Here is a 57,671-nt window from a genome sequence, read left to right as displayed (position 1 = left end):
GGGCCGCGAGGTCAACCTCTGGCGTCATGCGCCGCAACCTAACGAGCGATTCTCAGAGGCCTCTGATATCCGCTCATTACGTTGCGTCGCATGACGCTCGACTACCTCATCATCGGCGCCGGGCCGGCCGGGCTCCAGCTCGCCGCCCTGCTGGAGCGCGACGGCCGCGACTACCTGGTGCTCGAGGCGGGCGCGGCGCCCGGCACGTTCTTCACCACCTACCCGCGGCACCGGCAGCTGATCTCCATCAACAAGGTGTGGACCGGCTCGGACGACCCGGAGTTCAACCTCCGCGCGGACTGGAACTCGCTGCTCACCGACGACGAGTCGCTGCTGTTCAAGCACTACAGCCGGCGGTACTTCCCGCACGCCGACGACCTGGTGCGGTACCTGGCCGACTTCGCGCGCACCCTCAACGTCCGGTACGACACCCGGGTCACCCGGGTGTCCCGCGACGAGGCCGGGTTCACCGTCGTGGCCGGCGGCGACACGTACACCGCGGGCGTGGTCGTCGTCGCCACCGGCGTGTCCCAGCTGTACGTGCCGCCGATCGAGGGCGTGGAGCTCGCCGAGCGCTACGACACCGTCGATGTCGACCCCGCCGGGTTCACCAACCAGCGGGTCCTCATCGTCGGCAAGGGCAACTCGGCCTTCGAGACCGCCGACGCGCTCGTGGAGACCGCGGCGGTCATCCACGTCGCCGGTCCGCACTCGATCAGGCTGGCCTGGCAGTCCCACTACGTCGGGCACCTGCGCGCGGTCAACAACAACTTCCTCGACACGTACCAGCTGAAGTCGCAGAACGCCGTCCTCGACGGCACGGTCGAACGGATCGCCCGGCGCGAGGACGGCGGCCTGCGGATCGACTTCCGCTACGCGCGGACCGTCGAGGCGCTGCGGCAGATCGACTACGACCGGATCATCCTGTGCACCGGCTTCCGCTTCGACGCCTCGATCTTCGACGACTCCGCCCGGCCCCGGCTCGTCATCAACGACCGCTTCCCGGAGCAGACCTCGGCGTACGAGTCGGTGAACGTGCCCGGCCTGTACTTCGCCGGCACCCTCACCCAGCAGCGCGACTTCAAACGGTCCACGAACGGCTTCATCCACGGCTTCCGCTACGGCACCCGCGCCCTGCACCGCATCCTCGGCGCCCGGCGGCACGCGACGCCGTGGCCGGCCACGACGCTGGACGCCACCCCCGAGGCGATCACCGACGCCGTCATCGCCCGGATCAACCGGACCTCCGCGCTGTGGCAGCAGTTCGCCGTCCTCGGCGACGTCGTCACCGTCACCGGCGACACGGCCCGCTACCTCGAGGAGGTGCCGGTCGCGTACCTGCGCGACGGCGGTCTCGGGCCGGTGCCGCTGGCGTTCGTCACCACTCTGGAGTACGGCCCCGACCACGACCAGGTCGACCCGTTCGACATCACCGTGCCCAGGATCGCCGAGAACGACGCCGCGGCCGCCCACGACGCGAGCTACCTGCATCCCGTGGTGCGGGTGTACCGCGACGGTGCCGTCGTCGCGGCGCACCACCTCGCGGAGAACCTGGAGAACCACTGGAACCTGCCGGCGGTGCACCACCAGCCGCTCGCGCTGTTCGTCAAGGGCGTGCTGGCCGATGCCGGTTGACCTGTGGCCGCAGCCGGTGCTGGACCTGCTCGCCACCGGCGACGACCGCCCCGTCTTCGAGGACGGCGACCGGATCGTCACCGCGGCCGGGATGTCGGCGCTGGTCCGCCGGATCGCCGCCGGGTTCCGCGACGCCGGGCTGCGACCGGGCGACGGCGTGGCCCTGGATGTCGGTGTCACGGCGGAGGCCTTCGCGGCGGTCATCGCCGCGTTCGCCATGGGCGCCCGGGTGTCGGGGATCCGGCCCGGCCTGACCCCGGACCAGCTCGGCCACCTGCTGGCCAGCGCCGACGCCCGGCTCGTCGGCGAGGCCGGCCTCGCCGGGCTGCTGCGCGCGCCCGACGACGGGGTGCCGCTGGTGGCCGCCGGGCGCCCGGCCGGCATCGCCCGGATCACCTGGACCAGCGGCAGCACCGGCAACCCGAAGGGCTGCGCGCAGACCTACGCGGCGATGAGCGCCGCCTGGGCGGCGTACCCGGACCGCTGGCCGCCGGCCGTCGCCGAGCTCGCCGGCCGGCTGGGGCGCTACCTGGTGTTCGGCTCGCTGAGCAGTCAGGTGATGCTGGAGTACGCCATCCTGACCCTCGCGGCGGGCGGCACGCTGGTCGCCGCCCGGCCGCCGGGTCTGCCCGGCATGATCGCCCGGCACCGGGCCACCGCGAGCGTCATCACGGTCGGCAAGCTGCACCAGCTCGTGCACGACCAGCGCACCCGCCCCGCGGACCTGAGCAGCCTGCGGGCGCTGCTGGTGTCGGGCTCACCGCTGGCGCCGGGCCGGCTCGCGGAGGCCCTGGAGGTGCTCGGTCCCGTGGTGTTCCACGGCTACGGCCAGACCGAGACCGGCATGATCGCGATGGCGACACCGGCCGAGCTGCTGGGCGATCCCGCCGTGCTGGCCACGGTCGGCCGCCCGCCCGCGGTGGTCGACGTGTCGATCCGCGACGCGGCCGGCCGGCCCGCCGCCGAGGGTGAGCTGTTCGTCCGCACGCCCGCCCAGGCCACCGCGTACTGGGCCGACCCGGCGGAGTCGGCCGAGGTGTTCACCGGCGGCTGGGTCCGCACCCGCGACCTGGCCCGCCTGGACGCGAACGGTTACCTGCAGCTGCTCGGCCGGGTCCGCGACGTCATCATCGTCGAGGCGAACCTGGTGTACGCCGGCGCCGTCGAGCGGGTCCTGTCCGCCGATCCCGCCGTGGCGGAGGCCTACGTCGTCGGCCGGCCCGACGACGTGACCGGCGAGGCCGTGCACGCCTACGTCGTGCCCGCCACCGGGCACACGCCCGACGTCGCGCGGCTGCGCCGGCTGGTCGCCGACACCCTGGGCGCGGCCGCGCGGCCGCACAGCGTCCAGGTGATCACCGGCGTGCCGCTCACCCCGGCCGGCAAGCCGGACAAGCCCGCCCTGACCCGCCTCGACGCCGCGGGCGGCCGGGCCGCGCGGTGACCCGCGGCCCGGCCGCCGCCGGTCACGGCAGCAGGACGTCGTTCACCACCGTCGTGGCGTCGGCGGCCACCACGACGGGGTCCGCGGCCGCCGCCGACCGCTTCCCCCTCGCCCACTGCACCTGCGTGCCGGTCTCGAACCGCACGGTGTAGGTGCCGGGCCACGCGGTCAGGAACCAGGTGCCGTCCGCGGCGGTGGTCGCCTGGAACTGCCGGCCGCGGAGGGGGTCGTAGACGACGACGGCGCTGCCTGCCGACGGCCGGCCCGCGGCGTCGGTGAGCCGGCCCCGGACCTGCCCGACCGGCAGTTGCCGCTCGTCGATGACCACGGTCCGGTCGGCGGTGACCTGCACGGGCCGGCTCGCGCCCTCCGACTCCGCCCCGCCGGCCCACTGGTCCAGGCCGGTCCCGGACGGCACGACGAACTTGACGGTGTAGCTGCCCGGGTAGGGGCGCAGCTGGAACGTGCCGTCCGCGCCGGTCCAGTTGCTCACCGACTCCGCCGTGTTGGTCTGCGAGTACGCGTAGACGACCACGTTGGGCACCGGTGTGCCGTTGCGGGTGAACCGGCCGGTGATGACACCCGAGGGGAACAGCCGCTCGTTGACCGTGGTGTGCTGGCCGGGCGTGACGGTGAACGGGTCCGCCTGGGTGTAGCTGCGGTGCCGGTACGTCCACTGGTTGGTGGCGCCGCGTTCGGCGGCGGCGACCGCCATCCGCAGCTGGCCCGCCGGTGGATAGCCGATCAGGTACGCGCCGTTGACGTCCGTCAGTACGGTGGCGAGCGGGCTGCCGCCGGTGAGCGTGTACAGCTGGACCCGGGCGCCGGGTGCGGCCTGGCCGGCGTCCGTGGTGATCCGCCCGCCGAGCGTGCCGTGCGGCATCACCGCCTCACGGACCGTCGTCTCCGCGTCCGCCAGCACGGTGACCTGCGCCGCCGAGCCGAGATCGGCCACGGACGGGTGGAACTGCACGAGGCCACCGGGCAGCCGGAAGCGCAGCGCGTACGCCCGCGGCGTCACGTCGGTGAACCGGTAGGCCCCGGCGACGTCGGTGCGGGTCTGCTTGATCGCCACCCCGTACGGCATCAGGAGCAGGTCGACGCCCGCGTCGGCGACCGCGGTGGTCCCGTCGGCGAGGGTGCCGGCCACGCTGCCCGTGGTGGCCGGATCGGCGTGGGCGGCGGCCGGGGTGAGGCCCGACGTGAGACAGATGGCGAGTCCGAGGACGAGGGTGCGGGCGACGCGGCGGGACCGGGCCGACATCATGAGCCTCCTGGCTGGTGTGTGGCGATCAGCGGTCGGTCAACAGGCACGGGCGCAGATCCGCATCGCGGACAGCGCCCCGTAGTACGCCGGTTTGCGGGCGCCGGCGGCGTCGAACAGCAGGGGGGTCAGGTTGGCGCGCCACGAGTCGGTGTCGCGCACGCCCCAGACGGTGATGCCGGTGCAGCGCGAGACCGCGACACAGGCGCTGACCACCCGCCGGTAGCCGTCGGACTGGGCCGTGCCGGAGCCGCCGATGTCCAGTTCGGTGATCTCCACGTCCACGCCGAGCGCCGCGAAGGCGGCGACGGTCTGCCCGTAGGTGCTGGGGATCGCGGCCGGGCTGATGAAGTGGCTCTCCAGTCCGACGCAGTCGATCGGCACGCCGCGGGCCTTGAAGTCCCGGACCAGGTTGTAGACGGCCTGCGTCTTGGCCAGGCCGCGGTCCTCGATGCCGTAGTCGTTGTAGCACAGCCGGGCGCCGGGGTCGGCCGCCCTGGCATCGCGGAACGCCTCCTCGATGTAGGCGGGCCCGAGCCGGTTGGCGAACACCGACGGCCGGACGGCGCCGTTGTCGGACAACGCCTCGCTGACCACGTCCCAGGTCTTGATCCGGCCGCGGAAGTGGCCCACGGTGGCGGTGATGTGGGTGCGCAGCGCCGCCCGGGCGTCGTCGGCGGTGCCGAGCACGGTCACCCAGGCGACCTGGTTGGCGCTCGGCGACACCAGACCCCGGCCGCGCGCGGCGGCGCCCTGTGCCCGGGCGCGGTCCACCACCCGGTCGGCGGCGGTGAAGGTGAACTGGTTGCGGGCGGGCTCCACCGCGTCCCATTCCAGCGCGTTCTCCGGGGTGACGGAGTTGAACTCCTGGTCGAGGATGCGGGTGTACGCCGGATCGGTCAGCTTGGCGGGCTGGACGGCCGCACCGAAGTAGCGGCCACGGGCGGCGGCCGTCGCGCCGAGGCCGGTCGCCGCGCCGGCCACCCCGGGGACCACGACCGCGCCGGCGATGGTCAGCACCCCCAGGGTGCCGGCGAGCAACGCGCGGTGCCATCGTCCGTTCACCATGGTTCCTCCTGTCGACCAGCGGGGCACCAATTCGATGTCGGTCGATGCTAGAGGCATCGGCGAGGGGCGTCGAACGGGTGCGCGCCGCGGGAGCGCAACACCCGCCGTCCGACCTCCGGCGCGCATGTAACGTTCACGCCCGGCGGACCGGTCCGGCCGGGACCGACGCTCTCCCACCCCACCCACCTGCGGCGGACGACTTGACCCGCACCGGACACCCCGCCACGCTCTTCGACGAATGTCAATGGATCGGGCGATTGGGGACATCGGTGATGAGCACTCAACGGCAACGCGGGCCGCGGTCGGCCACGACCCTGGGTGTGGCGGTGTGCCTGGCCGCGGGAGCGGTGACCGCCCTGCCCGCTCCGGCCGCGGCGGCGACCGGGGTCACGCTGTCGGTCGACTGGTCCGCCGCCCGCCACCCGATCAGTCCGGACATCTACGGCCTCAACGGCGCGGACGCCGCGTTCGCCGCCGAGATCGGCCTGCCGGTGGCGCGCTGGGGCGGCAACGCCAGCACCCGGTACAACTTCAAGAACCATACGTACAACACCGGCAGCGACTGGTACTTCGAGAACATCGTGGCCGGCCCCGACAGCACGGTCGAGTCGTTCGTCAGCACCTACCGCGACCGCGGCGCCAGGCAGGTCGTCACCGTGCCGATGAGCGGATGGGTGGCCAAGGACTCCCCCGCCTCGCACCCGTTCGCCTGCGGGTTCCCGGCCGCCCGGTTCCCCGCCCAGGACGGGTTCGACCAGTGGGACGCCGGCTGCGGCAACGGCAAGCTCAACGGCGCGAACCTCACCGGGGCGGTGCCCACCGACACGTCCATCCCGGCGGATGCCTCGTTCGCCGGCGAGATGGTGGCACATCTGGTGAGCCGATTCGGCCCGGCGGCGCGCGGTGGGGTGCCGATCTACGAGCTGGACAACGAACCGGTGCTGTGGAACGCCACGCACCGCGACGTCCACCCCGACCCGGTGTCGTACGACGAGCTGGGCGGCAAGAGCACGGCGACCGCGGCGGCGATCAAGGCCGCCGATCCGAGCGCGGCGGTGCTCGGCCCGTCCGGCTGGGGCTACTGCGAATGGGTGGCGTCCGGGGTGGACGGCTGCGCGCCGGGCGCCGACGCGGCCGCGCACGGCGGGCTCAACTTCTCGCAGTGGTACCTGCGGCACATGAAGGAGTTCAGCGACGCGCACGGCGGCAAGCGCTTCCTCAACTACTTCGACCAGCATTTCTACCCGCAGATCGGCGGCGGCACGGACCCCGACGCCGCGGCGCTGCGCCTGCGCTCCACCCGGTCGCTGTGGGATCCGACGTACGTCGAGGAGTCCTGGATCGGTCCCAGCGGCGTGAACGCGCCACCACTGCAGTTCATCCGCACCATGAAGGCCTGGGTCGCCCAGTACTACCCCGGCACGAAGGTCGCCATCACCGAGTACAACTGGGGCGCGCTGCACGACATCAACGGCGCCCTCGCGCAGGCCGACGTCCTGGGCATCTTCGGCCGCGAAGGGCTCGACCTCGCCACCATGTGGGGCGAGCCGCAACCGGCCCAACCAGGCGCCTTCGCCTTCCGGATGTACCGCAACTACGACGGCTCCGGCGGCCGCTTCGGCGACGTGAGCGTCTCGGCGGTCAGCAGCGACCAGGGTCAGCTGGCGGTGTACGGCGCGCAGCGCCGCCGCGACGGCGCACTGACCGTCATGGTCGTCAACAAGACCGGCAGCGACCAGGCGTCGCCGCTGTCGATCGCCCGGTTCGACGGCACCGGCACGGCGCAGCGCTACACCTACGGCCCCGCCGACCTCACCGCGATCGCGCACGGTGCGGATCTCCCGGTGCGCCGCGGCAGGATCGACGCGACCTACCCGGCGAACTCCATCACCCTGCTGGTCCTGCCGGCGCGCCGGCACTGAGCCCGGGTCGCCGCGCCGCAGCGAGATCATGGCCTGGCGGAACCGGCGCCGGTACAACCTCGACGCCGCCGCCACGTGGCCCTCTGCCGGGTCCCCCGGTCCGCCGGGCGCCACTCGTCCGGCGGCCCGGCCGGTTTCGCACGCGCAGCCGGGGTACCTGGCGACGACGAGCAACCCGGGGACGACGTCACGTGCGGGAGGAGCCAGCCGCTGTGCCGAACGCCAATCCTGTCCGCGTGCTGGTCGGCTACGACGGCTCGCCGTCCGCGAGCACCGCCGTCGACGCCGGCTCCCGCCTGCTGCCCGGCGCGCACGCCGTCATCGTGCACCTGTGGAGTCCACCGTTCGCGGACGCGGGCCTGCGGGAGCGGTTGTGGACCGGCCCGCGGAACTTCAAGACGTTCGTCGATGCCGTCGAACGCGAGGGGCAGCGTGAGGCCGAACGCCTCGCCGAGGTCGGGGTGAGGCTGACGGAGGCCGCCGGCTGGACCGCCGAGCACCTCACCCGGCGCACGTACGGCGGCGAAGGCGTCCAACTCGCGCAGATCGCCGAGGAGACGCACGCGGACGTCATCCTGGTCGGGTCCCACGGTCTGCGCGGCAGCCGGGCGCTGCTCGGCAGCGTCTCGGACATGGTGGTGCACTTCGGTGCCTGCCCCATCATCGTCGTGCCCCACCCGCTGCTGCTGGCCGAGTACACCGCGCTGCGCGAGGGCGCCGTGCTGGTGGGTTGGGACGGCTCGGCGAACGCCGCCGTGGCGTGGCGGAGTGCGCGCGAGCTGTTCGCCGGCCGGCCGTTCGTCGCCGCGACGGCCGGTGGTGACGGCGTGGTGCGGGTCGTGCAGGACCCGGCCGGTCCGGATGATCCGCTCCACGCTCCCGGCCGGCCGGCGGAGCACGCCCGCCGCGTCCGCCCGCGCACCGTCGCCAAGGCGCTGCTGACGTACGCCCGCACCAGCGGCGCCGCGATGGTCGTCGTCGGCTCGCACGGCCGGTCGGCGGCGCAGGAGGTCCTGCTCGGCAGCGCCGCCAGGGCGGTCCTGCACAGCGCCGACCGCCCGGTCATGGTCGTCCCGCCACCAGACAGCTCCACCCCATGAGCCGCACCGGCGTGTTCAGGCCTCGGCCGGGGTCGCGGCCGCCGGTACAACGGCCGGGATGACGTCGAGGCGCTGGCGCATCTCGCGCTCCGCGGTGCGCCGCAGCCGGCCGTTGATCCGCCGGAAGAGCATCTCCGCCTGGACCGCGGGCCAGTCGGCGGGCAGGAACTCCAGAGGCAGCCGGGGATCGTCGCGGACCACCTGGAGCCAGTCGGTGGTCAGCACGACGCGCCGGCTGACCGCGTCCACCGGGCCGGGTCCGTCGCCGTCGTACGGCATCCAGCGCTCGATGAACGCGGTGTAGCGGGCGGCGAGGGACGGCAGGTCGTAGGCCTCGGCGACGAGCCGGGTCGGCTCCGTCGGGCCGGTCGGCGCCGCCTCGAACGCCCGCACGTACTCCTCCAGCTGCGAGTCCTCCAGCACGCCGGCGAGTTCGACCCGGCGGGGCGCCACCCACAGCCCGGCCTGGACCATGCCGAAGCCGGCCCACTGCAGGCGGGAGCGCAGGTCGTGCCGTTCCCGCTGCCATGACTCCGGCATGGAGAAGCCGACGACGGTCCAGGTGCCGTCCCACTGGCGGGTCACGATGTCGCCCTCCTGGACCCGGCTGCGGCCGTCGAGCATGACCCGCCGGCCGTGCTCGGTCGGTCCGAAGTACGCCCGGCGCCCCCGGGCCTCGCGGTGCAGCAGGTCGCGGTGGACCATCCGGGACAGGGTCGCCCGGGCCGCGTGCTCGCCGATGCCGACCCGGCCCAGCACGTCGATGACGCTGCCCGCGGCGACCAGGACGGCGCCGTCGAGCACGTAGTCGCCGAAGAACGTCAGCAGGACCGACTGGGGCCGCAGCACGACGGTGGCGGTCACCCTCGTCACCGCCGGGTCGGTGGCCGCCGCGTCCGCTGCGGCGGTGGGCTCGTTCATGGTCACGAGCGTCAGGCTACGCGAACCCGGAATCTTCGACGGTCTGTTGACGGCCGTTGTCATTGATGTCTAGCATTCCGCTCATGCCGGTGACGGACGCCACAACGCCGCACGGAGCCCAGGACCCACCGCCGGGCCTCGCGGTCCGCCGCGACGGCGCGGTCGCCGTCCTCACGCTCAACCGGCCGCACAAGCGCAACGCCATCGACGACGCCACCCTGCTGGGGCTCGAGCGGTTCTTCACCGCCCCACCGCCCGGCGTGCGGGCCGTCGTGCTCACCGGCGACGGCGGGCACTTCAGCGCCGGGCTGGACCTGGCGGAGCTGGCCGGGACCGACGTCGTGGCCGGCATCGCCCACTCCCGCATGTGGCACCGCGCGATGGCCGCGGTCGAGTTCGGGGCGGTGCCGGTCGTGTCGGTCCTGCGCGGCGCGGTGATCGGCGGCGGGCTGGAGCTCGCGTGCGCCACGCACGTGCGGGTCGCCGAGGCGTCGGCCTTCTACGCCCTGCCCGAGGGCCAGCGCGGCATCTTCGTCGGCGGCGGCGGCTCGGTGCGGCTGCCCCGGCTCATCGGCACCGCCCGCATGGTCGACCTCATGCTGACCGGCCGGGTGTACGACGCGGCCGAGGCGCACGCCGCCGGGCTGACGCAGTACCTCGTCGGCGACGGCGAGGGACTGCCGACGGCGCTGGGCCTGGCCGAGCGCATCGCCGCGGCCGCCCCGCTGACCACGTTCGCGGTGCTGCAGGCCCTGCCCCGCATCGCCGCCGCCGAACCGGCCACCGGGCTGCTGCTGGAGGCGCTGATGAGCGCGGTCGCGCAGGGCAGCGACGAGGCCAAGGACCGGATGCGGGCGTTCCTCGACGGCCGCGCCGCCCGGGTCGCCGGGCCCTCGCCCGACGGCACGTCCGGAGCCGGGACATGACCGGCCTGGTCGAGGGCAGCCTGCTGCGCGCCGTGCCGCCGGACGCGCGGGCCACGAGCGAGCTCGGCCGCTACCTGGACTGGCTGCGCGAGCGGCGCGGGCTCGACTTCCCCGGCGTGCCCGACCTGTGGCGCTGGTCCGTCACCGACCTGTCCGGCTTCTGGGGCTCGATCTGGGACTTCTTCGGCGTGCGGGCCCACACGCCGCCCCGGGCGGTGCTGGAGGCCGAGCGGATGCCCGGCGCCCGCTGGTTCGCCGGGGCGACGCTGAACTACGCCGAGCACGCCGTCGGGCACGTCCGCGACCCCGGTCAGGTCGCGGTCGTGGCGTACTCGCAGACCCGCGAGCCGGTCGAGCTGACCTACGGCGAGCTGGCCGACCGGGTCGGCCGGGCCCGGGCCGGGCTGCGCCGGCTCGGGGTGGGGCGCGGCGACCGGGTGGTGGGCTACCTGCCGAACATCCCGGAGACGGTCGTGGCGATGCTGGCCACGGCGAGCCTCGGCGCGATCTGGGCCGGTTGCGCCCCCGAGTTCGGCGTCCGCAGCGTGGTGGACCGGTTCGCCCAGCTGCGCCCGACCGTGCTGCTCGCCGTGTCCGGGTACCGCTACGGCGACCGCGACATCGACCGGCGCGACGCCGTCACGGCCGTCCGGGCGGCGCTGCCCACGCTGCGGCACGTGGTGCACGTGCCCTACGGCCCGGCCGGCGCGGACCGGCCGCCCGGCGCCGTGACCTGGAGCGAGCTGCTGGCGACGGTGGAGCCGCTCGCGTTCGAGCCGGTGCCGTTCGAGCATCCGCTGTTCGTGCTGTTCTCCTCCGGCACCACCGGCAGGCCGAAGGCGATCGTCCACGGGCACGGCGGCATCCTCGTCGAGCACCTCAAGAACCTGGGCCTGAGCTGGGACCTGCGCCCCGGCGACCGGCTACTGTGGTTCACCTCGACCGCGTGGATGCTGTGGAACACGCTGGTGTCCGGCCTGCTGCTCGGCGCCGGCATCGTGCTCATCGACGGCGACCCGCTGTACCCGGACCTCACCGAGCAGTGGCGGCTCGCCGCGCAGACCCGCGCCACCCTGGTCGGCGCCAGCCCCGGCTACCTCATGGCCTGCCGAAGGCAGGGCATCGAGCCGGCCCGGCGGTTCGACCTGACCGCCCTGCGCCAGCTCGGGGTCGCCGGCTCACCGCTGCCGGTGGAGGGCTTCGGGTGGGTCCACGAGCAGTTCGGCCCCGACGTGCTGCTCAACGTCGGCAGCGGCGGCACCGACCTGTGCACCGGCATCGTCGCGGGCAGCCCCATGCAGCCGGTGTACGCCGGCGAGATGACCGGCAACCTGCTGGGCGTCGACGGCCAGGCGTTCGACGAGGCCGGCCGGGCGGTCGTCGGCCGCCTCGGCGAGCTGGTCATCACCCGGCCACTGCCGTCGATGCCGGTCGGCTTCTGGGACGACCCGGGCGACGCCCTGTACCACGCCACCTACTTCGCCCGGTACCCCGGCGTGTGGTGCCACGGGGACTGGATCCGGTACACCGAACGCGGCAGCTGCGTCATCACCGGCCGGTCCGACGCCACGCTCAACCGCGGCGGGGTGCGGCTGGGCACCGCCGAGTTCTACCGCGTCGTCGAGGAGTTCGCCGAGGTGGACGACAGCCTCGTCGTGCACCTGGAGGACCCCGACGGCGGCCCCGGCGAGCTGCTGCTCTACATCGTGCCGGCCGGCGGCGTCACGCTCGACGGCGCGCTGCGCGACCGGCTGAGCACCGCGCTGCGCACCGGCCTGTCGCCGCGGCACGTACCCGACGCCATCCACGCCGTGCGCGCCGTGCCACGCAGCCGCACCGGCAAGAAGCTCGAGGTGCCGGTGAAGCGGATCCTGCTCGGCCTGCCACCGGACGCCGTGGCGAGCCGCGACGCGCTGCTCGACCCGGCCGCCCTGGACCAGTTCGTGCCCGGCGGTCCCGCGGGGAGGGCGGCCTGATGAGCGCCGGGGCGATCCGCCGGGCGGCGGTCATCGGCACCGGCGCGATCGGCGCCGGATGGGTCAGCACCCTGCTGGCCCGGGGCGTGGCCGTCGCCGCGTACGACCCCGCGCCGGGCGGCGCCGAGCGGCTCACGGCCGCCGTCGCGGACCACTGGCCGACCATGCGCCTGCTCGGCGCGCCGCAGCGGCCGGACCTCGGCCTGCTGCGGGTGCTCGACGACCCGGCGGCGGCGGTCCGCGACGCGGAGCTGGTGCAGGAGAACGGGCCCGAGGACGAGACGCTCAAGCGGGAGCTGATCGCCGAGCTGGACGCGGCCGCACCCGTCGACGCGGTCATCGCCAGCAGCTCGTCGGGGCTGCCGCCCAGCGTCGTGCAGGCCGGCTGCACGCACCACCCCGAGCGGGTCCTCGTCGGCCATCCGTTCCATCCGGTACACCTGATCCCGCTGGTCGAGGTGGTCGGCGGGCGCGGTACCAGCGCGGCGGCCACGGCGCGCGCCATGGCCGTCTACGCCTGGCTGGGCAAGCGGCCGATCCACGTCCGGCACGAGGTCGCCGGGCACGTCGCGAACCGGCTGCAGGCGGCGCTGTGGCGGGAGGCGTACTCCCTCGTCGAACGCGGCACCGCCACCGTCGCCGACATCGACGCCGCGATCGCCAACGGGCCCGGGCTGCGCTGGTCGGTCCTCGGGCCGTTCGTCAACCAGCACCTCTCCGGCGGGGCGGGCGGTCTGAGCCACACCCTGGCCCACCTCGGCCCGCCGATGGTGCGGTGGTGGGCCGACCTCGGCAGCCCGGTGCTCACCGCCGAGCTCAGCGCCGCCCTCGTCGCCGGCGTGCGGGCCGAGCTGGGCGACCGGACCGACGCCGACCTGGCCGCGGCCCGCGACCGGCTGGTGGTCGGGCTGCTCGCCGCGAAGGCCGCCGAGGAGGCGCTGCCATGACCGGACCGGAGCGCAGCGGAGGGCCGGTCATCAGGGGCGCAGTCTCAAGGTCAGGGCGGCGCCGGAGCGGACCGGAGCGCAGCGGAGGGCCGGTCATCAGGGGCGCAGTCTCAAGGTCAGGGCGGCGCCGGAGCGCAGCGGAGGTGACGTCATGACCGGACATCGGCCCACACTGGATCTCGACGCGGTGGAGGCGATCGACTTCCACGTCCACGCCGAGCGGGCCGACGACGGGCACGAGAGCCTGCCGGCGGCGCACATGGCGGCGTCGGCGAAGTACTTCAGGACGACCGGCGGGCGGGCGCCCGGCATCGACGAGATCGCCGAGGTGTACCGCGCGCGCCGGCTGGCGGCGGTGCTGTTCACCGTCGACTCCGAGTCGGTGACCGGGCACCCGCCGATCCCCAACGAGCACGTGGCGGCGGCCGCGGCCCGCCACCCCGACGTGTTCGTCCCGTTCGCCAGCGTCGACCCGCACCGCGGCCCGGCCGGGGTGGCGCTGGCCCGCCGGCTGGTCGCCGAGCACGGGGTGCGCGGGTTCAAGTTCCACCCGAGCCTGCAGGGGTTCGCGCCGGACGACCGGATGGCGTACCCGCTGTACGAGACGATCGCGGAGCTGGGCGTGCCCGCGCTGTTCCACAGCGGGCAGACCGGGATCGGTGCGGGCATGCCCGGCGGCGCCGGGATCCGGCTCGGCTACTCCAACCCGATGCTGCTCGACGGGGTGGCGGCCGACCTGCCGGAGCTGACCGTGGTGCTGGCGCACCCGTCGTTCCCCTGGCAGGACGAGGCGCTCGCGGTGGCCACGCACAAGGCCAACGTGTACATCGACCTGTCGGGCTGGGCGCCGAAGTACTTCCCGCCGCAGCTGGTCACGTACGCCAACGGCCCGCTGCGGCACAAGGTCCTGTTCGGCACCGACTACCCGCTCATCAGCCCGGACCGGTGGCTGGCCGAGTTCGCGGAGCTGCCGGTCAAGGACGAGGTCCGCCCGCTGATCCTCAAGCACAACGCCCTGCGCGTGCTCGGGCTCGCACCGACGTAAGACAGCACCGCTGCGGCCGTCACAAGGACGTCTCACTGAAGGGACGGCGACGTGCACCTGGAACCCCTCGCGACCGTCCACGTCGAGCTCGCGCCGATGCTCGGGGTCGGCGTCACGCCCGGCGGCGAACGGCGGGTGTACCCGATCGTCGGCGGGTCGTTCGCCGGCGCCGCGTTCACCGGCACGGTGCTGCCCGGCGGGGCGGACTGGCAGCTGGTGCTGGCCGACGGCACCGCCGTCATCGACACCCGCTACCTGCTGCGCACCGACGACGGGGCGCTCGTGTACATCCGGACCCGCGGCTTCCGCCACGGCCCGCCCGACGTCCTCGCCCGTCTGGCCGCCGGCGAACCGGTCGACCCGGCCACCTACTACTTCCGCCTGACCCTGCACTTCGAGACCGCCGCGCCGCAGTACGCGTGGCTGGGCCGAACCGTCGCGGTCGCCTCCGCGCGCCGCGAGCCCGCCGCCGTCGTCTACGACGCCTACACGCTGAGCTGACAAGGGGCGCCCATGCTGGACGTTCGTGACCTGAGTATCGCGTACCAGGGCAGCATCGCCGCCCTGCGCGGGGTCAGCCTGACGGTGCCGGAGGGCGGCATCGTCGCGCTGGTCGGCAACAACGGCGCCGGCAAGACCACGCTGCTGCGGGCGGTGAGCCAGAACCTGCGCCGGCACCGCGGCCGGATCACCGGTGGCGAGATCCGGTTCGACGGCGAGCCGTTGCACGGCGGCGGCCCCGAGGAGTCGTTCCGGCGCGGCATCGTCCAGGTCCCGGAGGGGCGGCGCATCTTCGGCACGTTGACCGTCGAGGAGAACCTGCGCCTCGCGGCCGCGTCCGCCGGCGGGCGCCGGGACCGGCAGGCGATCCAGCGGGTGTACGACCTGTTCCCGGTTCTCGGCGACCGCCGCCGCCAGCGCGGCCTGCTGCTGTCCGGGGGTGAGCAGCAGATGCTCGCCATCGGCCGGGCCCTCGCCGCCGCGCCGCGCCTGCTCATGCTCGACGAGCCGTCCCTCGGCCTGGCCCCGCGGACGGCGGCCCGGGTCATGGCCGCGGTCGGCCAGCTCAACGCCGACGGGATGGCAGTGCTGCTGGTCGAGCAGAACGCGGCGCTCGCACTGCGCCTCGCCCGGCACGCCTACGTGCTGGAGCTCGGCCGGGTGTCGCTGGACGGCCCGGGCGAGCGGCTGCGCGAGGACCCGGAGGTGCGCCGGCTGTACCTCGGCGGATCGGCGGCGAGCGGCGCCGGACCGCTCGCCGGCACCCCGTCCGGCGGGCCGGCCGCCACCGCCGGGCGGCTCGTCGTGGAGGACCTCGCGGTCAGCTTCGGCGCGGTCGCCGCCCTGTCCGACGTCGCCCTGACCGTCGAGCCGGGCACCATCCACGCCGTCATCGGGCCGAACGGGGCCGGGAAGTCGACGCTGCTCAACGTGCTGTCCGGGCTGTACCGCCCACGACGGGGCCGCATCCGCTTCGGCGACACGGAGCTCACCCGCCTGCGCCCGCACGCCATCGCCCGGCTCGGCATCGCCCGCTCCTTCCAGAACGTCGCGCTCTCCGGCGGCCAGACGGTCCGCGACAGCCTGCTGCTGGGCTGCCACCTGCGGATGGCGGCCGGGCCGGTGCGCACCGGGCTGCGGCTGCCCGGCGCTCGGCGCGAGGAGCGGCGCGAACGGGCCCGGGTCGAGGCCGTCGCCGAGCGCTGCGGCGTCGCGGGCCTGCTCGACCGGCCGGTGGTGCAGCTCGCGTACGGCGACCGCAAACGCGTCGACCTGGCCCGGGCCATGTGCGCCGAGCCGCGCCTGCTGCTCGTCGACGAGCCGGTCGCCGGACTCAACGCCGCCGAGACCGACGCCGTCGCCGAGCTGATCCGCCGGCTGCGCGACGAGGACGGCGTCACGGTGGTCCTGGTCGAGCACGACATGCCGATGGTGATGCGGCTGGCCGACCGGATCACCGTGCTCGACTTCGGCCGGCGCATCGCCGACGGCCCACCCGGCCAGATCCTGGACGACCCGGACGTCCTGCGCGCCTACCTCGGGACCGCGGCATGACCGGCCAGCGAAGCGTCTCGGGCCGGTCATCATGTCACCGGTTCAGGTCAGGCCGACGCCGGAGCGCAGCGGAGGTGGCGGCATGACCAGGTTGCTGTCGATCGTGCTCACGGGACTGTCCACCGGCTCGATCTACGCGCTCGTCGCGTTGGGGTTCGTGCTGCTGTACAAGGCCGCCGGCGTGGTGAACTTCGCGCACGGCTCGCTGCTGCTGCTCGGCGCGTACGTCACCGCGCGGACCTGGGAGACGGTCGGCTTCCCGGCCGCCGCCGCCCTCGGCGTGCTCACCGGCGCCGGGGCCGCGCTGGTGATCCAGCGGCTGCTCGCCGACCCGATGCGCGACGCGGCCCCGGTCGCTCTCGCCATCATGACGATCGGCGTGGACATCGTCCTCGGCACCGAGCTCAGCCGCCGGATGGGGCCGGACATCGTGGTGCTCGGCCATCCCTGGGGCGGCGCCGCGGTGCGGCTCGGCGAGGTCGCGGTGCCCGCCAACCGGGTCGTCGCGCTCGGGGTCGCGGCGCTCATCATCGCCGCGTTCCTGCTGGCGTTCCGGTTCACCGGCTGGGGCGTGGCGATGCGGGCGGCCGCCGAGGACCCGGAGGCCGCGGCGCTGGTCGGGGTGCGGGTGCGGCGGGTCGTCACGACGAGCTGGCTGCTCGCCGGCGGGCTCGCCGTCGTCGCCGGGATCTTCCTCGCCGGTTCCCCGACGCCCGGCCTGTCCCCGGCCGTCGGCGTCGTCGCCCTGCGGGCCCTGTCCGCCGCCATCCTCGGCGGGCTCGACTCGACGACCGGGGCGCTCGTCGGCGGCCTGATCGTCGGCGTCGCGGAGAGCCTCGCCGCCGGCTACCAGGACGAGCTGGCCGTGTTCGGGCGCGGCTCCGGGGAGGTGGTGCCGTACATCGTGATGATCGCGGTCCTGCTGGTCCGGCCGGCGGGCCTCTTCGGCACCCGGGCGGCCGGCCGTGTCTGACCGTATCCGGGCCACCGCCGGGTGGGTGGCGATCGGGCTGGCGGTCCTCGTCCCGCCGTACTACCTCGACGAGTTCTGGCTCCGGCTCGGCTTCTCGGTCGCCGCCGCGGGCATCGGCGCGATCGGGCTGACGCTGCTCACCGGCACCGCCGGCCAGCTCTCCCTGGCGCACGCCTTCTTCCTCGGCGTCGGCGCGGTCACGTACTGCGTGCTGGCCGCGCCGGCCGGCGGCGAGCGTCTCGGCCTCGGCCTGCCGACGCCGGTCGCCGCGGTCGCCGGGGCGGTGCTGGCCGGCCTGGCCGGGCTCGCGTTCTCACCGATCGCCGCCCGGCTGCGCCACATCTACCTCGGCATCGCCAGCATCGCGCTGGTCCTCATCGGCCAGCACGTGCTCAACGTCGCCGCCCCGCTCACCGGCGGCTTCAACGGCCGGCGCACCCCGGGCCTGGTCGACGAGACGGTCACCGTCGTGGCCCAGGTCCCGTTCGGCGTGTACGAGAAGCTGTGGTACATCGGCGGGACCACGCTGGTGCTCGCCGCGGTGTTCGCCCGCAACCTGGTGGCCGGGCGGGTCGGCCGGGCGCTGGTCCTGGTCCGTGACAGCGAGCCGGCGGCCGCCGCGGTCGGCATCCCCGTCCAGTCGTACAAGGCGCTCGCGTTCGTGCTGTCCTCCATGTACGCCGGGCTCGCCGGCGTGCTCTACGCCGTCGCGATCGGCAGCGTCGCGCCCCAGTCCTTCGCGCTCGACGTGTCCGTGCTGTACCTCGTGATGATCGTGATCGGCGGGCTCGGCTCGGTCGGCGGTGCGGTCGCCGGCGCCGCCGTCGTCACCGCCCTGCCCGTGCTGCTCCAGGAGTACGCCGCCGACCTGCCCTTCCTCGCCGAACCGGGCAGCGGTGGCGTCACCGCCAGCCACGCCGCCCGGTACGCGTTCGGCATCGCCGTCATCGCGGTGGTGCTCGTGCGCGCCCGCGGCCTCAACGGCCTCCGTTTCCGCCAGACACCCCTTGGGAGTATCCATGAACCGAGCGCTCCGCCTGCTGGCCGTCGCCGTCACGGTGACCATCGGCGTCACCCTGAGCGGGTGCAGCGGGAAAGCCAACACACCGAGCTCCGGCCAGACCGGTGAGATCAAGACCGACGTCGGGGTCAGCGGCAACCGGATCAGTCTCGGCGTGCTCACCGACCTGACCGGGCAGTTCGCGCCGCTGGCCACCGAGCTGACCAACGCCGAGAAGCTGTACTGGGAGCAGCGCAACGCCGCCGGCGGCGTCTGCGGCGGCCGGTTCCAGGTCGACCTGGACGTGCGCGACCACGGGTACAACGTGCAGACCGCGGTGTCGTTGTACGCGAGCATGAAGACCAAGTCGCTGGTTTTCGAGCAGATCCTCGGCTCGCCGATGAACGCGGCGCTGTCCGCCGACATCCAGAAGGACGGCATCGTCACGCTGCCGGCCAGTTGGGCCCCGGTGCTGCTGAAGAACCCGCTGATGACCGTCGTCGGCACGACCACCGACCTCGAGGTGGTCAACCTGCTCGACCACCTGCTCGAGCAGAAGACGCTCGCGGCCGGTGACGCGATCGGCCACATCTACTTCGAGGGTGAGCTGGGCGAGAGCGGGCTCATCGGCTCGAAGAAGGTCGCGGCCGCGCACAACCTCAAGCTCGTCGAGGCGAAGATCAAGCCGACCGACACCGACATGACCGCGCACGTCACCGCGATGAAGGCGCAGGGCGTCAAGGCGATCGTGCTGTCCACGAGCAGCGGGCCGCTCGCGTCGGCCGCCGCCGTGGCCGCCACCCAGGGCATGCAGGTGCCGCTGCTGGGCAACACCCAGACGTTCGCGCCCGGCGCGCTGAAGACCCCGGGCGGGGCCTACCTCAAGAGCCACTTCCTCGGTGCGCAGCCGGTGTCCCCGTTCGACCAGGCGGCGTCGAAGGCGGTGCTGGACACGTACCTCAAGAAGTACCCCGGCACCAACCCGACGCTGCAGATCTCGTACGGCTGGGCGCGGGCCGACGTGATGCGCCAGCTGCTGGAGTCCGCCTGCGCGGCGAAGGACCTCACCCGTCAGGGCCTGGTCAAGGCGCGCCAGTCGCTGACCAAGGTCGACACCGGCGGGCTGGCCGCGGTGCTGGACTACAGCACCGCCGGTGCGCCGCCGACCCGGGAGTCGTACCTCATGAAGGCCGCGGACGCGCCCGGCGGCCTGGTCCTGGAGAAGGGCCCGTACCGCGGCGCCGACGCGACCTGACCGGCGGCACGCACGCCGGCGGGCGTCACCGCGCCGCCGCCTGGTCGAGCACCCGGCCGATGCCCTGCGCCGCGACGCGCAGGCCGGCGACCAGGCGGCGGCGGTCGCGGCGCAGCTGCGCCACGACGATCCCCAGGGCCGCCACGACCTCGGTGCCGTGCCGCAGCACGGGCACGGCGACCGAGCTGGCACCGATCGACATCTCGTCGGCCGTGGTGGCGTAGCCGTCGCGGCGGGCCCGGTCGAGCTGGGCGGCGAGCACGTCGGCGGACACGATGGTGTACGGCGTCACCCGGCGCAGCGAGCCGAGGACCTCGGCCACCACGTCGCGCGGGGCGTGGGCGAGCAGCACCTTGCCCACGCCGGTGCAGTGCAGCGGCAGCCGGGTGCCGACGCGGCTGACGATGGGCACCGACGCGCTGCCGCTGAGCCGGTCCAGGTACAGCACCTCGGTCCCGTCCCGCACGGCCAGGTGCACGGTGGCCCGGGTGGCGGCGAAGATGTCGTGCAGAAACGGCGACGCGAGCTCGCGCAGGCCGGTCTGCACCGGGGCGAGCAGCCCGATGCCCCAGACGCGCCGCCCGATCGTGTAGCGGCCGGCGCCGTGGCGGTCGAGCGCGCCGAGGCCGACCAGCTCGGCGACGAGCCGGTGCGTCGTGGCCAGGGGCAGCGCCGCCCGGCGGGACAGCTCCGACAGGGTGAGGCTGCGGTGCTGCTCGTCGAACGCGCCGAGGACGGCGAACGCCCGCCCGACCACCGAGGCTCCCGGGGTCGACACCCGACCGGCCACCGTCGATTTCCTTCCACTGAGTGGATGGTCAGCGTAGACCACGCCGGCCCGGCGGACCTACGGTCGTTGTCCATGACGCCGACTCTGGAGTCGCAGCGGCAGATCTCCGCCGAGATCGCGGCGCTGCACGCGGCCGACGGTCCGGCCGGGCAGCCGCGGCTGGCGTTCCCGCCGTACCGCAGCTCGATCCTGCGCCACCCGAGCAGGGATCCGCGCCCCGCCGACCCCGAGGGCGCCGAGCTGGTGGCGCCGGTCTTCGGCCACCGCGACGTCGACCCGGTCGAGGCGGACCTGACCGTCCAGCACGGCGGGGAGCCGATCGGCGAGCGGATCGTGGTGCAGGGCCGGGTGCTCGACGGCGACGGCCGGCCGGTCCGCCGCCAGCTGGTCGAGATCTGGCAGGCCAACGCCGCCGGCCGCTACCGGCACGAGCGTGACCGGCACCCGGCGCCGGACGACCCCAACTTCACCGGCGCCGGCCGCTGCCTCACCGACGACGAGGGCGGCTACCGCTTCGTCACGATCAGGCCCGGCCCGTACCCGTGGCGCAACCACCACAACGCCTGGCGGCCCGCGCACATCCACTTCTCGCTGTTCGGCTCGGAGTTCACCCAGCGGCTGGTCACGCAGATGTACTTCCCCGCCGACCCGCTCCTCGCGCTCGACCCGATCGCCCAGTCGATCACCGACCCGCGGGCCCGGCAACGGCTCGTCGCCGCGTACGACCACGATCTGTCCGAGCCCGAGTGGCTGCTCGGCTACCGCTGGGACGTGGTGCTCACCGGCGCCCACCGCACCCCCGTGGAGGCCCCGTGAACCCGACACCCGGCCAGACGATCGGCCCGTTCTACGGCTACGCGCTGCCCTACCCCGGCGACCACGAGCTGGTCCCGCCGGACCACCCGGCCGCGATCCGCCTGCACGGCACCGTCTTCGACGGCGGCGGCGCGCCCGTGCCCGACGCGCTGCTGGAGATCCGCCAGGCCGGACCCGACGGGGCCGTGCCGACCGTGGACGGCTCGATCCGCCGCGACGGGACCCGCTTCACCGGCTGGGGGCGGTGCGGCACCGACCAGGACGGGCACTACGCGTTCACCACCGTCGAGCCCGGCCCGGCGGCGCCGTTCTTCGCCGTCGTCGTCTTCGCCCGCGGCCTGCTCGACCGGCTCTTCACCCGCGCGTATCTCGCCGCCGACGCGCCGTTCCTGGCCGCCCTCGACGCACGGGAGCGGGCCACGCTCGTCGCCGTCCGCGAGCCCGGCGGCGACCGCCGGTTCGACATCCACCTGCAGGGCGAGCGGCAGACGACGTTCCTCAGCTTCCCCCGGCACGGAACGCACCGATGAGCCTCCTGCGCCCCGGCAGCCACCGTGTCGCCGCCCTCGTCGACGACGCCGCGGTCGCCGCGGCGCTGCTCGCCGTCGAGGCGGCCTGGTCGCGGGCCCTGGGCCGGCCCGGCGCGCGGGCTGATCCCGCCCTGTCCGGCCTGCTCGCGGAGTCCGAGGACGCGGGCAACCCGGTGGTGCCGCTGGTGCGGGCCCTGCGCGCCAGCGTCGACGACCCCGCCGCGGCGGCCCTCATTCACCGCGGCCTGACGAGCCAGGACGTCCTCGACTCCGCGCTCATGCTGCTGGCCGCCCGGGTCCTGGACCGGGTCCGCGACGACCTGGCCGGCACCGCCGGTGCCCTGGCCGGACACGCGCGGCGGCACCGCGACCACGTGATGGCCGGGCGGACCCTCACCCAGCACGCCGTGCCGATCACCTTCGGGCTGAAGGCGGCCCAGTGGCTGACCGGCGTGCTCGACGCGCTCGACACGGTCGCGGCCACCCGCGCGGCGCTGCCCGCCCAGTGCGGTGGCGCCGCCGGGACGCTGTCGCTGCTGGCCGCCACGGTGCCCGACCCGCTCGCCACCGCCGCCGCCTTCGCCGCCGAGCTGGGCCTCGCCGACCCCGGGCTGCCCTGGCACACCCGCCGCACCCCGGTGACCCGGCTCGGCGACACCCTCGTCACCGTCACCGACGCCCTCGGCGTCATCGCCGCCGGCGTGGCCCTGCTCGCCCGGCCCGAGTTCGGCGAGCTGGCGGAGGGCGGCCCGGACGGCCGCGGCGGCTCCTCAACCATGCCGCACAAGCACAACCCGGTCCTCAGCGTGCTGATCCGCGGCGCCGCGGCCCAGGCGCCGCTGCTCGCCGCGCAGCTGCACCTGGCCGCCGCCCAGGCCGTCGACGAGCGGCCGGACGGCGCCTGGCACAGCGAGTGGCCCGCCCTGCAGGCGTTGCTGCTAGTCACGGCGACCGCGGCGAGCCAGGCCGCGGAGCTGACCCGCGAGCTGCGGGTGCACCCGGACGTCATGGCCCGCCGGGCGCACGCCGCCGCCGCGGACCTGCTCGCCGAGCGCGGCGGTGCGGCGGACGCGGACGTCGAGGGGTACCTCGGCGTCGCCGGCACCCTCGTGGACCGCGCCCTCGCCCGCCACGCGGACCATCCAGCCGCCGGCAGCCTGCCCGCCGGCGGCCGTGCGGGGGCCGACGATGACCGATGACGGGATGACGGTCCGGCGGGAGGTCCTCGGCGACGACCACGTCGACCGGGCGGTCGCCGCCACCACGCCGTTCACCGCCGACTTCCAGACGTTCATCACCCGGTACGCGTGGGGCGGGGTCTGGACGCGGCCGGGCCTGGACCGGCGCGCGCGCAGCATGATCACGCTGACCGCGCTGATGGCCGGCGGGCACTGGGGTGAGTTCGCGATGCACGTGCGCGCCGCCCGCCGCAACGGCCTGACCCGCGAGGAGATCGCCGAGGTGCTGCTGCACGCGGCGGTCTACTGCGGGGTGCCCGCGGCCAACCACGCGTTCGCCGAGGCCGCCGCGGTCCTCGACGAGGAGGGGACGCCCGGATGACGACGTTTCCCGCCACCGCCCGCGAGGCGGTCGCCGGCATCGCCGACGGCGCGACGGTGATGCTCGGCGGGTTCGGCGCCGCCGGGCAGCCGGTCGAGCTGATCGAGGCGCTGATCGACACCGGCGCCGGCGACCTGACGGTCGTCAACAACAACGCCGGCAACGGCGACCGTGGCCTCGCCGCCCTCATCGCCCTCGGCCGGGTCCGGCGGATCATCTGCTCGTTCCCCCGCCAGCCCGACTCGTGGCACTTCGACCGGCGCTACCGGGCCGGCGAGATCGAGCTGGAGCTCGTGCCGCAGGGCAACCTCGCCGAGCGCATCCGCGCCGCCGGAGCCGGCATCGGCGGCTTCTTCACCCCGACCGGCTACGGCACGCCGCTGGCGGAGGGCAAGGAGACCCGGGTGATCGACGGCCGCGGCTACGTCCTGGAGTACCCGCTGGCCGCCGACTACGCCCTCATCGCCGCGCACACCGCCGACGCGGCCGGCAACCTCGTCTACCGCAAGACGGCCCGCAACTTCGGCCCCATCATGGCCGCCGCCGCCCGCACCACCGTCGCGCAGGTCCGCGCCGTCGTCCCGGTCGGCGGCATCGACCCCGAACACGTGGTCACGCCGTCGATCTACGTCGACCGGGTCGTCCGGGTGGAGGCACCGTGATCGGCACCGACGAGCTCGCCGCCCTCGTCGCCGCGGACATCCCGCCGGGCGCCTACGTCAACCTCGGCATCGGCCTGCCGACCAGGGTCGCCGACCACTTCGCCGCCGGCTCCGGGGTGGTGCTGCACACCGAGAACGGCATGCTCGGCATGGGCCCGCAGGCGCACGGCGACGACGTCGACCCCGACCTGGTCAACGCCGGCAAGGTCCCGGTGACCGAACTGCCCGGCGCCGCGTACTTCCACCACGCCGACTCGTTCGCCATGATGCGCGGCGGCCACCTCGACTGCTGCGTCCTCGGCGCCTACCAGGTGTCCGCCGACGGCGACCTGGCCAACTGGCACACCGGCCGCCCCGACGACATCCCGGCCGTCGGCGGCGCGATGGACCTCGCCATCGGCGCCCGGGAGACGTTCGTGATGATGACCCTGTTCGCCAAGGACGGCACCAGCAAGCTCGTCCCGGCCTGCACCTACCCGCTGACCGGCGTGCGGTGCGTCAGCCGGGTCTACACCGACCACGCCGTGTTCCTGCTGGACCGGGCCGGCGGCGTGCGCGTGCGCGAACTGTTCGGCATCACCCTCGACGAGCTCCGGCGCCGCGTGCCGGTCCCCCTCGACGCAGGTCCGGCATGAGTGCCACCCGCACCACGGTCGGCATCGTCGGCGCGGGGCCGGCCGGGCTGATGCTGTCGCACCTGCTCGCCCGGGCCGGCATCGACTCGGTCGCCGTCGACCACCGCACCCGCGCCGAGATCGAGACGACCCACCGGGCCGGCATCCTCGAGCTCGACAGCGTCCGGCTCCTCGTCGACGCCGGCGTGTCCGGCCGGGTCCTCACCGACGGCCACGAGCACCGCGGCATCGACCTGCGCTTCGGCGGTGAGAGCCACCGCATCGACTTCCAGGGCCTGGCCGGCGCCTCCACCTGGCTGTACCCGCAGACCGCCGTCTTCGTCGACCTCGCCGACGCCCGCGCCCGCGACGGCGGCGACGTGCGCTTCGGGGTCCGCGACACCGCCGTCGCCGACGTCGTGGACCGCCCGGTCATCCGCTACACCGGCGCGGACGGGGCGGCCCACGAGATCCGCTGCGACTACCTCGTCGGCGCCGACGGCTCCCGCGGCATCTGCCGCCACGCGTTCCCGGAGTCGCGGCGCCGGTGGTACTTCCGCGAGTACCCCTACGCCTGGTTCGGCATCCTGTGCCAGGCCCCGCCGAGCGCGGCCGAGCTGATCTACGCCCGCTCGGGCCGGGGGTTCGCCCTCATCAGCCAGCGCACCGCCACCGTCCAGCGCATGTACCTGCAGTGCGACCCGGCCACCGACCCCACCGACTGGCCCGACGAGCGCATCTGGGCCGAGCTGCAGGCCCGCCTGGCCGGCCCGGACGGCTTCCGGCTCAGCGAGGGCCCCATCATCGAGAAGACCGTGCTGCCCTTCCGCAGCTTCGTCCAGGAGCCCGTCCGCCTTGGCCGGCTGGTCCTCGCCGGCGACGCCGCCCACACCGTCCCCCCGACCGGGGCGAAGGGCCTCAACCTCGCCCTCGCCGACGTCCGCGTCCTGGCCGAGGTCCTGGAGCGGGCGGTACACCGGCAGGACCCGGCGCTGCTGGACGACTACGGCGTCCGGGCCCTCGCCCGGGTCTGGCGGGCCCAGCACTTCTCCTACTGGATGACGACCATGCTGCACACCCCGCCGGGCGCCGACGCGTTCGACCTGCGCCGCCAGGAGGGCGAGCTGGCCGCCCTCGTCGCCTCCGAGGCCGGCCGCCGCTACCTCGCCGAGGGCTACACCGGCTGGCCGGCGCACTGACCTTCCGAGACGCCGGTCCACCGCGCAGGAGCGGCAGGTCGCGTGGGCAGCCAGGCTGTGGACGGCCGGCCGCCGTCGATGGGCCGGCCCGCGAGCCGTCAGTGCGGACGGTCGCGGCGCAGCAGCTCGATCAGCAGGTCGACCCGGGCCTGCTCGTGGTCCGGCCGCAGCCGGCCGTGGCGGGCCAGGTCGGCCAGGCCGTGCAGCGCGCTCCACAGCACCTCCGCCCGGGTCTCGTCGCCCATGACGGACAGCAGCGCGTTGAATCCGGCGCGCAACGGCTCGGGCGTGGTCGGCCGGGCGAATTCCAGGTCGGTCGGCAGTGCGAACATCGCCTCGTACGTCGCCGGCTGCGAACGGGCGAAGTCCAGGTACGCCGCGCAGAGCCCGCGCAGGTCGCCCCGGTCGCCGGCGGGGGTCATGCGCTCGGCGAGCCGGGCGAAGCCGGCCAGCGCCACCGCCCGGATGATGCCGTCCCGGCCGTCGGGGAAGTGTCCGTAGAGCACCGGCTGGCTGAAGCCGATCGTGTCGGCGAGCCGCCGCACGGTGACCGCCGGCCAGCCGTCGACCTCCGCGATCTCCCGGGCCGCGGCGACGATCCGGTCCCGGCGGCCGGCACGGGCCAGCTGCGCATTCGATGGTGCCTTCACAATTCCATGCTAGCAGTGCTAGCTTTCTAGCAACGCTAGATTCCAGGAGTCATCGTGATCGTTCTGCTCGACGCCCTCGCCGCCACCGCCGCCCTGGCCACGGCCGTCATCTTCGGCACCGACACGCTCGGCGCACTGGTCATGCGCCCGACGTACGCCGCGCTCGACGACGCCACCATGACCCGCGTCGTCGGCCTCTCCCACCAGTACGGCAACGCCCGGATGCCCGTGCCCGGCATCCTCAGCGTGGTGGCCGGCGCCGCGACCACCCTCACCGCGTTCCTCACCGGCCGCCCGGCCGCGGGCGCCACGGCCGGGGTCGCCCTGCTCCTGCTGCTGGTGTGGCTGGTCCTGTTCAACCGGATCTCGCTGCCGATCAACAAGGTCTTCATCGAGGCGGCCACCGCGGGCCACGTGCCGCCCGGGGCCCGCCGGCTCCAGCAACGGTGGGACTCGATCATCAATCTGCGCGCGGCCCTCCAGGGAGCCGCACTGCTCGGCTTCTGTCTCACGCTCGCGCTCGCGGCCGCCTGAGCACGGCCCCATCGGCCGGAGCGGCTGGACGTCAGCGTGCGGCGGGGGTCGGTGACAGCGCGCCGCGGTCGGCGACGATCAGCGCGCGCAGCCGGGTGAGCTGGTACCGGTCGCTGAGCCGCAGTGCCGTCTGCAGCGACGCCTCCGCGGCCGCGGGCCGGCCGAGGTGGGCCTGCACCGTCGCGGCGCCGCGCCACAGGTTCGCCTCGCCCTGGACCCAGCCGGCGTCGGCGGCGTGCCGGGCGCCCGTCAGGTAGCTGTCGAGCGCTTCCCCGGGCCGGCCGGTCGACCGCAGAGCGTCGCCCAAGCACTGATGGGCGGCGGCGAGGCCGAGGGGGTCCCCGGTGGCGCGCGCCGCGGCGTGGCCGGCGAGGGCGGTCGTCAACCGGGGCTGCGGGTGCTCGCGCAGCTGGAAGTACCCGCGCAGCTGATCCGTGAGACGCCACGCCGCCGCCGGTACGCCCAGCGCGCCGGCCTCGGTGACCGCCTCGACGATGTGCGGCAGCTCGCCGTCGAGCCAGCCGAGGGCGGCGCCGGCGTCGGCGAACGGCGTGACGGTCGGCAGGTCGGCGGGCAGCCGTACGGCGTCCGGGCAGGTGAGGTACACCGCGACGGCGAGCTGGCGCAGCAGCCAGCCGTAGAACCGCTCGACGGCGGCGGCGCGGGCGGTGGTGGCGTCCGTGCGGGCGCCGAGGCGCCTGGCATGCCGGCGGACCAGCGCCCCGTAGCGGTAGCGGCCCTCGGGCGCACAGTCCACGAGGCTGGCGTCGACGAGCACGGCGAGGTGCTCCTCGGCCGCGGGCCGGTCCACGTCGAGCGTCGCGGCGGCGGCGTCCAGGCCGAAGGCGGGCCCGGGGACGAGCGCGAGCATCCGGAACGCCAGCGCCCCGCCGGCCGGCAGGTCGGCCGTGTCCGGCCGCAGGTGCGCGGCGATCGGGTCCTGGTCGCTGAGCGCGTCGAGGAGGCGGTCAGGGTCGGTCAGCCGGTCGACGAGGGCGCCGACGGTCGGTGCGGTGCGCCCGGCGATCCGGTTCGCCGCGCCGCGCAGCGCCAGCGGCAGGTGCCCGCACGCGGCGGCGAGCGCCTCGGCGCCCGCCCGCGGCACCGCTGACCAGGCCGGGCCGGCAACGGCGGCGAGCAGTCGCAGCGACTCGGCGGGCGCGAGCGGGCCGACGGCGACGGCGGTCGCGCCGGGCAGCTCCCCCAGGCGCCGGCGGCTGCTGATGAGCACGGTGCCGCGGCCCTCGGCCGGCAGCAGCGGACGTACCTGCGCCGCCTCCCGGACGTTGTCCAGCAGCACGAGCACCCGCCGGTGCGTGAGCAGTCGCCGGTACTGCGCTTCCTGCTCGGCGGGGGCACCGGCGGGGTCCGCGCCGAGCGCCCGTAACGCGCAGGTGAGGGCCTGCGCCGCGGTCAGCGCCGCGTCGCCGGCCGGCCGGAGGTCGACGTGCGCGACGCCGTCCGGGAAGTCGTCCTGGACGGCCGCGGCGACGCGCAGCAGCAGCGCGGACGTGCCGGCCCCGACCGGACCGGTCAGGACGACGACCGCCGGCCGGCGCACCAGCCGCACCGCCTGCGCCAGCTCACGCGCCCTGCCGACGAAGGCGTCGGCGGCCGGTGGGTGGACGTTCGCGGGGCGGCGCCACTCCTGCCGCAGCACGGTCCGGTGGGCGGCGGTGATCTCCGGGCCGGGGTCGATGCCGAGCTCCTCGCCGAGCCGGTCGCGGATGCGCTGCAGCGTGTGCAGGGCGTCGGCCTGCCGGCCGGTGGCGGCCAGCGCGATCGCGAGCCGGGCGTGCAGCGGCTCGTGCAACGGGTGGTGGGCGGCCACGCTGTCGACGCGGGCCAGAACGCTGCTCCACCGGCCCGCCTGCGCGCCGGCGTCGGCGTACCGCAGCGTCGCGGCGATGCGCTCCTCGACCAGGGCGCGCACCAGCGGTGACTCGTGCAGCTCGGGTACGTCGGCGGCCGGCTCACCCCGCCAGAGATCCAGTGCCTCCCCCAGCAGGGTCAGCGCCACCCCGGTGTCGTCGGCGCCGGCGCGGGCACGGGCGGTGATCGCACGGAAGGCGGCGACGTCCACCAGGTCCGCGGCCACGTCGAGCCGGTAGCCGCCGGGCTGCAGCCGCACCAGCTCCTCGGTGCGGTGCCGTTGCAGGCTGCGCCGCAGCTGGCTGACCACGCCGTGCAGCAGGTTCCCGGACGACGGTGGCGGCTGCGCTCCCCACAGCAGCTCGACCAGCTCATACGGGTCGACGGCCGAGCCCGGCGCCAGGGCGAACCGGGCCAGGACCACCCGGTGCCGGCCCGCGCCCAGGTCGATGCGCTCGGCGCCACGGCGCACCAGCAGCGGCCCGAGCACCCCGACGGACAGCGGAGCACCGGCGGACAGCGCCGCGCCGGCGTGGGGCCGCCCTTCGCCGGCCCTGACGGTGCGCCGGGGCGCCGCGCCGGCCTGTGCGACACGTTCCAGCGCGTCCGCCTCGTCGGGCGGCAGGCCCAGGGCGGCCGCGATGGCACGGACCGACCGGATGCGCGGGTGCCGGCTGCGGCGCTGCTCGAAGTCGCGCACGGCGGTCGGGCCGAGCCCGGCCTTGACGGCGAGCTCCCGCTGCGTGAGTGCCGCGTGCCGACGGTACCGGCCGAGCAGCGCGGCGAAGTCCACATGCGACATCGTTGGCTCGGTCAAGTGTTCCGTTACCTTTCAGTGTGCTTTGGTGAGCACACGATCGATAGTCCTGCCTTGCGGTAGGACGGTCCCGGTCTGACCGACTGGTGTCGTGCCGGGTTCACGCTTCTCGGCCACCTGCCCGCGTACGCGGGTCTTGCGGTCGGCTCCACGTGCTGCCGCCGGGCCACTCCCGGCGGTGTCGAACTCAGCCGCGAGGGCGGCCAGGTTCAGGGCGGCGTTGCGGTCCCGGTCGAGGACGAGACCGCACACCTCGCAGACGAACTGACGCTCGTGCAGGGCGAGCTTGGTTTTCACCGCGCCGCAGCCCGAGCAGGTCTTCGAGGACGGATACCAGCGGTCAGCGGTCAGCAGCCGTCCGCCGTTCCACCCGGTCTTGTACGCCAGCTGGCGGCGGATCTCGGCGAAGCCGGCATCGGCGATGTGCCGGGCCAGTCGCCGGTTGGCGAGCATGCCGGTGACGTTGAGGTCTTCGACCACGACCGTGCCGTACGTGGTGGCGAGCCGGGTGGTGAGCTTGTGCAGGCCGTCGCGGCGCAGGTTCGCCACTCGGGCGTGCGCCCGGCCGATGCGGGCCGCTGCCCGTTGCCACCGCTTCGACGCCCGCCGGCCGGTGCGCCGGTCGGGGCCGATCTTGCGTGACAGCGCCCGGCCCAGTGCCCGCATGCGCTGCTGCGCGGCCACCAGGTGACGCGGGTTGTCGACCAGCTCTGCGGTGGACAGCACCGCGAGGTGCTTGATCCCGACGTCGACACCGACCACCGTGTCCGGCCGGGCCGGTACGCGTTCGGCCCGCTCGACCTCGACGGTGAACGAGACGTGCCAGCGTCCGCCGTCACGGCGCACCGTCGCGGACATGATCCGTGCCGTGCCGTTGTCCAGGCGGCGGGCGAGTTTGCGGGCGGACTCGTGCAGCTTCAACCGGCCCAGGCGCGGCAGCACGACGTGCATTCGGTCGGGCTCGACCCGGATCGCGCCGGTGGTGAACCGCACCGACGGGGTGGTGCGGCGGCGGGACTTGAACCGCGGGAAGCCGACCGGGCGCCCGGCTCGTGTGCCCTTGCGAGAGTCGGCCCAGTTCTTCAACCCGCGGGCGAGTGCGTCGAGACCGGTGTTGAACGCCTCCTTCGACACCTCGGCCCACCACGGCGCGACGTCGGGCTTGGCGGCGTTCCACGCCTTACGCAGACCCGCGAGCGACCAGGACAGCGACGGCGTCAGCAGCTCGTCCGGCAGGCCGTAGGAGCGTTCCGCGGCCCGCTGGTCCATGATCGCCTTGACCTTCGCGAGTGCCCAGTTGTGCGCGACCCGGGCGGCCCCGGCATGCGCGAGCACGTCGCACTCCTGACCGGCAGTGAGGTCGAGCGCGAACCGGTACGCCTGCATCGTCTTCACGCCGAATCTCCAGTCGCGGCCTCCACCGCGCGGCGGGCACGGTTCGCGGCAGCGCGGCGACCGTAGCGCCGGGCGCACAATGACGTCAGGATCTCGGTCACGTCGCCGACCAGGTCGTCATCGACCGCGGCCTCCTCGGCCGGGTCGACCACGAGCAGGCGGCGGCCCTGCGCGCAGAGCGCGGCTTCAACGTACTCGGCGCCGAAGCGGGCGAACCGGTCCCGACGCTCCACCACGATCGTCGACACAGCCGGGTCGCGCAGCAGGGCGAGGAACTCCTTGCGGTGCCCGTTCAGCGCGGAACCGACCTCGGTCACGACACGGTCCACCGCGAGGCGCTGACCGGTGGCCCACACAGTCACCCGTGCGACCTGCCGGTCCAGGTCGTCCTGCTGATCGGCCGACGACACACGGGCATACACCACCGTCTGCCCGACCCCGGCCGTCGTGCCGGTCAACGGTTCACCAACCATGATCAGACGACCAAGCCGGTACGCCGGAACGGGCAGCGTCCCGGACTCGTAACGCCGACGGGCCGTCGCATACGAGATACCAGTGGCAGCTGCCCATTCCTTCAAGTTCACGAGTGACAACTGTAGACGACTAGTGAGCATTATTGACGACCGAAACGGCAGTAGCTGTTAACCCATCACTTGGCTGTCATGTTGAAGCATCGACTGTAGCGGCCGGTTGCTGAATAGACAGCCATTGTTCTTCGGGGACGCGCTGGTGTATACGCGCACCGCCGGCGGGCGGGCTCCGGCACCGTGACCGTGCAACCGGGACCGGGGCTCGCAGGTCTACCGCACATCGACCGTTTTCGGCAAGGACGTCGACCGGTCATTGCACCGGTCATTGCACCGGCCGGTGCCGCCGTCCGTGCCTGCCGGCGCCCGCCCGTGTCCGTCCGTGTCCGTCCGTGTCCGTCCGTGCACCGCCGCGACGACGAAGGAGAAACCCGATGACCCATGACGGCTTCGCGTCGCTGCTGCGCGGGTACCGCCGCCGGCTCGGCCTGACCCAGGCGGCCCTCGCCGAGCGGTCCGCGGTGAGCGAACGGTCGATCCGCAGCATCGAGCGTGGCGGGCGCGTGCCCCGCCGGTACACCGCCGAACAGCTGGCCGGCGCGCTGGACCTGACCGACGAGCACCTGATGGCGTTCCTGGCCGCCGCGGACGGTCTGCTCCGGCTGCAGCGCGCGACCGCACCCGACCGGCCGCCGGTGGCCGACGGGGCCGCCGCGGCGGACCTGTCGCGGCCGGTACCGCGGCCGGTGCCGCGGCAGCTGCCGGTCGACGTGGGCGACTTCGTCGGCCGCGACGCCGAGCTGCGGGCGATCGTCGAACGGCTCGGGCCGCACGGACCGGCGCCGCACGTGGTGGCGCTGGCCGGACCGGCCGGCATCGGCAAGACCGCGCTCGCGCTGCACGTCGCCCACCGGCTCGCGCCGCAATTTCCGGACGGTCAGCTGTACCTGCCGCTGCACGGCGTCACGAGCCGGCCGGTCGACCCGGGCGACGCGCTGGCGCAGCTGCTGCGGGCGCTGGGCCTGAACAGCGCGGCGCTGCCGGCCGGGGCCGACGCCCGGGCGGCGCTGCTGCGCGAACAGCTCGCCGACCGGCGCGTCCTGGTCGTCCTCGACGACGCGTCCGGGCACGAGCAGGTGGCCGCGCTGCTGCCCGGCGGCGGGAACGCCGTCGTCATCACCGGCCGGTTGCCGCTCACCGGGCTGCCCGGGGTCACGGTGGTCGACCTGGCACCGTTGGACGAGGCGGTGGCGCTGCGGTTGTTCGCCCACATCGCCGGCCCGGCCCGGGTCGCGACCGACCCCGGCGGCGCGGCCGACGTGGCGAAGGCCTGCGGCGGGTTGCCGCTGGCGGTCCGCGTCGCCGCCGCCCGGCTGGCCGCGCACCCCCGCTGGACGGTGCGGCTGCTGGCCGACCGGCTCGGCGACGAGCGGCAGCGGCTGGAGGAGCTGCGCCACGGTGACCTCGCCGTCCGGCCGAGCCTGCGGCTGGGGTACCAGACGCTCAGCGCACCGGCCGCTCGGGCGTTCGCGCTGCTGGGCACGCTGCCCGTCGCCACGTTCCCGGAGTGGGTGGTGGCGGCGCTGCTCGACGCCCCGGCCGCGACCGGCGCCGGCGTGCTGCGTGAGCTGCTCGACGCCCGCCTGCTCGACGAGGTCGGCGTCGACCGGGCCGGGCAGTTGCGGTACCGGTTCCACGACCTGACCCGCCTGTTCGCACTGGAGTGCCATGAGGCCGCCGGGACCGGTGACGCCGACCCGGCGGCGGTCGTCACGCGAGCCGCCGGGGCCTGGTTGGGGCTCGCCCGCCAGGCACGCGACGGCCTGCAGTGCGAGCGGCTGTACCTCGACGAACCGCGGACCCAGGCGGTGCCCGTCGAGGACCGGGTCGCCTCGGTCGCCACCCGGCAGCCGGTCGACTGGTTCGAGGCCGAACGGGAGGCGCTCACCGCCCTCGCCCTGTCCTGCGCCGACACGGGCAGCCACGCCGTGGCCTGTGCCCTGATCGGCAGCGCCGCCGACTTCTTCGAGCTGCGCGGCTACTACACCGACTGGCAACGCATGAGCCGGGCGGCGCTGGCCGCGTGCCGCCGCGCCGGCGACCGCCCAGGTGAGATCGCGATGCGGCGGTCCTTCGGCATCACCCTGCTGGAGCTCGACGACCTCGAGGCCGCGCTGGAGCAGTTCCGCACCGTCCGGCAGCTCGCGCACGAGCTGGGTGCGCACCCGTCGGCCGCGATGGCGGGCAAGGAGATCGGCTTCGTGCTGGGCCTCCTCGGCCGGCTGGACGAGGCGGAGTGGATGCTGCGCACCGCCGAGGAGGAGCTGGACCGGATCGGTCGGCAGGACAGCCGCGCGCTGGCGCTGACCAGCCTTGCCTTCGTGCTGCGCCAGCGCGGCGAGTCCGGCGAGGCGGTGCGGATCGCCCGGGCGGCGCAGGCGCTCGGCGAGGCGCAGCGCAACCGGTTCGTCCAGGCGTACGCGGGCCGCGGGCTCGCCGGCGCGCTGCTGTCCGCCGGTCTGCGCGACGAGGCGGCCCACTGGGCGCGGCGGGCGGCGGAGCTGTACACCGGCATCGGCGATCCGATCGGGGCGGGGCAGAGCCTGCGGGCGCTCGGCGAGGCGCTCGCCGACGACCCGGCGCACCACGGCGAGGCGGAACGGCTCCTGCGCGGCGCGGCGACGCTGTTTCGTGGGCACGGGTACCGGTGGGGACTCGCGCTGACCGAGCTGAGCCTCGGTGAGCTGCTGGTGCGGCGCGGCACCGGCGAGGCCGTCGAGGTGCTGCGTGCCTCGTTGCGGTTCTGGTCCGACGAGGCGGTGCCGGCGCTGCTGGCGCGGGCGCTGGTCGCGCTGGCCGACGCCGAGGAGCGGCGGGGTGGCGACGCCCGGACGCTGCTGGAGCAGGCGTTCGAGCACTACACGGCGATCGGTTCGCCCGCCGCGGCCGCGGTGGCCCGCCGGCTCGATCGGGCCGCCCGGGTGGCCTCCGCGAGCTGACCGGGTCGGTGGTCACCACGGGTGTCGTACGCGTCGTGACGATCCAGTTCCGGCCCAGTACCGCGGTTCAGGCTTCCCGTGTCAGCAACACGAGACCACGGGAGGAACCTTGCCTCGACATCGCACCCGACGAGCCGCCGTCCGGGCGCTCGGTCTGCTCGCCGCTGCCTGCATCGGTGTGACCGGCGCGGCGTTCTCCGCCGTCGCCGCGCCGACGCCGGCCGCGGCGGCCTCCTCGGTCGGCGGATCCATCAGCCGCTCCGAGGTGCTCATGCGCGCGGGCGACTGGTACAGCCGCCGCTACGACTCGGACCTGACGTACAGCATGTCGGACTACACCTGGGACGTTTCGCGCTCCCGGCAGTACCGCCGGGACTGCTCCGGCTTCGTCGGGATGGCATGGCACCTGGGCGCCGATCCCAACACGCAGACGCTGGACAACTACGCCGATCCGATCAGCCGCGCCGCGTTGGAGCCGGGAGACCTGCTCAACGACACCACGGACAGCGAGAGCGGCTACCCGTACCACGCGATCCTGTTCGGCGGCTGGGAGAACACCGCGAAGACGCGGTTCTGGTACTACAGCTTCGGGCACACCCCGGTGGAGAAGGTGACCGGCGCGTCGTTCAGCTGGGCGACCCTGTCGGGCCACCCCACGTCGGAGTACCGCGCCTACCGGTACCGCAAGATCATCGATGATCCGAAGGGCAGCGGCAACATCTACGGGGTGCTCGACGACGGCCGGCTGACATTCACCGTGGTCAACGCGGCCGGTGTCCGCACCCACGGCGCGGTCGTGTCCTCCGCGACCCTCGGCCTCACCCCGGCGGCCATGGCCGTGCTCAACTTCAACACCATCCTGTTCACCACCGCGACCGGTCAGCTCTACCGCGTCGACGTCATCACCAACAACACCTCGCTGGTGTTCGAACCGCCGATCCTGCTGGCCAGCAGCGGCTGGACACTGACCAGACTCGCCTACGACGGCAGCGGTCACCTCTACGGCATCGCCGGCACCACCCTGCGCCGCTACACCGTCAACGCCGCCAAACCCGACCTCGACGACATCACCGGCTGGGTCACCATCCAGCAGTCCGGCTTCTCCCAGAAGACCCTCACCACCACCGGACCCGACTGGATCCTGGGCAACCACACCGACGGACGGCTGCTGTCCTACCGCATCGACGGCGTCGGCGACTGGACCGGCTCCACCCTGCGCGCCACCACCTGGCAGGTCTTCGACCAGATCGTCTCACCCGGCGGCGGCGTCTACCTCGCCCACAAACCCGACGGCTCGATGCTGCACTACGTCGACGCCAACCCCTACGACGGCGACGGCGACGACATCAGCGCCGCCAAGACCGTCGACGCCGGCGGCTGGACCCAGATCCTGCTGTCCGCCCAACCCGGCACCATCTCATGAGGCGGGTCGTCGCGGTGATAGCCGCCGTCGTCACGGTCCTGGTCGGTCTCCAGGCACCGGCACACGCCAGCACGCCCACGCTCTTCGGGGCGTCGGTCTACCAGCCGTCCGGGCAGACGTTCACCCAGGCGCTGGCGGCCGCCGACGGCCGGTACGGCACGCTGCCGGTCCTGCGGGTCTTCTATCCGGGCGCCCCGGCCGCGTGGACCGACACGAAGCTCGCCACACCCGGTCGGGCCACGGTGGTGTCCTTCAAGTACGACGCCGACACCGTGCTGGCCGGCACGGCGGACGCCTACCTCCGCTCGTGGTTCGCGAACGCGCCCCGCGACCGGGACATCTTCTGGTGCTTCTACCACGAGCCCGAGGACGACATCCGCGACGGGGCGTTCACCGCGGCGTCCTACCGGGCCGCGTGGCAGCGCATCGCCGGCCTCGCCGACCAGGCGGGCAACCCGCGCCTGTTCGCCACCACGATCCTGATGGACTGGACGGTGGATCCGAAGAGCGGGCGGAACTGGCGTGACTACTACCCCGGCCCGGCCTACGTCGACGTGATGGCGTGGGACGTGTACAACTTCGACGAGGCGAACTCGGAGACCATGGCGTCGCACAACGCCAAGCGCCCCGCGCTCGAGGTCGCCCGGTCCCAGGGCAAGCCCTACGCGGTCGCCGAGCTCGGCGTGCAGGACCACGCGAACCGCCCGGCGATGCTGCGGGACATCGCACGGTGGATGCGTGGCACGGCGGACGCCCGCTTCGTCACGTACTTCGACGCGGTGGGCTGGCCGGAGGACGACCTGATCGGCGACACCGCCAGCATCCAGGCGTGGCGGGAGGCGGTGACCGGCACGCTGTTCGCCGGCACACCGGTGATGACCACGACCGCCGGCCCGGCGGCGGCGACGTCGACGTCGATCCAGTGGTCGACCAGGGTGGATCCGGCGCAGCAGGCCGGCTGGGTCTCCTGCGCCTCCTGGCGCACCATCGGCGGCTCCGAGTTCGTCGAGGGACCACGCCGGTACCTGGCCGGCAACCCGGAAACGGTCACCTGCGACCGGAGCGGGCTGCAGCCGGACACGTCGTACCGGGCCAGAGTCAAGTGGTGGAGCGCCCAGTCCGGCGGATCCCTGCTGTACACCAGCAACACGGTCGACCAGGTCACCGCCCGGGCGTAGCCGGGCACCGGCACAGGTGAGCGACGACGAGGTGGTGCGGGTCATTCCGTCCACCTCGTCGGCCGCCCGGCGGGTCCGATACGGATTTCATACGCGTCGTCGCGATCCAGTTCGACGCCAGGACGGGCCCGCAGGCTCGCCGCCATGAGATTGCAGCTACTCGTGAGAACGGGCCTGGTGGCGTTGCTCGCCGCGGGCTCGGTGGCGGTGGCGGCCGATCCCGCCGCCGCCTGGAGCGTCGCACCGTGTGTCAGTGGCGGCCCCACCGCCGAGGACGGCGCGCTGGCGACCCGCCTGAACAGCACCCTGACCGGCAGCATGCGCGGCTACATGACCGCCTACCGGGTGTCCTGCGCCCGGGCGGTGGTCAGCGCGGTCGAGCACCGCGGCATGGCCGAGCGGGCCGCCGTCATCGCGATCACCACGACGATCGTGGAGACGACGATCCAGAACGTCTCGGAGACCGTCGACCACGACAGCCTGGGGCTGTTCCAGCAGCGGGCGTCCTGGGGGTCCGTGTCGCAGCGGCTCGACCCGGCCTGGGCGACCAACGCGTTCCTGGACAAGATGGTGCGCCTGTACCCGAACAACAGCTGGCTGAGCGCGCCGATCGGCGAGATCTGCCAGGCGGTGCAGGTCTCGGACTTCCCGGACAAGTACGCGCTGCGGGTCGGTGACGCCCGCACGATCGTCACCGCCCTGTGGGGCAGCGGCGTCGCGCGTGACTTCAACGGTGACGGTCACGCGGACCTGCTGGCCCGCAACGCCACCACGAAGGACGTCCACCTGTACCGCGGCGACGGCTCCGGCTTCGCCTCCGGCACCGGGGAGAACATCGGCAACAACTTCAGCGCCTTCGACGAGTTCATCAGCGTCGGTGACTTCAGCAACGACGGCAACGCCGACCTGATGGTGCGCAACGCCGCCACGAAGAACCTGCACCTCTACCGGGGCAACGGCAGCGGCGGCTTCGCCTCCGGCACCGGCGAGCAGATCGGCACGAACTTCAGCGCCTTCGACCGGTTCGTCGGCATCGGCGACTTCTCCGGCGACGGCAAGGCCGACCTGCTCGTGCGCAACGCGACCACGAAGAACCTGCACCTGTACCGCGGTGACGGCTCCGGCTTCGCGTCCGGCACCGGCGAGCAGGTCGGTACGATCGACCAAGAACCTGCACCTGTACCGCGGCAACGGCAGCGGCGGGTTCGTCTCCGGCACCGGCGAGCAGATCGGCACCAACTTCAGCGCCTTCGACATGCTCATCGGCGCGGGCGACCTGCACCTGTACCGCGGTGACGGCTCCGGCTTCGCCTCCGGCACCGGCGAGCAGATCGGCACCAACTTCAGCGCCTTCGACCGCATCGTCTGACGCGGCCCCCACCCTTCCCTCTGTCAAGGAGCGCACCAGCATGCGAACCAACCGTCTCGCCCGCAGGATCGCGGGTAGCCTGCTCGGCCTGGGTCTCGCCCTCGCCGGCGTGACCGTCCAGGCCGCACCGGCCGCCGCGGCGCCGGCGACCCCGCAGTTCGGCCCGTACATCGAGCCGCTCGCCGCCTATGACGGCCAGGACACCTGCGACCCGACCGCCAAGCCCGGTGTCACGGCGTTCAAGAACATGCTCAACGCCGAGTACGGCAGCCACACCTGGGGCATCGTGCGGGACTGCGGTACCGGCGGCACGAGCGAGCACAAGGAGGGCCGGGCGCTGGACTACCACTTCAACTATTACGACAGCGCCCAGCGGGCCGACGCCCAGGACCTCATCAACTGGCTGCTGGCCACCGACTCCCGCGGCAACCGGTACGCCAACGCCCGCCGGCTCGGCATCATGTACATGATCTGGAACAACCAGATGTGGAAGGCGTACGACACCCCCTCGATCTGGCACAGCTACAGCGGCGAGAGCCCGCACACCGACCACATCCACTTCAGCTTCAGCTGGGCCGGGGCGCGCAAGCAGACGACGTGGTGGACCCAGCGCATGATCAGCCGCGACTTCGACGGTGACGGCTACGCCGACCTGCTGGCCCGCAACGCGACGACCAAGGACGTCCACCTGTACCGCGGCGACGGCTCCGGCTTCGCCTCCGGCACCGGGGAGAACATCGGCAACAACTTCAGCGCCTTCGACCAGTTCATCAGCGTCGGGGACTTCTCCGGCGACGGCAACGCCGACCTGATGGTCCGCAACGCCAGCACCAAGAACCTGCACCTGTACCGCGGCAACGGCAGCGGCGGGTTCGCCTCCGGCACCGGCGAGCAGGTCGGCACCAACTTCAGCGCCTTCGACCAGTTCATCGGCATCGGCGACTTCTCCGGCGACGGCAAGGCCGACCTGCTGGTGCGCAACGCGACCACGAAGAACCTGCACCTGTACCGCGGTGACGGCTCCGGCTTCGCCTCCGGCACCGGCGAGCAGGTCGGTCGACCAAGAACCTGCACCTGTACCGCGGCAACGGCAGCGGCGGGTTCGTCTCCCTGCACCTGTACCGCGGTGACGGCTCCGGCTTCGCCTCCGGCACCGGCGAGCAGATCGGCACCAACTTCAGCGCCTTCGACCGCATCGTCTGACGCGGTCCCCCAGACGGCGGGCTGCCCGGCGTTTTCCCCCCGCCGGGCAGCCCGCCCCCTTTCGCCTCAGCTGGATGGAGACAACATGCGATCACTTGCCAGACGCACCGTGCTGCTGCTCGTGCTGGCCCTCGGGCTCGTCGGCCTCGACGCCGGGGTCGCGCACGCGGCGTCGGCCGGCACGGTGAGCCCCGCCACGGTGCACGGCTCCGAGTTCACGTTCACCTGCGACATCAACCCCGGCGGCGCCACGGTCTACGTCGCCGGGCGGTCCTGGAACGTCCCCGTGATCACCCCGACGGCCGTGGACACCACCCGTACGGCGATCTCGGGCACCGCCACGCAGCGGCTGACGTTCACCCGCGACGGCGCGCCCAACACCACGTACGGGTACCGGTGCGTGTGGTTCAGCTCGCCGACATCGACCACGTTGGCCGGCAAGACGACGAACTCCCTCGAGGTGACCACGGGCGCCGACACCGTCCTGGGCGCCAACGTCGACGGTTCGAGCCGGGTGGCCTGCACGCCGGGGACCGGCGGCTGCACCTGCGACGCGCAGAACGTGTGCACCAGGGCCGAGACCTTCGACGAGGCGCTGGCGCGGCAGGACGCGGCGTACGCGCCGGGCATGCTGCGGCTGTTCTACAGCGGCCTGCCGAGCACCAGTTGCGCGAACGACCGCAACGCGCAGACCCGTCCGGTGCTCATCTCGTGGAAGGCCGCGCCCGCCGACGTGTCCGCCGGGACGTACGACGCGACCCTGAACGCGTGGCTGTCGTGCTTCACCAAGCCGACCCGGGTCAGCTACTACCACGAACCCGAGGACAACTTCACCACCGCCGGCGCCCAGACCGCCTACCGCGCGGCGTGGGACGCGTTCATCGACCTGGTCCAGGCACACCCGAACCACGCGAACCTCATCCCGACGCTCATCCTGTCGGACTGGAGCCTGGCCGCCGGCTCGGGACGCGACTGGACCGGCTGGTACAACCCGCGCGTGTCGGAGCTGTGGTGGGACGTGTACGGGTTCAACGAGACGGACACCAACGCCACCAACGACCAGCTCATGGCCGCGCACCAGGCGCAGCGGCCGTCGCTGGCGGCCAGCCGCGGCGTCGGCAAGCCGTACGGTATCGGCGAGCTCGGCTACAACAAGGCGTCCAACCGCCCGGCGTTCCTCGCCGACGCGGCGGCATGGGCCCGGGCGAACGACATCGTCGGCATGCTGTACTTCGACTCCATCGGCACGCTGGGCGATCACCGGCTGCGGGACACGGCGAGCCAGGCCGCCTGGCGCACCGCGATCGCCGGCTGACACCCGGGGTGAGGCCGCCGCGCCGGGTCCGCTGACGGGCGTCAGCGGACCCGGCCGGCGGCCTCACCCCGCTGTCGCGTCCTCTCCGGGGCGAGCGAGCCGGTCGGCGAGTTCCGCGGCGGCCGGCATGCCGAGCTTCTCGTACAGCCGGTACGCGTCCATCAGCAGCTGCCGCGCGGAGGGGTCCGCCGCCCGCTCCGCCGCGCCGGCGAGCGCCACGAGGGTGCGCGCCTGCAGGGCGGGCACCTGCTCCTCGGTCCAGTACCGCAAGGTCCGCTCGAGCCGCTCGACGGCGTCGTCGGCGCCGCGGCGCACGCCGATCTCCCCCAGTGTCAGCTCGGTCAGCGCGAGCCCCCACGAGTTCCTCCGGTCACGGAACATCGTCGCGGCCGCGTCCAGCGCCTCCTCCGCCTCCGCCGCCCGGTCCGGCTCCTGGGCGAGTGACTCACCCAGCACCCGCAGGCTCTGCGCGGCACCGATCGGATCGCCGATCCGCGCGAACAGCTCGGCCGCCTCGCCGGCCGCCCGTTGTGCCTGCCGGGTGCGCCCGTCGGCGAGCAGCGCGCCGGCGAGGCCGCGGGCGCAGTACGCCTCGGTGAACGGGTCCCGGCACGACCTGGCGATGTCCCGTGCGGCCTGGATGGTCCGGACGGCCTCGCCGGTGGCGCCCTGCTGCCGCAGCACGAACCCGAGGCTGGTGAGCGCCATGGCCTTGGTCTGGCGCCGGCCCACCTGGTCGAGGTCCTCGACGGCGGCACGCAGCTCGGTCTCGGCCTCGGCGAGCCGGCCGGTCAGGCTGAGCACGAAGCCGATGTCCTTGCCGACCATCGCCGCCCCGGCACGGTCGCCGAGCGCCTCGGCCAGGGTCCGCGCGTCCCGCAGCGTCGACAGCGCCTCGTCCGGGTCGTTGAGCTCGACCAGGCAGGCGCCGAGCCCACGCAGCATCGCGGATTCGCGGCGGCGGTCACCGGTCCGGCGGCAGCAGTCCAGCGCCGCCCGCACGGCACGGTGCCAGTCGTCGTAGTAGCCGCGCAGCTCGTAGAAGTCGGCGCTGGTCCCGGCGATGCCGTGCGCGGCGGCGGCCAGTCCCGCCTCGGCACATCCGGACACGATCGCCGCCAGTGCCGCACGTTCGGCCTCGAACCACTCGACCGCCCGGCCGGCGGCGGCCCTGGCGGCCGGGTCGGGGACCACCGCCGGGTGGCTGCGGTCGTCGAGGTGGAACCGCTCGCAGCGCAACCGGTCCTGAGCGTGCCTGGCGAGGGCGAGCCAGCCCAGGGCCGCCCGCTCCAGCGCCGCCGACCACTGCTGAGGGTCGACCTCCAGGGCCCGGCGTTCCCGCGCGTACAGCCGGGTGATCTGGTGGAACCCGTAGCGTCGCTGCCCGGCCTGGTCGGGGCCGAGGTCGTCGAGCAGGCGGGCGTCGAGCAGCTCGTCGAGCGCGGCGGCGCCGGCGTCCGGTGCGGTGCCCAGCAGCGCGGCGACGGCCCATCCCGGAAACGTCGGCACGTCCAGCGCGCCGAGCAGCGCGAACGCCGTGGCCGCCGCCGGTGACAGCCCTTCGTAGGCCAGTTGCAGGCCGGGCCGGACGGCGAGGTCGCCGTGGCGCAGCTCGTCGAGCCGGTGCCGCTCGTCGGCGAGCCGTTCGCTGAGGGTCGTGACCGTCCAGTGCGGCCGGGCGGCCAGCCGTGCCGCCGCGATGCGTACCGCGAGCGGCAGCCCGCCGCAGATCGTGACGAGTTCGCAGGCGGCCGCCGGCTCCGACCGCACCCGTTGCGTGCCGGCGACCCGGCAGAGCAGGTCCACGCCGGCGGCGGTCGGCAGTGGCCGCAGGTCCACGGCGGTGACGCCGGACAGGCCGGTCAGCGGCAGGCGGCTGGTCACCAGCACGGCGGTGGAGTCGGTCGGCATGAACGGCTCGACCTGCCGGTGACCGTCGGCGTCGTCGAGGACGATCAGCACCCTGCGGTCCGCCAGCCAGCTGCGCAGCAGTCCGGCGCGGGCGCCGGCGCCGGCCGGCAGGGCGGAGCTGTCCGCGCCGAGCGCCCGCAGCAGCTGGGCCAGGACCTCCGCGGGGTCGACCGGCCGGCCGGTCGGGCCGCGCAGCGCCGCGTAGACCTGCCCGTCGGGGAACCGTGCGGCCAGCCGGTGACCGGCGTGCACCGCGAGCGCGGTCTTGCCCACGCCCGCCGGTCCGGAGACCGCGACGAGCCGCGCGTTGCGGGAGTCCGGGTCGAGGACCCGGCAGATCAGCGCGGTCTCGTCATGGCGGGCGACGAAGTCGGGCAGGTCGGCCGGGAGCTGTCGCGGCACGGCGGCGGTGGGCATCGTCAGCCGCAGCGGGTTGCTCGTGCGGGACCTGCCCGGCCGGTTCACCCAGAACAGCGCGCGGCCCGCCGCGGTGAACTCGTCGCGTGCCGTCGCGGTGAGCTCCAGCGCCGCCGCCAGCTGGTCGACGGTGCGTGGTCGTGGGCTTCGCCCGCGGCCGCGCTCCATCTCACCGACGGAGCGGGCGCTGATCCCGGCCCGCTCGGCGAGCTCCTCCTGGGTGAGCTGACAGTGGAGCCGATGCCGCCGCAGCAGCATCGCGAACTCGTCCGACAACGCTGTCGACCTCCCCGTGACGTACCGGACCATGATACGCAAACGTCCGGTAGAACGTCTGGTTCAAGATCCTGGTCGCTCATCTATGTACACGTTTTGATGGGTGCACGCGCCGCTACCGCGGCCGATCGCTACAGGAGGAACCGATGACCCGTACGATGAACGCCCTCGCGGACCGCTTGGTCGGCCTGGTCGCGCCGAAGGCCACCGCCCAGGCGACCACGGTCTGCCGGGAGAACACCTGCTACTGCAAGGGGATCTACCTCTACAAGCGGACCGTGTGCCTCTACGACGACGGCTCGGTCTACTACGGCCCCTGCAAGAACGTCGGGGCCGGCTGCTGAGTGGCCTACCTGGTCCCGGCATGTCAGGGCCTGCTCGCCGTGGTCTTGCTCGCCTCCTCGGCGAGCAAGCTGCGCAGCGGGCAGGCCCTGCGTGCCTTCGCCGCGACGCTCGCCGCGATGCGCCTGGTCCCCGGCGCCGCGGCCCGGCCCGTCGCGTCCGGGGTCGCCGCGGCCGAGGCGGTCACGGCGGTGGCGCTGGTGGCCCCGCCCTCGCGCAGCGCCGGGTTCGCGCTGGCGGCGGTGCTGCTCGCCGTGCTCACCGCCGGTGTCGCGGTGGTGCTGGCGCGTGGCACCGCGGTGCCGTGCCGGTGCTTCGGCGCCTCGACCGCCCCGCTGTCCCGCCGGCACCTCGTGCGCAACGTCGTGCTCGTCGCGGCGGCGCTGGCCGGGCTGCTGCTGCCGGCGGGCGGGCTGCCGCTGGCGGGCTCGGTCGTCGCGCTGCTCGCCGGCGCCGTGGCCGGCCTGCTGGTGACCGAGCTGGACCAGATCACGGCGCTGTTCGCGCCGCCTCACCACCCCTGAAGGAGATCCGATGGCGTACGTCTCTGCGGCCCTGGTCCTGGTCGGCCTGGTGGCCGCGGTCAACCTGCTGCTCACGTTCGGGATCGTCCGCCGGCTGCGCGAGCAGACCGCGGAGCTGGCGGCGCTGCGCGCCGGCGGTGGCGCGCCCGTCATGCCCGACAACGACGTGGCGTACCCGGCCGGCACACCACTCGACCAGTTCATCACCACCGACGTCGACGGGGTGGCGGTCAGCTCCACCACGCTCGGCTCCCGGCCGCTGGTCGGCTTCTTCTCCCCGCACTGCCTGCCGTGCAAGGAGCAGTTGCCCGCCTTCGTCGAGCACGCCCGGACCCGTCCCGGGGGACGCGACGGCGTCCTGGCGGTGGTCGTCGGCACGGCGGAGGAGACCGCGGAGGTGGTGCGGCAGTTGCGCGCGGTGGCCCGCGTGGTGACGGAGCCCGACCAGGGTCAGGTCCAGCGGGCGTTCGGGGTGACCGGCTTCCCCGGGTTCATTCTGGTCGAGGACGGTGTCGTCGCGGCGTCGAACTTCCTGCTCGGCGCCGTCGCCGAGCACGACACGGCGGCCCAGCCGGCCGCGGGCTGACCGGTGTCGCCGCGAGTGATCGGGCGGGCGCTGACCCTGGCGCGGCACGCCGCCGCCGCGCACATCGCCGGGTACCTGGCGTTGTCGGTGCTCGGCGGGCTCGCGCCGCTGGCCGTCGCCTGGCTGGGCAAGCTCGTCATCGACCGGCTGGCGGGGCCGGTACGGTGGCTGGACATGGTCGGGTTGACCGTCGCGCTCGCCGGTGCCGGCGTCGCCGCGGCGGTCGTGCCGCCCGCCGTGCGGTACGTGCGGGCCGAGTCCGACCGGCGGGTGAACCTCCTGGCTGTGGAGCACCTCTACGCGTCGGTGGACCGCTTCGTCGGGCTGCGGCGCTTCGAGGACCCCGCCTTCCTCGACCGGCTGCAGATCGCCCGCGCCAGCGGCGTGAACAGCCCGGGGATGGTCGTCGACGGTGGTCTCGGCGTGCTGCGGTCGCTGCTGACCGTCGTCGGGTTCGCCGGGGCCCTGCTGGTGCTGGGGCCGGGGGTGACCGCCGCGGTGCTGCTGTCCGCGGCGCCGGCGCTTGCCGCGGAGATCGCGCTGAGCCGGCGGCGGGCCGCCGTCGTCGCCGAGGTCGGGCAGGCCGAGCGGCGCGAGATGTTCTACTCGACGCTGCTGACCAGCCCGCAGGCGGCCAAGGAGCTGCGGCTCTTCGGCGCCGGTCCGTACCTGTGGCGGCGGATGCTCGCCGAGATCCGCACCATCGACGGCGCGCACCGCCGCATCGACCGCCGCGAGCTGGTCCTGCAGGGCGGGCTGGCCGTGCTCGGCGCCGCCGTGGCGGGTGCGCTGCTGTTGTGGACGGTGCGGGCGGCCGCGGCCGGGGCGTTGACCATCGGCGACGTGGCGCTGGTCGTCGCCGCGGTCGGTTCGGTGCAGGCGGCGCTGGCCGGGCTGGTCACCGAGATCGTCGCGGTGCACCAGGCCGCGCTGCTGTTCGAGCACTACGTGCGGGTCGTCGACGCCGGGCCCGACCTGCCGGTCCGCCGCACGCCGCTGCCGGTCGCGCCGCTGCGGCGCGGGGTCGAGTTCCGCGACGTGTGGTTCCGCTACGCCCCCGACCAGCCGTGGGTGCTGCGCGGCGTCGACCTCGTGCTGCCGGCCGACGGCTGCACCGCGGTGGTGGGGCTCAACGGCGCCGGCAAGACGACCCTGGTCAAGCTGTTGTGCCGGCTGTACGACCCGACCCGCGGCGCGGTGCTGTGGGACGGGGTGGACCTGCGCGACCTCGACCCGGCGCAGCTGCGGCGGCGGATCCGGGCCGTCTTCCAGGACGCCGTCCCGTACGACCTGACCGCCCGGGAGAACATCGCCATCGGCGACCTGACCGCGCTGGAGCACCCCGGCAGGATCGAGGCCGCCGCCCGGCGGGCCGGCGTGCACGACGTGCTCGACCGGCTGCCCAACGGCTACGACACCCTGCTCACCCGGCTGTTCTTCTCCGAGGACGACCGGGCGGACCCGAGCACCGGCGTGGTGCTGTCGGGAGGGCAGTGGCAGCGGCTGGCGATCGCGCGGGGGCTGCTGCTGGAGCAGCCGGACCTGCTCGTGCTGGACGAGCCGAGCTCGGCGCTGGACGCGGAGGCCGAGCACGAGGTGCACACCCGGTTGCGCGAACACCGGCAGGGCCGGGCCAGCCTGTTGATCTCGCACCGCCTGGGGGTGCTGCGCGAGGCGGACCTCATCGTCGTGCTCGCCGACGGGCGGATCGCCGAGCGCGGCACCCACGACGAACTGCTGGCGCGCGACGACGCGTACGCCCGCCTGTTCCACCTGCAGGCGTCCGGCTACCGTACGGCGCTGCCGGAGCAGGTCGCGTGAGCGCGGTCCTGGCCGCCGCCGGCGCGGTCTGCCTGCTCGCGGTCGCCGTCCTCGTGGTCCGCCGGCGGCTGATGGTCGTCACCGTCAAAGGGGCGAGCATGCTGCCGACGCTGCGCACCGGGGACCGGGTGCTGGTGCGCCGCACGGGCGCGGCGGCGGTCCGCACCGGCGACGTCGTCGTGGTCGACGAGCCACGTCCGTGCCGCCCGGGCGGCGTCCCCGCCGGCGGTCTGGTGGTCAAGCGGGTCGCCGCCGCACCGGGCGAGCCGGCGCCGCCGTTCCTGCCGCCGCACGAGCGGCCGCCCGCCGGCCGGGTGCCGGCCGGGCGGCTCGTCCTGCTCGGCGACAACACCGAAGCCAGCCGGGACTCCCGGCACTACGGCTCGGTCGGGACCGACCGGCTGCGCGGCGTCGTCGTGCGCCGGTTGGGCGGGCGCCAGCTGCCGCTCCCGGGCCACACCGCGGACGGGCCCCGGTACGACGTGTAGGTCGGGTGGCACTCGCCCTGGTGCCACCACTGGTCGGTGTCGGTGGCGCGGTCCCAGATGCCGGCGACCCCGTTGGCGATGCCGACGCACCGGCCGGAGTGGTCGTTCTTCAGATTGCCCGGGGCGGTGGCCGACGTTGAGCCGGGATACTCAGACGGGACCGGGTAGGCGTACCGATCCGCGGTGGGGTGCGGGCACGGACCCTTGTGGCATGGCATGGGACGGCATTCATGGGTGACGGGCGGGCGGCGATCGTCGGCGTGCACGGGATCGGCAACCACGACGACGAGCGGACCGGCGACGATGCCGCCGAGGCGCTGAGCAAGACGTGGACGGAGGCGTTGTCGTGCGGGCTCGGCCCGGACCGGCAGCCGGCCGTCCGGGTGGCGTACTACGCGGAGCGGCTGCGCGGGGAGATCGCGCAGGGGTCCTCGACGGTGGAGGCGGCACCCGGCGCCGCCGTGGTGCTGGAGCAGTGGGCGCGGGCGCTGGGCATGCCGGCCGAGCAGAGCCAGGGACGCTCGACGCTGCCCGCGCGGTACGTGCTGGACTGGATCGCCCGCAGGTTCGGGTTGGACCACCGGATGGTCGCCTGGTTCGTGACGCGGTACTGCGCGGAGGTCGCCAGGTATTTCGGCGACGACGAGGTCCGGGCGGCGGTGCGCGACGAGGTACGGCGGGTGATCGCGCAGCACCGGCCGGCGGTGGTGATCGCGCACTCGCTCGGCTCGGTCGTCGCGTACGAGGCCCTCGCGGCCGGTGGCCTGCCGCCGGTCGAGCTGCTGGTGACGCTGGGGTCGCCGCTCGGCATGCCGGACGTGGTGTTCGACCGGCTCGACCCGTCACCTGCCGCGGGCTTCGGGGCCCGGCCGGCCGGCGTCCGCCGCTGGGTCAACATCGCCGACCACGGGGACCTCGTGGCGGTGCCGCGGCTGTTGGCGCGGCGCTTCCACGGCGTCGACGCGGACCTCGAGGCGTCGATCAACGCCTTCGACTTCCACCGCGTGGTCCGCTACCTGGCGTGTCCTGTCACCGCGCGGACCGTGGCGCCGTGGGTCGGGGCGGCCCGCTGATCGGAGGCCGGCCGCAGTACGTGCTCGAGCAGGCAGGTCAACACGTCCAGCACCGAGGCCCGGTAGCGCGCGTCGCACGCGACGACCGGGGTCCCGGGTGGCAGGTCCAGCGCCGCCCGGACCTCGTCGACGGTATGGTGCTCGACGCCGTCGAAACAGTTGATGGCGACGACGAACGGCACACCGACGCGCTCGAGATAGTCGACGGTCGGGAAGGCGTCCTCGATGCGTCGCGTGTCGACGAGGGCCACGGCGCCGGCACTGCCGCGGACGAGGTCGTCCCACATCGGCCATTTGCGCGGTTGGCCGCCCGCGCCGAAGACGTACACGGTGACGTCCTCGGCCAGCGTGATCCGGCCGTGGTCCAGCACGGCCGTCGTGGTCGTCTTGTGCGGCAGGAGGCTGATGTCGTCGACACCGACGCTCATCACCGTCATCATCGCCTCGGTGACCACCGGCGTGACCTCGGAGACGGCGCCCACGGCGGTGGTCTTGCCGGCCCCGAAGCCGCCGCCGAGGAAGACCTTCACCGCGACGGCGCGGCGGGCGGCCGGCGGTGCGAGTGCCTGCTCGAAGAAGACCACGCCGGCACCGGTCATGACCGCCAGGTGCCCGGCGGCGCTGGCGGTGACGCCGACGATCGGCGCGTCGAGCGGGAACCGCAGCAGCTCCTGCCCGTCCGGGCCGTCCTCCCGCACGACGAGTTGCTCGGCGTCACCGGCGGCGGCACCGGCGAGCAGTGGGCGCTCCCGCAGCACGAACCGGGCGGCGCCGCCGTCCCGCTTCGACGGCTGGGCGCGCAAGATGTCCGTCCCCGGCCGGCTCCGGCCTGACCAGTCGCGCACCTCGACGCGGCCGTCGCGGTGACCCAGCACGCACATCCTGAGTTCCTCGATGTGCCGGACGGTCGTGGCTGCGGCGCTGCGCCAGATCGGCTGCCAGGCCAGGGGCGGCCGGCCCGGCGGGCGGCACAGCGAGCGCGCCGCGTCCGGTCGGTCGTTGCCGGCCGCCTCCAGCGCGAGCAACTGGCGGCGGCGGTCCGGCCGGGCGGCGGCCGACGTCCAGCGGTCGCGGCTCAGCCAGGTGACGGGGACGCCGGTGCAGTCGTCGGGGTCGGCGTGGACCAGGAACTCCAGGTCGTCGTGCAGCGCGGGCGAGGACGCCAGCGCCGCGGCATGCCGCAGCAGGTACGGCTCGGCGGTGTCCCACCGTCGCCCGCCGGGCGCCATGCCCAACGGGTTGAGCATCGCCCGGAGCATCCGCGTGGCACCGGCTTCGGGGGGCTCGGCGGACCCGGCGGCCACCGGGTGCCGCTGGAGATGATCCGCGAGGCCCTGGTGGAACAGGCGGAACAGCGGCGTGCCGTCGGTGTCCGCGGACCGCCGCAGGTAGAAGCTGCCCTCGTCCAGCGCCGCGGCGACCACCGGCCAGTCCAGCGGACTGTCGGTGCCGCTGAACGCCGCCGTCGCCTGGCGCAGGGTCAGCGCGGGCATCCCGTCGCCGTGGGCGTAGGAGAGGGCCGCCAGCACGGCGCGCAGCTGCGGGGCGCCGGGCCGGCCGGCAAGGTCCAGCTCGAAGACGTCCGGCAGCGCATGCGGCACGGCTTCACCGATGCGGGCCGCCTCGGCCTGGTCGTCGACCGGTGCGGGCGAGGCGAGGAAATGGTTGGCGTACAGTCCGGCGATCAGGAACTCGCCCCACCGGTCCGGGTTCGCCCGGTGCGCCTCGCCGGTCAGGCGCCCCGCGACGGCGCGCGCGAAGCGCTGCCGGGCCGCGACGTACCGCTCGTCGTCGTACGGCTCGTGCCTGCGCAGCAGGTCGCTGACGTAGTCCTCGAGGTCGCGGCGCAGGCGGGTGGTGTCGACGTCGTCGAGGTCGACCGTGGCGGCCAGCTCGGTCAGGGGCGCGAACTCGGGCCACTTGCGCATCCCGACCAGCAGCCTGCAGACGGGGCGGCCGTCCGCCCGGTCCGCGGTGGCGAGGGGCAGCACGAGACCGTTGAGGAGTTCCTCGTGGCCGACCGCCTCGTCCAGGGCGTCGATGACCACGACGGGCGGATCCTCGGCCTCCCGCAGCGCCGCCAGCAGCTCCCGGGCGGTCCGCAGGTCGTGGCCGGGACCGCGGTGGCCGAGCTGGCGGGCGACCGAGGCGACGACCTCCGGCAGGGACCGCTGCCGGGCGTGCACCGCGGCCAGCCGGGGGTGCGCCTGCGGCATCCCGTCCGCGCGGCTCCAGACGTGCCGCGTGGCCTGTCGCAGTGCCGGATGTGCGGCGCACACCAGCATGCCGATGATCGCCGACTTCCCGGCTCCGGCGCTTCCGGTCACCACCCGGACCCGCGCGGTGTCATGCCCGGCGAACCACTCGGTGAGCGTGACGAGTTCGGTCGTACGGCCGCGGAAACACCCGGCGTCGTCCGCCGCCGGGCCACCGAGGCCGCTGGCCGCGCGGATGAAGTGCCGCGGATCCATGCCCTCGTCGACGTCGACCTGGGCGGCGCCCGCGCCGCGCACCGGCTGCGGCACCGCACCGGCGGGGCGATGATGCGGGTTGGGGAAGAACGGTAGCGACGGTGGATCCTGGGCCAGGTCGAGCAGGCTGCCGTGCACCAGCTGCTCCTGTTTGACGCCGGCGTCGACGAGGCACCGCAGCTCGCGGCTGATCTCGGGGGCCACGGTGTTGAGCTGGACATGATCGGATTGCGTGCCCGCGACGGCCTCGCTGGTGGCGAATCTGTGCAGCACGTTCACGACGGCCTGGGTGAAGCGGCCGTCGAAGGCGAGGTCCGACTCCCCGCACGCGGCGAGACCCCAGGCGCGTCCGCGGGTCGGGCGGCGGGTCAGCTGCCAGTGCTGCCGTACGGCGCTCCCGGCATAGCAGCAGTCGATCAGGAACAGCGTCGAGGGCAGGGCATGGTTCTCGGTGAACACCCGCAGCCAGTCGTTGACGTCGTTGTTGTCCCGGTCGACCTGGCCGGCGGCGTCGATCACCACGAGCCGGCCCTCCTCGGTGGGCTCGCCGTGGCTGAGCACGTGGACGATCAGCAGGTCGTCGCGGCCGAGTCCGCTGGCGGCGTCGAGGACCGCCTGGCGCATCGCCGGTCCGACCATCGTGCCGGCCGCCGGGATCCGGCAGTCGTAGCCGAACCGCCGCAGCGCCTCCGCCAGGTCGTCGACCCGCTGCGCCGCGAACGGCAGCGGGTCCCAGGGCGGCGTGGCGTCGCCGAACCGCGGAATGCCGATGAGCACCGCACGCCGGATCAGCACCACGCCCGCCCTCCCGCTCACCGCCGCCCCGCGGACACCCTACCGGGCGCCGGTGCCACGGCGCGTGGTGCTGGGCGCGACACGGCGTCAGCACGCCACGGGTGGCTCAGCCGTTGCAGTGCGCGCCGTTGGTGTAGTGGTCGGTGTAGTGGGTCATCTCGGGATGCGGGGCGTGGATGGCGTCGACGCGGTCGTAGTCGCCGTCGTGGTCGACGTCGGTGCAGAGCCGGTCGAGGTAGCCGCCGCCGTCGCCGTCGACCGCGGGGACGCTCAACGCCACAGCACGCTCACGGTCATCCCGAGCCCCGCGACGGCCGCCAGGATGCCGATCAGCCGCGCGGTGCGGACCGCGTCGCGCTCCCGGTCGGCGGACGCCGGCCGGAACCGGCTCACCGAGGCGGCCAGGTCCGGGGGTACCGTGACGCACCTCGTGACGATCCCGCCGGCGTTCGTGGCGAGGGCGACGCCCACCACGACGAACACCAGTCCGAACCCGAACAGTTCCCACTGCATGGCGCGGCAGCGTACGGCGCAAGACGCACAACGCCGTTACGACACCGTGTCGCCGCGGACAACCAGCGACGCGACCGAGGATCTGGACGAAGACGGTGGCGAGCGGGGTGTCGTCATCGATCGAAGGTAGACACTAACCACCACAGTGTCGAGACTCTTGACAACTACACCTTCTTTGTAAACCCTCGATGCATGGATACCCGTCAGCTCGCCTGGCGAGACACCCGCCGCCCCTTGTGGCCGCTTGCCCTGGTCGTGCCGCTCCTGCCGTTCGCCGCCCTCGCCCTGGCGGCCGGCGCCGGCAGCGGCTGGGCGTGGTGGCTGACCCCGGCCGTGGTGTTCGTCGGCATCCCCGCGATCGACCTGCTCGTCGGCGACGACCGGCTCAACCCGCCGGAGGAGCTCGTGCCGGTGCTGCAGGCATCGCCGTACTACCGCTGGATCACCTACCTGTACCTGCCGGCGCAGTACGCCGCGCTGGTGGCCGGCTGCTGGATCTGGAGCCGCGGTGTCGACGTCGTCGCCGCGGTGGGGCTGGTGCTCACGATCGGCATCGTCAACGGCATCGCGATCAACACCGCGCACGAGCTGGGTCACAAGCGCGAGACGGTGGAGCGCTGGCTGTCGAAGATCGCGCTGGCGCCGTCGGCGTACGGCCACTTCTTCGTCGAGCACAACCGGGGCCACCACGTCCGTGTGGCCACCCCGGAGGACCCGGCGAGCGCCCGGCTCGGGGAGAGCTTCTGGCGCTTCTGGCCGCGCACGGTCCTGGGCAGCCTGCGTTCGGCCTGGCGACTGGAGTCCTCCCGCCTGCGCCTGCGCGGCCAGCACCCGTGGACGCCCCGCAACGGGGTGCTCAACGCCTGGGGCATGACCGTGGCACTGACGGCGGTCCTGGTCGTCGCGTTCGGTCCTGCCGTACTGCCGTTCGTCGCGGCCCAGGCGGTCGTCGGCTTCACCCTGCTGGAAGTCGTCAACTACCTGGAGCACTACGGCCTTCGCCGGCAGCGCACCGCCGCGGGCCGGTACGAGCGCGTCGACCCGCGGCACAGCTGGAACAGCGACCGGCTCGTCACGAACGTGTTCCTCTTCCAGCTGCAGCGGCACAGCGACCACCACGCCAACCCGTTGCGCCGGTACCAGGTGCTGCGGACCTTCGACGTCTCGCCGCAGCTGCCCGCCGGCTACGCGACCATGGTCGTGGTGGCCCTCGTCCCACCCTTGTGGCGGCGCGTCATGGACCGCCGGGTCCTCGCCCACTACGGCGGCGACATCACCCTGGCCAACACCGGCTGACCACCCGCCCGGACGAGCCACGTGCCCGCGTCGCCGGCCGCTGCATCCAAGCGGGGCCGCACCGGCGAAGTACAAGACGTGACGGCCGTCATCGACATCCGCTCGTTCGAGGAAAGGTCTCGCCGATGCACCCCGCACGACTCGCCCGCCGGGCCGCGGTCGGCACGGCGGTCACCGCGCTCGCGGTCACTGCCGTCGCCACGCCCGCCGCAGCCAGCACGTCCACGACACCGTCCGGCACGCGTTCCCTCGCCGCGGTCCTCACCGCCGATACGAGCGGCCTGGACCGCAACGGCGCCGACTACGACATCCTCACCAAGGCGGTGCTGACCGTCCTGCAGGCCAAACCGCAGTCACCGGTGAAGGTGCTCACCGACGGGTCGGTGGCGCTCACCGCGTTCGTGCCCAACGACCGGGCGTTCGAACGTCTCGCCCAGGACGTCACCCACGCCCGCCGGCTACCGTCGGAGCAGCAGGCGTTCACCACCGTCGCCGGCCTCGGCGTCGACACCGTCGAGGCCGTGCTGCTGTACCACGTCGTGCCCGGCGCCACCATCGACGCCCGCACCGCCCTGCGTTCCGACGGCGCGGCCCTGACCACCGCGCTCGGCCCGTCCATCACGGTCGACGTCGAAGGCCGGTCCTGCCGCATCCGCCTGGTCGACGCCGACACCAGCGACCGCGACCCCCGCGTCGTGCGCTTCGACATCAACAAGGGCAACCGGCAGATCGCCCACGGCATCGACCGCGTGCTGCGGCCGAGCGACCTGCCGTAACCGTCCCGCCGACCCGCCCGGGCGGCACGGTCCCGCCGTGCCGCCCGGGCCGCCGACCGCACCACACCGCGGACGCTGCGCCAGGCCCTGGCCGGCGGCGCGGAGGCGCTGCTCTCCCACGCGTGAGTCAGGTGCCGGCCTCCGCTGCCGTGCCGGCGGGTCGGCCGGGCACGGGGCGGCTCCGGTACAACCGCAGGAGCAGGACGACGGCCATCACCAGCAGACCGAAGCCGCCGACCGCGCGGAAGCCCTCGACAAAGGCATCCTGGACGTGGTGCAGGAGGACCGGATCGTGGCGGTCGTTCGCCAGCCGGAAGCCGTCGACCCACGAGCTGTCGGCGTGGCCGGTGTGCACCGCCAGCCGCCGGCGGTAGACGACGGTGCCTATGCTGCCGAGCACGACGAGTCCGGTCGCGATGCCGATCTCATTCGCGGTCTGGGCGAACGACGCGGCCGACCCGGCCCGTTCCTGGGGCGCGTGGGACATGACGTCGTTCATCAGGAACGGGAAAGCCGCCCCGATGCCCCCGGTGGACAGCACGCTGCCGCAGATCACCGCGGCGATGCCGGACGGCCCCGGCGGGATCACGGCGTACGCCACGAAGCCCGCGGCCATCACCAGCAGGCTGCCCAGGATGACCCGGGAGGGCCGGACCCGGCGGCCCAGCCACGGGCCGACGTTCGCCGCCGCGATCATCGCGAGCATCGACGGCAGCAGGCACAGCGCCGCGCGCAGCGGCGAGAGCCCCCGCGCGGACTGCAGGTAGAAGGCGGAGAAGATCGAGGTCCCGCCCATCACCAGGGCGGTCAGGAACAGCACCCACATCACCCGGGCAACGCCCGGCCGGCGCAGCAGCGACAGGTCGACCAGCGGGTCTTCGAGGGTGAGCTGACGCCGCACGAACAGGACGCCCAGCCCGACGCCGGCGGTGCCCGCGCCGAGCGCCGCCAACGACCAGCCGTCGTTCACCAGCATCTTGAGGGCGGCGACGACCAGAAGGATCGACGCCAGGCACAGCACGGCGCTGCGCAGATCGATCCGGCCGGCGGTGGGCGTGCGGTACTCCGGCAGCAGTCGCGGCGCGGCGAGCAGCGTCAGCAGCATCACCGGGACGCCGAGCAGGAACACCGAACCCCACCAATAGTGTTCGATCATCAGCCCGCCGATCAGTGGCGCGACGGCCATCCCGGTCAGGAAACAGGTCATGTATGCACCCACGGCGGACACGCTGCGCTTGGGATCGGGGAACAGCTGACCGATCAACGCCAGCGAGGCCGGCATGATCGCGGCGCCGGCAACGCCCATGACGGCCCTGGTCACGATGATCATCCAGGGGGCGGTGGAGAAGGCCGCGACGGCGGATGCGATCGCGAAGACCGCGGCGCAGATGGTGATCAGGCGCCGGCGGCCGATACGGTCGCCGACCGCCCCCATCGTGATCATGGTGCCGCCGACCATGAACCCGTAGATGTCGTTCATCCACAGCAGCTGCGCCGGCGACGGGTGCAGCTCAGCGGCCATTCTGGGCAGGGCGACGCTCAAGACGCTGATGTCGATCGCGATCAGCAGCGACGGCAGGGACAGCAGCGCCAACGCCAGGCGCGGATCGGGCCTGCGGCGAGGCCGCCTACCGGCCGCGGGCGGACGGGTGCCGCGCGGTGACCGCCGCCGGCTGGACGTGACCTGGTGCATGGGGAGTCCTCGTTTCTTGTGAACCTGTCACCGGGTGGTCGGAGCCGACCGGCCGCCCTCGACATGGCCGGCAGCATTCTGGGAGACGCCGCGTCCGCCGGCGGGGTCGTGTAGGACGATGAGGCATGCTTGTTGTTCAAGTGGACGTCCAGGTGCGGCCGGAGCTGGTCGCCGAGTTCCTCGAAGCCACCCTTGCCAACGCGCGCGCCTCGGTGCGGGAGCCGGGGGTCGTGCGTTTCGACGTGGTGCAGGACCTTGCCGACCCGGCGCACGTCGTGCTGGTGGAGGTCTACCGCGACGCGGACGCGCCGGCCGCGCACAAGGCGACCACCCACTACGCCACCTGGCGCGACACCGTCGAGGCGATGATGGCCCGGCCCCGGACCTCGGTGCGCTTCACGCCGGTCTTCCCCGCCGGTGTCGACGGCTGGGCCAGCGTGGCGGCATGAGCGGCCCGCAGCGCAGCGGAGGGCTGCGAATCAGCAGCTCAGGGTGGAGCTCAGGCCGGCGCCGCAGCGCAGCGGAGGTGACGGCATGAGCGACCGGCTGCCGCCACCGGCCCACGTCCATCCGGTGCGCGGTGAGCCGACGGTCGACGACGCCCGCGACGCCGTCGCGGCCGCCCGGGCGCACGGCGCCGACGTGGTGGTGGCCGTCGGCGGCGGGAGCGTGCTCGACCTCGGCAAGGCGGTGGCCGCCCTGCTCGGCAACGGCACCGACCCGCTCGACCACCTGGAGATCGTCGGGCGCGGCGCTCCGTTCACCCGGCCGAGTGTGCCGTTCGTGGCGGTACCGACGACTGCGGGCACCGGCTCGGAGGTCACCGCCAACGCGGTCCTCGCCGCGCCCGAGGCCGGCCTGAAGGCGAGCCTGCGCGGGGCGGGGCTGCTGCCGCGGGTGGCGCTGGTGGACCCGCTGCTGACGCTGGGCTGCCCGCCCGCGGTCACCGCGGCCAGCGGGCTCGACGCGCTCACCCAGTGCCTGGAGCCGTTCGTGTCGGCGCTGGCCAACCCGGTCACCGACGGCCTCAGCCGGGAAGGGCTGCGCCGGGCCGGTCGGGCGCTGCGCCGGGCGTACACCGACGGCTCGGACGTCGAGGCGCGCACCGACATGGCGTTGTGCAGCCTGCTGGGCGGGATGTCGCTGGCGAACGCGAAGCTCGGCGCGGTGCACGGCTTCGCCGGCGTCATCGGCGGCATGATCGACATTCCGCACGGCGCCGCGTGTGCCGCCCTCCTCGCGCCGGTCGTCGAGGCCAACGTACGGGCGCTGCGCTCGCGTGACGCGGCCGATCCGGCGCTGGACCGGTTCGCCGAGGCGGCGCGGCTGCTGACCGGCCGGCCCGACGCCACGGTGGAGGCGGGCGTGGCCTGGCTCCGCGAGACGGTCTCGCTGCTCGGCGTGCCCGGGCTCGACGCGTACGGTCTGCCGGCACAGCGGTCCGACGAGATCGTGGCGAAGGCGGCCGGGGCCAGCAGCATGAAGGGCAACCCGCTAAGCCGTGTTTGGTAAGTGGTTGTGGATTGCTGGCCGCTTGTCGGTGTGGCGGTGGTCGTGAATTGGTGAGGTCTCCGGTAGTTGGTGGTTCGACCAAGAAGCACCAAGCCCGGAGACCTCGTGGACACCATAGCGGTGACGAGGCGGCATGACCTGACCGACGCGCAGTGGGCGGCGCTGGCCGCGGTGTTGCCTGCGGTGTCGGTGC

50 protein-coding genes and 1 pseudogene (1 of these 51 running past the window's edge) are annotated in these 57,671 nt (G+C 74.0%); 37 read left to right on the top strand and 14 right to left on the bottom strand.

Going from position 1 to position 57,671, the window contains the following annotated elements:
- A protein-coding gene (locus OP18_RS46815) for an aromatic amino acid ammonia-lyase (RefSeq protein ID WP_033366654.1) crosses the window boundary here: on the bottom strand, positions 1–28 show its start. 1,451 nt of this gene lie to the left of the window's left edge; the window shows 28 of its 1,479 coding nt (coding positions 1–28); the start codon lies at positions 26–28; its stop codon lies beyond the left edge, outside the window.
- Between the two features lie 62 nt (positions 29–90).
- Here OP18_RS46815 and OP18_RS46810 point away from each other — a divergent pair, with 62 nt between their 5' ends.
- Together OP18_RS46810 and OP18_RS46805 are read left to right on the top strand one after the other, a co-directional pair.
- Positions 91–1,635 carry an NAD(P)-binding domain-containing protein gene (locus OP18_RS46810; RefSeq protein ID WP_033366651.1) on the top strand — a complete coding sequence of 515 codons (1,545 nt, stop codon included), beginning with the start codon at positions 91–93 and terminating at the stop codon, positions 1,633–1,635.
- Complete coding sequence (locus OP18_RS46805; protein ID WP_033366647.1) at positions 1,625–3,079, top strand: class I adenylate-forming enzyme family protein; 1,455 nt, start codon at positions 1,625–1,627, stop codon at positions 3,077–3,079. Before OP18_RS46810 ends, OP18_RS46805 begins: the two co-directional genes overlap by 11 nt.
- 22 nt (positions 3,080–3,101) lie before the next feature.
- Here OP18_RS46805 and OP18_RS46800 read toward each other — a convergent pair whose 3' ends face one another.
- Positions 3,102–4,346, bottom strand: a complete 1,245-nt coding sequence (locus OP18_RS46800) for an MSCRAMM family protein (RefSeq protein WP_033366643.1) — start codon at positions 4,344–4,346, stop codon at positions 3,102–3,104.
- A gap of 36 nt (positions 4,347–4,382) precedes the next feature.
- Positions 4,383–5,411 (bottom strand): glycoside hydrolase family 10 protein, encoded by a 1,029-nt coding sequence (locus OP18_RS46795; protein WP_162189925.1) that lies wholly within the window; start codon positions 5,409–5,411, stop codon positions 4,383–4,385.
- Between the two features lie 272 nt (positions 5,412–5,683).
- On the opposite strand from OP18_RS46795, the gene OP18_RS46790 reads away from it, so the two are divergent.
- On the top strand, positions 5,684–7,333 hold the full coding sequence (locus OP18_RS46790; RefSeq protein WP_052388396.1) for a glycoside hydrolase family 44 protein: 1,650 nt from the start codon (positions 5,684–5,686) through the stop codon (positions 7,331–7,333).
- Positions 7,334–7,569: 236 nt separating this feature from the next.
- Positions 7,570–8,433, top strand: coding sequence for a universal stress protein (locus OP18_RS46785; RefSeq protein ID WP_156090277.1), 864 nt, complete (start codon positions 7,570–7,572; stop codon positions 8,431–8,433).
- Between the two features lie 15 nt (positions 8,434–8,448).
- On the opposite strand, the gene OP18_RS46780 is transcribed toward OP18_RS46785, so the two are convergent.
- Positions 8,449–9,354 carry a PaaX family transcriptional regulator gene (locus tag OP18_RS46780; RefSeq protein WP_081971731.1) on the bottom strand — a complete coding sequence of 302 codons (906 nt, stop codon included), beginning with the start codon at positions 9,352–9,354 and terminating at the stop codon, positions 8,449–8,451.
- An 83-nt stretch (positions 9,355–9,437) separates the two neighbouring features.
- On the opposite strand from OP18_RS46780, the gene OP18_RS46775 reads away from it, so the two are divergent.
- From OP18_RS46775 to OP18_RS46735, 10 genes and pseudogenes are all read left to right on the top strand, one after another.
- Entirely contained in the window at positions 9,438–10,280 is an 843-nt protein-coding gene (locus OP18_RS46775; protein ID WP_052388395.1) for a crotonase/enoyl-CoA hydratase family protein, read from the top strand.
- Entirely contained in the window at positions 10,277–12,256 is a 1,980-nt protein-coding gene (locus OP18_RS46770) for an acetoacetate--CoA ligase (protein ID WP_033366637.1), read from the top strand. The genes OP18_RS46775 and OP18_RS46770 overlap by 4 nt, the downstream gene beginning before the upstream one ends.
- Positions 12,256–13,203, top strand: a complete 948-nt coding sequence (locus OP18_RS46765) for a 3-hydroxyacyl-CoA dehydrogenase NAD-binding domain-containing protein (protein WP_033366634.1) — start codon at positions 12,256–12,258, stop codon at positions 13,201–13,203. Before OP18_RS46770 ends, OP18_RS46765 begins: the two co-directional genes overlap by 1 nt.
- A gap of 151 nt (positions 13,204–13,354) precedes the next feature.
- Positions 13,355–14,248 (top strand): amidohydrolase family protein, encoded by an 894-nt coding sequence (locus OP18_RS46760; protein ID WP_063745775.1) that lies wholly within the window; start codon positions 13,355–13,357, stop codon positions 14,246–14,248.
- Positions 14,249–14,299: 51 nt separating this feature from the next.
- Entirely contained in the window at positions 14,300–14,749 is a 450-nt protein-coding gene (locus tag OP18_RS46755; RefSeq protein ID WP_033366630.1) for a DUF3237 domain-containing protein, read from the top strand.
- Between the two features lie 12 nt (positions 14,750–14,761).
- Positions 14,762–15,475: pseudogene (locus OP18_RS62415) on the top strand (ABC transporter ATP-binding protein); the annotation flags it as partial.
- Positions 15,455–16,303, top strand: coding sequence for an ABC transporter ATP-binding protein (locus OP18_RS62410; protein WP_341483925.1), 849 nt, complete (start codon positions 15,455–15,457; stop codon positions 16,301–16,303). The pseudogene OP18_RS62415 and the gene OP18_RS62410, both read left to right, overlap by 21 nt.
- Before the next feature lie 82 nt (positions 16,304–16,385).
- Positions 16,386–17,276, top strand: coding sequence for a branched-chain amino acid ABC transporter permease (locus OP18_RS46745; RefSeq protein WP_033366626.1), 891 nt, complete (start codon positions 16,386–16,388; stop codon positions 17,274–17,276).
- Positions 17,269–18,405, top strand: coding sequence for a branched-chain amino acid ABC transporter permease (locus OP18_RS46740; RefSeq protein ID WP_081971726.1), 1,137 nt, complete (start codon positions 17,269–17,271; stop codon positions 18,403–18,405). Before OP18_RS46745 ends, OP18_RS46740 begins: the two co-directional genes overlap by 8 nt.
- Entirely contained in the window at positions 18,296–19,531 is a 1,236-nt protein-coding gene (locus OP18_RS46735) for an ABC transporter substrate-binding protein (RefSeq protein WP_033366623.1), read from the top strand. Before OP18_RS46740 ends, OP18_RS46735 begins: the two co-directional genes overlap by 110 nt.
- Before the next feature lie 25 nt (positions 19,532–19,556).
- Here OP18_RS46735 and OP18_RS46730 read toward each other — a convergent pair whose 3' ends face one another.
- Positions 19,557–20,309, bottom strand: a complete 753-nt coding sequence (locus OP18_RS46730; RefSeq protein ID WP_245635775.1) for an IclR family transcriptional regulator — start codon at positions 20,307–20,309, stop codon at positions 19,557–19,559.
- Between the two features lie 84 nt (positions 20,310–20,393).
- Here OP18_RS46730 and pcaH point away from each other — a divergent pair, with 84 nt between their 5' ends.
- The 7 genes from pcaH to OP18_RS46695 are packed head-to-tail and all read left to right on the top strand — an operon-like array spanning position 20,394 to position 25,702.
- Positions 20,394–21,137 (top strand): protocatechuate 3,4-dioxygenase subunit beta, encoded by a 744-nt coding sequence (gene pcaH / locus OP18_RS46725; RefSeq protein WP_033366619.1) that lies wholly within the window; start codon positions 20,394–20,396, stop codon positions 21,135–21,137.
- Positions 21,134–21,667 carry a protocatechuate 3,4-dioxygenase subunit alpha gene (gene pcaG / locus OP18_RS46720; protein ID WP_033366617.1) on the top strand — a complete coding sequence of 178 codons (534 nt, stop codon included), beginning with the start codon at positions 21,134–21,136 and terminating at the stop codon, positions 21,665–21,667. The genes pcaH and pcaG overlap by 4 nt, the downstream gene beginning before the upstream one ends.
- Entirely contained in the window at positions 21,664–22,866 is a 1,203-nt protein-coding gene (locus OP18_RS46715; protein ID WP_052388394.1) for a lyase family protein, read from the top strand. The genes pcaG and OP18_RS46715 overlap by 4 nt, the downstream gene beginning before the upstream one ends.
- Positions 22,856–23,227: a 4-carboxymuconolactone decarboxylase gene (gene pcaC, locus OP18_RS46710; RefSeq protein ID WP_033366712.1), complete on the top strand. Its 372-nt coding sequence runs from the start codon at positions 22,856–22,858 to the stop codon at positions 23,225–23,227. Before OP18_RS46715 ends, pcaC begins: the two co-directional genes overlap by 11 nt.
- Positions 23,224–23,889 (top strand): 3-oxoacid CoA-transferase subunit A, encoded by a 666-nt coding sequence (locus OP18_RS46705; protein ID WP_033366614.1) that lies wholly within the window; start codon positions 23,224–23,226, stop codon positions 23,887–23,889. Before pcaC ends, OP18_RS46705 begins: the two co-directional genes overlap by 4 nt.
- A complete protein-coding gene (locus OP18_RS46700; protein WP_033366612.1) occupies positions 23,886–24,524 on the top strand; it encodes a 3-oxoacid CoA-transferase subunit B in 639 nt (212 codons plus the stop codon). The genes OP18_RS46705 and OP18_RS46700 overlap by 4 nt, the downstream gene beginning before the upstream one ends.
- Positions 24,521–25,702 carry a 4-hydroxybenzoate 3-monooxygenase gene (locus tag OP18_RS46695; protein ID WP_033366609.1) on the top strand — a complete coding sequence of 394 codons (1,182 nt, stop codon included), beginning with the start codon at positions 24,521–24,523 and terminating at the stop codon, positions 25,700–25,702. The genes OP18_RS46700 and OP18_RS46695 overlap by 4 nt, the downstream gene beginning before the upstream one ends.
- A 98-nt stretch (positions 25,703–25,800) precedes the next feature.
- On the opposite strand, the gene OP18_RS46690 is transcribed toward OP18_RS46695, so the two are convergent.
- A complete protein-coding gene (locus tag OP18_RS46690) occupies positions 25,801–26,352 on the bottom strand; it encodes a TetR/AcrR family transcriptional regulator (RefSeq protein ID WP_052388393.1) in 552 nt (183 codons plus the stop codon).
- A gap of 54 nt (positions 26,353–26,406) precedes the next feature.
- Between OP18_RS46690 and OP18_RS46685 the strand changes: the two genes are divergently transcribed.
- Entirely contained in the window at positions 26,407–26,886 is a 480-nt protein-coding gene (locus OP18_RS46685) for a DUF1772 domain-containing protein (protein WP_033366607.1), read from the top strand.
- Positions 26,887–26,917: 31 nt separating this feature from the next.
- On the opposite strand, the gene OP18_RS46680 is transcribed toward OP18_RS46685, so the two are convergent.
- Genes OP18_RS46680 through OP18_RS46670 form a run of 3 tightly spaced genes read right to left on the bottom strand, consistent with a single transcriptional unit; the run spans position 26,918 to position 31,554 of the window.
- Entirely contained in the window at positions 26,918–29,560 is a 2,643-nt protein-coding gene (locus tag OP18_RS46680) for a BTAD domain-containing putative transcriptional regulator (protein ID WP_081971725.1), read from the bottom strand.
- A gap of 30 nt (positions 29,561–29,590) precedes the next feature.
- Positions 29,591–30,961, bottom strand: coding sequence for an IS607 family element RNA-guided endonuclease TnpB (gene tnpB, locus OP18_RS46675; RefSeq protein ID WP_033366709.1), 1,371 nt, complete (start codon positions 30,959–30,961; stop codon positions 29,591–29,593).
- A gap of 5 nt (positions 30,962–30,966) precedes the next feature.
- Positions 30,967–31,554: an IS607 family transposase gene (locus OP18_RS46670; RefSeq protein WP_033366598.1), complete on the bottom strand. Its 588-nt coding sequence runs from the start codon at positions 31,552–31,554 to the stop codon at positions 30,967–30,969.
- A gap of 377 nt (positions 31,555–31,931) precedes the next feature.
- Between OP18_RS46670 and OP18_RS54105 the strand changes: the two genes are divergently transcribed.
- The 5 genes from OP18_RS54105 to OP18_RS54090 all read left to right on the top strand — a co-directional run bounded on the left by OP18_RS54105 (position 31,932) and on the right by OP18_RS54090 (position 40,984).
- Positions 31,932–34,496: an ATP-binding protein gene (locus OP18_RS54105; RefSeq protein WP_052388391.1), complete on the top strand. Its 2,565-nt coding sequence runs from the start codon at positions 31,932–31,934 to the stop codon at positions 34,494–34,496.
- A gap of 109 nt (positions 34,497–34,605) precedes the next feature.
- Positions 34,606–35,919 (top strand): tachylectin-related carbohydrate-binding protein, encoded by a 1,314-nt coding sequence (locus OP18_RS58295; protein WP_156090276.1) that lies wholly within the window; start codon positions 34,606–34,608, stop codon positions 35,917–35,919.
- On the top strand, positions 35,916–37,097 hold the full coding sequence (locus OP18_RS54100; RefSeq protein ID WP_052388390.1) for a glycoside hydrolase family 26 protein: 1,182 nt from the start codon (positions 35,916–35,918) through the stop codon (positions 37,095–37,097). Before OP18_RS58295 ends, OP18_RS54100 begins: the two co-directional genes overlap by 4 nt.
- Positions 37,098–37,241: 144 nt before the next feature.
- Positions 37,242–38,393 carry an FG-GAP repeat domain-containing protein gene (locus OP18_RS56385; RefSeq protein WP_081971724.1) on the top strand — a complete coding sequence of 384 codons (1,152 nt, stop codon included), beginning with the start codon at positions 37,242–37,244 and terminating at the stop codon, positions 38,391–38,393.
- A 113-nt stretch (positions 38,394–38,506) separates the two neighbouring features.
- On the top strand, positions 38,507–40,984 hold the full coding sequence (locus OP18_RS54090; RefSeq protein ID WP_052388388.1) for an FG-GAP repeat domain-containing protein: 2,478 nt from the start codon (positions 38,507–38,509) through the stop codon (positions 40,982–40,984).
- A gap of 63 nt (positions 40,985–41,047) precedes the next feature.
- Here OP18_RS54090 and OP18_RS46635 read toward each other — a convergent pair whose 3' ends face one another.
- Complete coding sequence (locus OP18_RS46635; protein ID WP_052388387.1) at positions 41,048–43,588, bottom strand: helix-turn-helix domain-containing protein; 2,541 nt, start codon at positions 43,586–43,588, stop codon at positions 41,048–41,050.
- Positions 43,589–43,734: 146 nt separating this feature from the next.
- Here OP18_RS46635 and OP18_RS46630 point away from each other — a divergent pair, with 146 nt between their 5' ends.
- From OP18_RS46630 to OP18_RS46605, 6 genes are all read left to right on the top strand, one after another.
- Positions 43,735–43,932: a hypothetical protein gene (locus tag OP18_RS46630; protein WP_156090275.1), complete on the top strand. Its 198-nt coding sequence runs from the start codon at positions 43,735–43,737 to the stop codon at positions 43,930–43,932.
- Positions 43,933–44,454 carry a MauE/DoxX family redox-associated membrane protein gene (locus OP18_RS46625; protein ID WP_033366592.1) on the top strand — a complete coding sequence of 174 codons (522 nt, stop codon included), beginning with the start codon at positions 43,933–43,935 and terminating at the stop codon, positions 44,452–44,454.
- Positions 44,455–44,464: 10 nt separating this feature from the next.
- The gene (locus tag OP18_RS46620; protein WP_052388386.1) at positions 44,465–45,040 is read left to right on the top strand and encodes a TlpA family protein disulfide reductase; all 576 of its coding nucleotides are present in this window, start codon (positions 44,465–44,467) and stop codon (positions 45,038–45,040) included.
- A gap of 3 nt (positions 45,041–45,043) precedes the next feature.
- Positions 45,044–46,861, top strand: coding sequence for an ABC transporter ATP-binding protein (locus tag OP18_RS46615; RefSeq protein WP_052388385.1), 1,818 nt, complete (start codon positions 45,044–45,046; stop codon positions 46,859–46,861).
- On the top strand, positions 46,858–47,349 hold the full coding sequence (locus tag OP18_RS46610; RefSeq protein WP_052388384.1) for a S26 family signal peptidase: 492 nt from the start codon (positions 46,858–46,860) through the stop codon (positions 47,347–47,349). The genes OP18_RS46615 and OP18_RS46610 overlap by 4 nt, the downstream gene beginning before the upstream one ends.
- 230 nt (positions 47,350–47,579) lie before the next feature.
- Complete coding sequence (locus OP18_RS46605) at positions 47,580–48,422, top strand: lipase family protein (RefSeq protein ID WP_033366588.1); 843 nt, start codon at positions 47,580–47,582, stop codon at positions 48,420–48,422.
- Here OP18_RS46605 and OP18_RS61530 read toward each other — a convergent pair.
- From OP18_RS61530 to OP18_RS46595, 3 genes are all read right to left on the bottom strand, one after another.
- Positions 48,362–49,021, bottom strand: coding sequence for a GTP-binding protein (locus OP18_RS61530; RefSeq protein ID WP_052388400.1), 660 nt, complete (start codon positions 49,019–49,021; stop codon positions 48,362–48,364). The two genes, OP18_RS46605 and OP18_RS61530, sit on opposite strands and share 61 nt — an antisense overlap.
- 2,773 nt (positions 49,022–51,794) lie before the next feature.
- Positions 51,795–51,962 (bottom strand): hypothetical protein, encoded by a 168-nt coding sequence (locus OP18_RS58290; RefSeq protein WP_156090274.1) that lies wholly within the window; start codon positions 51,960–51,962, stop codon positions 51,795–51,797.
- Entirely contained in the window at positions 51,959–52,201 is a 243-nt protein-coding gene (locus OP18_RS46595; RefSeq protein WP_033366585.1) for a hypothetical protein, read from the bottom strand. Before OP18_RS46595 ends, OP18_RS58290 begins: the two co-directional genes overlap by 4 nt.
- A 192-nt stretch (positions 52,202–52,393) precedes the next feature.
- Between OP18_RS46595 and OP18_RS46590 the strand changes: the two genes are divergently transcribed.
- Positions 52,394–53,497 carry an alkane 1-monooxygenase gene (locus OP18_RS46590; RefSeq protein ID WP_033366582.1) on the top strand — a complete coding sequence of 368 codons (1,104 nt, stop codon included), beginning with the start codon at positions 52,394–52,396 and terminating at the stop codon, positions 53,495–53,497.
- Between the two features lie 125 nt (positions 53,498–53,622).
- Positions 53,623–54,273: a fasciclin domain-containing protein gene (locus OP18_RS46585; RefSeq protein ID WP_033366577.1), complete on the top strand. Its 651-nt coding sequence runs from the start codon at positions 53,623–53,625 to the stop codon at positions 54,271–54,273.
- 127 nt (positions 54,274–54,400) lie between these two features.
- Here the strand turns inward: OP18_RS46585 and OP18_RS46580 are convergent, their stop codons facing one another.
- Positions 54,401–55,867 carry an MFS transporter gene (locus tag OP18_RS46580; protein WP_162189923.1) on the bottom strand — a complete coding sequence of 489 codons (1,467 nt, stop codon included), beginning with the start codon at positions 55,865–55,867 and terminating at the stop codon, positions 54,401–54,403.
- 224 nt (positions 55,868–56,091) lie between these two features.
- On the opposite strand from OP18_RS46580, the gene OP18_RS46575 reads away from it, so the two are divergent.
- Both OP18_RS46575 and OP18_RS46570 read left to right on the top strand, forming a co-directional pair.
- Positions 56,092–56,415, top strand: coding sequence for an antibiotic biosynthesis monooxygenase (locus OP18_RS46575; RefSeq protein WP_033366573.1), 324 nt, complete (start codon positions 56,092–56,094; stop codon positions 56,413–56,415).
- 85 nt (positions 56,416–56,500) lie between these two features.
- Positions 56,501–57,478, top strand: coding sequence for an iron-containing alcohol dehydrogenase (locus OP18_RS46570; protein WP_052388383.1), 978 nt, complete (start codon positions 56,501–56,503; stop codon positions 57,476–57,478).
- Positions 57,479–57,671: the final 193 nt, after the last annotated feature.

Source organism: Dactylosporangium aurantiacum, from assembly GCF_000716715.1.
Taxonomy (GTDB): domain Bacteria; phylum Actinomycetota; class Actinomycetes; order Mycobacteriales; family Micromonosporaceae; genus Dactylosporangium; species Dactylosporangium aurantiacum.
Note: the sequence above shows the minus strand (reverse complement) of the source record. Positions and strands in the feature narration are given on the sequence as shown.

Bases quoted from the DNA above. Each gene is read 5' to 3' on its own strand.
- OP18_RS46805 (WP_033366647.1), top strand. From the start codon at position 1,625: ATGCCGGTTGACCTGTGGCCGCAGCCGGTGCTGGACCTGCTCGCCACC.
- OP18_RS46770 (WP_033366637.1), top strand. From the start codon at position 10,277: ATGACCGGCCTGGTCGAGGGCAGCCTGCTGCGCGCCGTGCCGCCGGAC.
- OP18_RS46695 (WP_033366609.1), top strand. From the start codon at position 24,521: ATGAGTGCCACCCGCACCACGGTCGGCATCGTCGGCGCGGGGCCGGCC.
- OP18_RS54090 (WP_052388388.1), top strand. From the start codon at position 38,507: ATGCGAACCAACCGTCTCGCCCGCAGGATCGCGGGTAGCCTGCTCGGC.
- OP18_RS46570 (WP_052388383.1), top strand. From the start codon at position 56,501: ATGAGCGACCGGCTGCCGCCACCGGCCCACGTCCATCCGGTGCGCGGT.
- OP18_RS46575 (WP_033366573.1), top strand. From the start codon at position 56,092: ATGCTTGTTGTTCAAGTGGACGTCCAGGTGCGGCCGGAGCTGGTCGCC.
- OP18_RS46595 (WP_033366585.1), bottom strand. From the start codon at position 52,201: ATGCAGTGGGAACTGTTCGGGTTCGGACTGGTGTTCGTCGTGGTGGGC.
- OP18_RS46745 (WP_033366626.1), top strand. From the start codon at position 16,386: ATGACCAGGTTGCTGTCGATCGTGCTCACGGGACTGTCCACCGGCTCG.
- OP18_RS46590 (WP_033366582.1), top strand. From the start codon at position 52,394: ATGGATACCCGTCAGCTCGCCTGGCGAGACACCCGCCGCCCCTTGTGG.
- OP18_RS46735 (WP_033366623.1), top strand. From the start codon at position 18,296: ATGAACCGAGCGCTCCGCCTGCTGGCCGTCGCCGTCACGGTGACCATC.
- OP18_RS46800 (WP_033366643.1), bottom strand. From the start codon at position 4,346: ATGATGTCGGCCCGGTCCCGCCGCGTCGCCCGCACCCTCGTCCTCGGA.
- OP18_RS46605 (WP_033366588.1), top strand. From the start codon at position 47,580: ATGGGTGACGGGCGGGCGGCGATCGTCGGCGTGCACGGGATCGGCAAC.
- OP18_RS46810 (WP_033366651.1), top strand. From the start codon at position 91: ATGACGCTCGACTACCTCATCATCGGCGCCGGGCCGGCCGGGCTCCAG.
- OP18_RS46680 (WP_081971725.1), bottom strand. From the start codon at position 29,560: ATGTCGCATGTGGACTTCGCCGCGCTGCTCGGCCGGTACCGTCGGCAC.
- tnpB (WP_033366709.1), bottom strand. From the start codon at position 30,961: ATGCAGGCGTACCGGTTCGCGCTCGACCTCACTGCCGGTCAGGAGTGC.
- OP18_RS46705 (WP_033366614.1), top strand. From the start codon at position 23,224: ATGACGACGTTTCCCGCCACCGCCCGCGAGGCGGTCGCCGGCATCGCC.
- OP18_RS46715 (WP_052388394.1), top strand. From the start codon at position 21,664: ATGAGCCTCCTGCGCCCCGGCAGCCACCGTGTCGCCGCCCTCGTCGAC.
- pcaC (WP_033366712.1), top strand. From the start codon at position 22,856: ATGACCGATGACGGGATGACGGTCCGGCGGGAGGTCCTCGGCGACGAC.
- OP18_RS54105 (WP_052388391.1), top strand. From the start codon at position 31,932: ATGACCCATGACGGCTTCGCGTCGCTGCTGCGCGGGTACCGCCGCCGG.
- OP18_RS61530 (WP_052388400.1), bottom strand. From the start codon at position 49,021: ATGACCGGTGCCGGCGTGGTCTTCTTCGAGCAGGCACTCGCACCGCCG.
- OP18_RS46765 (WP_033366634.1), top strand. From the start codon at position 12,256: ATGAGCGCCGGGGCGATCCGCCGGGCGGCGGTCATCGGCACCGGCGCG.
- OP18_RS46760 (WP_063745775.1), top strand. From the start codon at position 13,355: ATGACCGGACATCGGCCCACACTGGATCTCGACGCGGTGGAGGCGATC.
- OP18_RS46620 (WP_052388386.1), top strand. From the start codon at position 44,465: ATGGCGTACGTCTCTGCGGCCCTGGTCCTGGTCGGCCTGGTGGCCGCG.
- OP18_RS46585 (WP_033366577.1), top strand. From the start codon at position 53,623: ATGCACCCCGCACGACTCGCCCGCCGGGCCGCGGTCGGCACGGCGGTC.
- OP18_RS46775 (WP_052388395.1), top strand. From the start codon at position 9,438: ATGCCGGTGACGGACGCCACAACGCCGCACGGAGCCCAGGACCCACCG.
- OP18_RS56385 (WP_081971724.1), top strand. From the start codon at position 37,242: ATGAGATTGCAGCTACTCGTGAGAACGGGCCTGGTGGCGTTGCTCGCC.
- OP18_RS46795 (WP_162189925.1), bottom strand. From the start codon at position 5,411: ATGGTGAACGGACGATGGCACCGCGCGTTGCTCGCCGGCACCCTGGGG.
- pcaH (WP_033366619.1), top strand. From the start codon at position 20,394: ATGACGCCGACTCTGGAGTCGCAGCGGCAGATCTCCGCCGAGATCGCG.
- OP18_RS46790 (WP_052388396.1), top strand. From the start codon at position 5,684: ATGAGCACTCAACGGCAACGCGGGCCGCGGTCGGCCACGACCCTGGGT.
- OP18_RS46780 (WP_081971731.1), bottom strand. From the start codon at position 9,354: ATGAACGAGCCCACCGCCGCAGCGGACGCGGCGGCCACCGACCCGGCG.
- OP18_RS54100 (WP_052388390.1), top strand. From the start codon at position 35,916: ATGAGGCGGGTCGTCGCGGTGATAGCCGCCGTCGTCACGGTCCTGGTC.
- OP18_RS46630 (WP_156090275.1), top strand. From the start codon at position 43,735: ATGACCCGTACGATGAACGCCCTCGCGGACCGCTTGGTCGGCCTGGTC.